Source organism: Actinoplanes auranticolor (assembly GCF_018332655.1).
GTDB classification, from domain to species: domain Bacteria; phylum Actinomycetota; class Actinomycetes; order Mycobacteriales; family Micromonosporaceae; genus Actinoplanes; species Actinoplanes auranticolor.
This window is the reverse complement of sequence record NZ_BOQL01000003.1, coordinates 1-57,671: the sequence shown is the minus strand read 5'-3', so window position 1 is coordinate 57,671 and position 57,671 is coordinate 1. Positions and strand designations below refer to the sequence as shown.

General features: G+C 71.1%; 50 protein-coding genes, 1 tRNA gene and 1 pseudogene (1 of these 52 running past the window's edge). 43 read left to right on the top strand and 9 right to left on the bottom strand.

The window, feature by feature from the left end; all coding sequences use genetic code 11:
* Positions 1-610, bottom strand: partial view of a dolichyl-phosphate-mannose--protein mannosyltransferase gene (locus Aau02nite_RS01315; protein WP_212986421.1) — the start only. The gene continues 1,037 nt to the left of window position 1, outside the view; the window shows 610 of its 1,647 coding nt (coding positions 1-610); its start codon is at positions 608-610; the stop codon falls past the left edge of the window.
* Positions 611-626: 16 nt separating this feature from the next.
* On the opposite strand from Aau02nite_RS01315, the gene rsmI reads away from it, so the two are divergent.
* Entirely contained in the window at positions 627-1,478 is an 852-nt protein-coding gene (rsmI, locus tag Aau02nite_RS01310) for a 16S rRNA (cytidine(1402)-2'-O)-methyltransferase (protein ID WP_212986420.1), read from the top strand.
* A gap of 25 nt (positions 1,479-1,503) precedes the next feature.
* Here the strand turns inward: rsmI and Aau02nite_RS01305 are convergent, their stop codons facing one another.
* Complete coding sequence (locus Aau02nite_RS01305; RefSeq protein ID WP_212986419.1) at positions 1,504-3,354, bottom strand: hypothetical protein; 1,851 nt, start codon at positions 3,352-3,354, stop codon at positions 1,504-1,506.
* A 120-nt stretch (positions 3,355-3,474) separates the two neighbouring features.
* Between Aau02nite_RS01305 and metG the strand changes: the two genes are divergently transcribed.
* Both metG and Aau02nite_RS01295 read left to right on the top strand, forming a co-directional pair.
* Positions 3,475-5,271 carry a methionine--tRNA ligase gene (metG, locus tag Aau02nite_RS01300; protein WP_212986418.1) on the top strand — a complete coding sequence of 599 codons (1,797 nt, stop codon included), beginning with the start codon at positions 3,475-3,477 and terminating at the stop codon, positions 5,269-5,271.
* 155 nt (positions 5,272-5,426) lie between these two features.
* Complete coding sequence (locus tag Aau02nite_RS01295; protein WP_212986417.1) at positions 5,427-6,629, top strand: PKD domain-containing protein; 1,203 nt, start codon at positions 5,427-5,429, stop codon at positions 6,627-6,629.
* Positions 6,630-6,680: 51 nt separating this feature from the next.
* On the opposite strand, the gene Aau02nite_RS01290 is transcribed toward Aau02nite_RS01295, so the two are convergent.
* On the bottom strand, positions 6,681-7,724 hold the full coding sequence (locus tag Aau02nite_RS01290; protein WP_212986416.1) for a hypothetical protein: 1,044 nt from the start codon (positions 7,722-7,724) through the stop codon (positions 6,681-6,683).
* 77 nt (positions 7,725-7,801) lie between these two features.
* Between Aau02nite_RS01290 and Aau02nite_RS01285 the strand changes: the two genes are divergently transcribed.
* The gene (locus tag Aau02nite_RS01285) at positions 7,802-8,710 is read left to right on the top strand and encodes a TatD family hydrolase (protein ID WP_212986415.1); all 909 of its coding nucleotides are present in this window, start codon (positions 7,802-7,804) and stop codon (positions 8,708-8,710) included.
* Here the strand turns inward: Aau02nite_RS01285 and Aau02nite_RS01280 are convergent, their stop codons facing one another.
* Positions 8,711-9,130: a hypothetical protein gene (locus Aau02nite_RS01280; protein WP_212986414.1), complete on the bottom strand. Its 420-nt coding sequence runs from the start codon at positions 9,128-9,130 to the stop codon at positions 8,711-8,713.
* A gap of 81 nt (positions 9,131-9,211) precedes the next feature.
* Between Aau02nite_RS01280 and rsmA the strand changes: the two genes are divergently transcribed.
* The 5 genes from rsmA (at position 9,212) to Aau02nite_RS01255 (ending at position 14,007) form a co-directional block, all read left to right on the top strand.
* Positions 9,212-10,111 (top strand): 16S rRNA (adenine(1518)-N(6)/adenine(1519)-N(6))-dimethyltransferase RsmA, encoded by a 900-nt coding sequence (gene rsmA, locus Aau02nite_RS01275; protein WP_212986413.1) that lies wholly within the window; start codon positions 9,212-9,214, stop codon positions 10,109-10,111.
* Entirely contained in the window at positions 10,108-10,683 is a 576-nt protein-coding gene (locus tag Aau02nite_RS01270) for a Uma2 family endonuclease (protein ID WP_212986412.1), read from the top strand. Before rsmA ends, Aau02nite_RS01270 begins: the two co-directional genes overlap by 4 nt.
* On the top strand, positions 10,680-11,627 hold the full coding sequence (locus Aau02nite_RS01265) for a 4-(cytidine 5'-diphospho)-2-C-methyl-D-erythritol kinase (protein WP_212986411.1): 948 nt from the start codon (positions 10,680-10,682) through the stop codon (positions 11,625-11,627). The genes Aau02nite_RS01270 and Aau02nite_RS01265 overlap by 4 nt, the downstream gene beginning before the upstream one ends.
* Positions 11,628-11,634: 7 nt before the next feature.
* The gene (locus Aau02nite_RS01260; RefSeq protein WP_212986410.1) at positions 11,635-13,437 is read left to right on the top strand and encodes an ABC-F family ATP-binding cassette domain-containing protein; all 1,803 of its coding nucleotides are present in this window, start codon (positions 11,635-11,637) and stop codon (positions 13,435-13,437) included.
* Positions 13,438-13,539: 102 nt separating this feature from the next.
* A complete protein-coding gene (locus tag Aau02nite_RS01255; protein ID WP_212986505.1) occupies positions 13,540-14,007 on the top strand; it encodes a DUF4383 domain-containing protein in 468 nt (155 codons plus the stop codon).
* A 4-nt stretch (positions 14,008-14,011) separates the two neighbouring features.
* Here the strand turns inward: Aau02nite_RS01255 and Aau02nite_RS01250 are convergent, their stop codons facing one another.
* A complete protein-coding gene (locus tag Aau02nite_RS01250; RefSeq protein WP_246594819.1) occupies positions 14,012-14,611 on the bottom strand; it encodes a TetR family transcriptional regulator in 600 nt (199 codons plus the stop codon).
* A gap of 197 nt (positions 14,612-14,808) precedes the next feature.
* On the opposite strand from Aau02nite_RS01250, the gene Aau02nite_RS01245 reads away from it, so the two are divergent.
* The 17 genes and pseudogenes from Aau02nite_RS01245 to Aau02nite_RS01165 all read left to right on the top strand — a co-directional run bounded on the left by Aau02nite_RS01245 (position 14,809) and on the right by Aau02nite_RS01165 (position 34,269).
* Positions 14,809-15,651 carry a helix-turn-helix domain-containing protein gene (locus tag Aau02nite_RS01245; protein ID WP_212986408.1) on the top strand — a complete coding sequence of 281 codons (843 nt, stop codon included), beginning with the start codon at positions 14,809-14,811 and terminating at the stop codon, positions 15,649-15,651.
* A 47-nt stretch (positions 15,652-15,698) separates the two neighbouring features.
* Positions 15,699-15,770, top strand: a tRNA-Gln gene (locus tag Aau02nite_RS01240).
* A 144-nt stretch (positions 15,771-15,914) separates the two neighbouring features.
* Positions 15,915-17,389 (top strand): annotated as a pseudogene (glmU, locus tag Aau02nite_RS01235) (bifunctional UDP-N-acetylglucosamine diphosphorylase/glucosamine-1-phosphate N-acetyltransferase GlmU); the annotation flags it as partial.
* Positions 17,390-17,422: 33 nt separating this feature from the next.
* Positions 17,423-18,403, top strand: a complete 981-nt coding sequence (locus Aau02nite_RS01230) for a ribose-phosphate diphosphokinase (RefSeq protein WP_212986406.1) — start codon at positions 17,423-17,425, stop codon at positions 18,401-18,403.
* A 373-nt stretch (positions 18,404-18,776) separates the two neighbouring features.
* Positions 18,777-19,415, top strand: coding sequence for a 50S ribosomal protein L25/general stress protein Ctc (locus tag Aau02nite_RS01225; RefSeq protein WP_212986405.1), 639 nt, complete (start codon positions 18,777-18,779; stop codon positions 19,413-19,415).
* A gap of 81 nt (positions 19,416-19,496) precedes the next feature.
* Positions 19,497-20,084, top strand: a complete 588-nt coding sequence (gene pth, locus Aau02nite_RS01220) for an aminoacyl-tRNA hydrolase (RefSeq protein ID WP_212986404.1) — start codon at positions 19,497-19,499, stop codon at positions 20,082-20,084.
* Between the two features lie 539 nt (positions 20,085-20,623).
* The gene (locus tag Aau02nite_RS01215; protein WP_438841087.1) at positions 20,624-22,024 is read left to right on the top strand and encodes a sugar transferase; all 1,401 of its coding nucleotides are present in this window, start codon (positions 20,624-20,626) and stop codon (positions 22,022-22,024) included.
* A gap of 19 nt (positions 22,025-22,043) precedes the next feature.
* The gene (locus Aau02nite_RS01210; protein ID WP_212986402.1) at positions 22,044-22,931 is read left to right on the top strand and encodes a 3'(2'),5'-bisphosphate nucleotidase CysQ; all 888 of its coding nucleotides are present in this window, start codon (positions 22,044-22,046) and stop codon (positions 22,929-22,931) included.
* A 45-nt stretch (positions 22,932-22,976) separates the two neighbouring features.
* Positions 22,977-23,888, top strand: a complete 912-nt coding sequence (gene cysD, locus Aau02nite_RS01205) for a sulfate adenylyltransferase subunit CysD (protein WP_212986401.1) — start codon at positions 22,977-22,979, stop codon at positions 23,886-23,888.
* Positions 23,888-25,186, top strand: coding sequence for a sulfate adenylyltransferase subunit CysN (gene cysN / locus Aau02nite_RS01200; RefSeq protein WP_212986400.1), 1,299 nt, complete (start codon positions 23,888-23,890; stop codon positions 25,184-25,186). The genes cysD and cysN overlap by 1 nt, the downstream gene beginning before the upstream one ends.
* 121 nt (positions 25,187-25,307) lie before the next feature.
* Positions 25,308-26,324 carry a LacI family DNA-binding transcriptional regulator gene (locus Aau02nite_RS01195; protein ID WP_212986399.1) on the top strand — a complete coding sequence of 339 codons (1,017 nt, stop codon included), beginning with the start codon at positions 25,308-25,310 and terminating at the stop codon, positions 26,322-26,324.
* Between the two features lie 115 nt (positions 26,325-26,439).
* Positions 26,440-27,951, top strand: a complete 1,512-nt coding sequence (arfA, locus tag Aau02nite_RS01190) for an arabinosylfuranosidase ArfA (protein ID WP_212986398.1) — start codon at positions 26,440-26,442, stop codon at positions 27,949-27,951.
* On the top strand, positions 27,948-29,282 hold the full coding sequence (locus Aau02nite_RS01185; protein ID WP_246594808.1) for an ABC transporter substrate-binding protein: 1,335 nt from the start codon (positions 27,948-27,950) through the stop codon (positions 29,280-29,282). The genes arfA and Aau02nite_RS01185 overlap by 4 nt, the downstream gene beginning before the upstream one ends.
* Positions 29,283-29,287: 5 nt before the next feature.
* The gene (locus Aau02nite_RS01180) at positions 29,288-30,226 is read left to right on the top strand and encodes a carbohydrate ABC transporter permease (protein ID WP_212986397.1); all 939 of its coding nucleotides are present in this window, start codon (positions 29,288-29,290) and stop codon (positions 30,224-30,226) included.
* Positions 30,227-30,228: 2 nt separating this feature from the next.
* Positions 30,229-31,056 (top strand): carbohydrate ABC transporter permease, encoded by an 828-nt coding sequence (locus Aau02nite_RS01175; protein ID WP_212986396.1) that lies wholly within the window; start codon positions 30,229-30,231, stop codon positions 31,054-31,056.
* Positions 31,057-31,060: 4 nt separating this feature from the next.
* Positions 31,061-33,265 (top strand): family 43 glycosylhydrolase, encoded by a 2,205-nt coding sequence (locus Aau02nite_RS01170; protein ID WP_212986395.1) that lies wholly within the window; start codon positions 31,061-31,063, stop codon positions 33,263-33,265.
* Positions 33,259-34,269 (top strand): glycoside hydrolase family 43 protein, encoded by a 1,011-nt coding sequence (locus tag Aau02nite_RS01165; RefSeq protein ID WP_212986394.1) that lies wholly within the window; start codon positions 33,259-33,261, stop codon positions 34,267-34,269. The genes Aau02nite_RS01170 and Aau02nite_RS01165 overlap by 7 nt, the downstream gene beginning before the upstream one ends.
* Before the next feature lie 42 nt (positions 34,270-34,311).
* On the opposite strand, the gene galK is transcribed toward Aau02nite_RS01165, so the two are convergent.
* On the bottom strand, positions 34,312-35,457 hold the full coding sequence (gene galK, locus Aau02nite_RS01160) for a galactokinase (protein WP_212986393.1): 1,146 nt from the start codon (positions 35,455-35,457) through the stop codon (positions 34,312-34,314).
* Between the two features lie 13 nt (positions 35,458-35,470).
* Positions 35,471-36,448 (bottom strand): UDP-glucose 4-epimerase GalE, encoded by a 978-nt coding sequence (gene galE, locus Aau02nite_RS01155; RefSeq protein ID WP_212986392.1) that lies wholly within the window; start codon positions 36,446-36,448, stop codon positions 35,471-35,473.
* Between the two features lie 152 nt (positions 36,449-36,600).
* Between galE and trpS the strand changes: the two genes are divergently transcribed.
* The 12 genes from trpS to Aau02nite_RS01095 all read left to right on the top strand — a co-directional run bounded on the left by trpS (position 36,601) and on the right by Aau02nite_RS01095 (position 48,218).
* The gene (gene trpS / locus Aau02nite_RS01150) at positions 36,601-37,626 is read left to right on the top strand and encodes a tryptophan--tRNA ligase (protein ID WP_212986391.1); all 1,026 of its coding nucleotides are present in this window, start codon (positions 36,601-36,603) and stop codon (positions 37,624-37,626) included.
* On the top strand, positions 37,623-38,165 hold the full coding sequence (locus Aau02nite_RS01145) for a 2'-5' RNA ligase family protein (RefSeq protein ID WP_212986503.1): 543 nt from the start codon (positions 37,623-37,625) through the stop codon (positions 38,163-38,165). The genes trpS and Aau02nite_RS01145 overlap by 4 nt, the downstream gene beginning before the upstream one ends.
* A 72-nt stretch (positions 38,166-38,237) precedes the next feature.
* Positions 38,238-39,158 carry a YihY/virulence factor BrkB family protein gene (locus Aau02nite_RS01140; protein ID WP_212986390.1) on the top strand — a complete coding sequence of 307 codons (921 nt, stop codon included), beginning with the start codon at positions 38,238-38,240 and terminating at the stop codon, positions 39,156-39,158.
* Positions 39,159-39,165: 7 nt separating this feature from the next.
* Positions 39,166-39,555: a hypothetical protein gene (locus Aau02nite_RS01135; RefSeq protein ID WP_212986389.1), complete on the top strand. Its 390-nt coding sequence runs from the start codon at positions 39,166-39,168 to the stop codon at positions 39,553-39,555.
* A gap of 36 nt (positions 39,556-39,591) precedes the next feature.
* Positions 39,592-39,873: an SCO4848 family membrane protein gene (locus tag Aau02nite_RS01130; RefSeq protein WP_212986388.1), complete on the top strand. Its 282-nt coding sequence runs from the start codon at positions 39,592-39,594 to the stop codon at positions 39,871-39,873.
* Between the two features lie 195 nt (positions 39,874-40,068).
* Positions 40,069-41,163, top strand: coding sequence for a BMP family lipoprotein (locus Aau02nite_RS01125; RefSeq protein ID WP_212986387.1), 1,095 nt, complete (start codon positions 40,069-40,071; stop codon positions 41,161-41,163).
* A 188-nt stretch (positions 41,164-41,351) separates the two neighbouring features.
* Positions 41,352-42,881 (top strand): ABC transporter ATP-binding protein, encoded by a 1,530-nt coding sequence (locus tag Aau02nite_RS01120; RefSeq protein ID WP_307857825.1) that lies wholly within the window; start codon positions 41,352-41,354, stop codon positions 42,879-42,881.
* Positions 42,878-44,215, top strand: a complete 1,338-nt coding sequence (locus Aau02nite_RS01115) for an ABC transporter permease (protein ID WP_212986386.1) — start codon at positions 42,878-42,880, stop codon at positions 44,213-44,215. The genes Aau02nite_RS01120 and Aau02nite_RS01115 overlap by 4 nt, the downstream gene beginning before the upstream one ends.
* A gap of 5 nt (positions 44,216-44,220) precedes the next feature.
* Entirely contained in the window at positions 44,221-45,489 is a 1,269-nt protein-coding gene (locus Aau02nite_RS01110) for an ABC transporter permease (protein ID WP_212986385.1), read from the top strand.
* Positions 45,490-45,546: 57 nt separating this feature from the next.
* A complete protein-coding gene (locus Aau02nite_RS01105; RefSeq protein WP_212986384.1) occupies positions 45,547-46,260 on the top strand; it encodes a cytidine deaminase in 714 nt (237 codons plus the stop codon).
* Complete coding sequence (locus Aau02nite_RS01100) at positions 46,257-47,534, top strand: thymidine phosphorylase (RefSeq protein WP_212986383.1); 1,278 nt, start codon at positions 46,257-46,259, stop codon at positions 47,532-47,534. Before Aau02nite_RS01105 ends, Aau02nite_RS01100 begins: the two co-directional genes overlap by 4 nt.
* Before the next feature lie 6 nt (positions 47,535-47,540).
* A complete protein-coding gene (locus Aau02nite_RS01095) occupies positions 47,541-48,218 on the top strand; it encodes a DUF4272 domain-containing protein (RefSeq protein ID WP_212986382.1) in 678 nt (225 codons plus the stop codon).
* 6 nt (positions 48,219-48,224) lie between these two features.
* On the opposite strand, the gene Aau02nite_RS01090 is transcribed toward Aau02nite_RS01095, so the two are convergent.
* Positions 48,225-49,034, bottom strand: a complete 810-nt coding sequence (locus Aau02nite_RS01090; protein ID WP_212986381.1) for a putative RNA methyltransferase — start codon at positions 49,032-49,034, stop codon at positions 48,225-48,227.
* Positions 49,035-49,060: 26 nt separating this feature from the next.
* Here Aau02nite_RS01090 and Aau02nite_RS01085 point away from each other — a divergent pair, with 26 nt between their 5' ends.
* The 5 genes from Aau02nite_RS01085 (at position 49,061) to Aau02nite_RS01065 (ending at position 55,701) form a co-directional block, all read left to right on the top strand.
* Entirely contained in the window at positions 49,061-50,128 is a 1,068-nt protein-coding gene (locus Aau02nite_RS01085) for an adenosine deaminase (protein ID WP_212986380.1), read from the top strand.
* 447 nt (positions 50,129-50,575) lie between these two features.
* Complete coding sequence (locus Aau02nite_RS01080) at positions 50,576-54,250, top strand: sensor histidine kinase (RefSeq protein ID WP_212986379.1); 3,675 nt, start codon at positions 50,576-50,578, stop codon at positions 54,248-54,250.
* Positions 54,247-54,651, top strand: a complete 405-nt coding sequence (locus Aau02nite_RS01075; RefSeq protein WP_014447580.1) for a roadblock/LC7 domain-containing protein — start codon at positions 54,247-54,249, stop codon at positions 54,649-54,651. The genes Aau02nite_RS01080 and Aau02nite_RS01075 overlap by 4 nt, the downstream gene beginning before the upstream one ends.
* A gap of 92 nt (positions 54,652-54,743) precedes the next feature.
* Positions 54,744-55,118 carry a DUF742 domain-containing protein gene (locus Aau02nite_RS01070; protein ID WP_184998576.1) on the top strand — a complete coding sequence of 125 codons (375 nt, stop codon included), beginning with the start codon at positions 54,744-54,746 and terminating at the stop codon, positions 55,116-55,118.
* Between the two features lies 1 nt (position 55,119).
* Positions 55,120-55,701, top strand: a complete 582-nt coding sequence (locus tag Aau02nite_RS01065) for a GTP-binding protein (protein WP_212986501.1) — start codon at positions 55,120-55,122, stop codon at positions 55,699-55,701.
* A 937-nt stretch (positions 55,702-56,638) separates the two neighbouring features.
* Here the strand turns inward: Aau02nite_RS01065 and Aau02nite_RS01060 are convergent.
* Positions 56,639-57,508, bottom strand: coding sequence for a DUF1963 domain-containing protein (locus Aau02nite_RS01060; RefSeq protein ID WP_212986378.1), 870 nt, complete (start codon positions 57,506-57,508; stop codon positions 56,639-56,641).
* Positions 57,509-57,671 lie beyond the last annotated feature (163 nt).

Sequence of the window (57,671 nt, the reverse complement as noted above, 5' to 3'; positions counted from 1 at the left end):
GGAAGATGTCCAGCAGCGACGTGCGGGACAGCACCAGCTGGAAGCCGTCCAGGGTCATCAGCAGACCCGCGATGCCGGCCAGCACGATCGAGTGGAACAGCCGGTAGGCGATCCGGATCAGGATCAGGATCATCAGGGTGCCGGCGATCGCGCCCGAGATCCGCCAGCCCAGCTCGTTGTTGCCGAACGCCTTCTCGCCCAGCGCGATCAGCCACTTGCCCAGCGGGGGATGCACCACGTACGCGGGGCCGTTGGTCTTCTCGTCCCACTCCACGCCGTGCTGCAACATGTCCCAGGCGTCGGTCGGGTAGTAGACCTCGTCGAAGATGTACCCCTTCGGCTTGGTCAGCCCGACCAGCCGCAGGATCGCGGCGATCGCCACGATCACCCCGGTGACCAGCCACGAGTACGGGTTCCACCACCGGTCGAGGGTGGCCAGCCGGCGGCGTACCGCATCGGGCACGCCCCCGGAGCCGGTGGCCGCCGTGGCGTCCGGTGGCTCGTCCGCAGGGATGTCTGCGCTGATCTCAGTTTCAGCTGTCGCCGAAGTCACCCCGCGATCGTAGGCCGCGGGACAAGTCCACGGCGCTCGGCGCCCGCGCGTCGCCATGTGATGGACTTCCGGGGTGGCGGAGACGGGTACGGGCCGGGTCGTGCTGGTCGGCGCGCCGCTGGGCAACACCGGCGACGCGTCCACCAGGCTGCGTGAGATCCTGGCGAGCGCGGACGTGGTCGCGGCGGAGGACACCCGGCGGCTGCTGCGGCTGGCGCGGGATCTGGAGGTGACCGTGGCCGGGCGGATCGTGTCGTATTTCGAGGGCAACGAGGAACGCCGTACCCCCGATCTGGTCGCGGCCCTGCGCGACGGCGCGGTCGTCGCCGTGGTCACCGACGGCGGCATGCCGAGCGTCTCCGACCCGGGCTACCGGCTGGTCCGGGCCGCGCTGGACGCGGGCTTCCCGGTCACCGCCGCTCCCGGGCCCAGCGCCGTGACCACCGCCCTGGCCCTGTCCGGGCTGCCCAGCGACCGGTTCTGCTTCGAGGGTTTCCTGCCGCGCAGCGGCTCGGGCCGCCGGTCGCGGCTGCGCGAGTTGGCCACCGAGCCCCGCACGCTGGTCTTCTTCGAGGCGCCGCACCGGATCACCGCGGCGCTCGGCGACCTGGCCGGGGCCTTCGGTGCCGAGCGCGAGGCGGCGGTCTGCCGCGAGCTGACCAAGACCTACGAGGAGATCCGACGCGGCCCGCTCGGTGAGCTGGCGGCCTGGTCGGCCGAAGCCGGACCGCGCGGCGAGATCACCGTGGTGGTGGCGGGGGCGCCCGCCGGGCCGGCCGAGCGGCCGGCCGACGACGAACTGCGCGCGGCGGTCGTCGAGCGCGAGGCCGCGGGCGACTCCCGGCGCGACGCGATCCAGGCCGTGGCGGACATGTACGGGCTGCGCAAGCGCGACGTGTACGCCCTCGTGCACACCCGCGAGTAGCTCGCCCATCAGCCGGCCCCGCGTGTCAGTACGTGGTGAAGAGGAAACCGGCCAGCAGGACCAGCGGTCCGGCCAGGCTGACCAGCACAGCCCCGCGCCGGGCCCGGGCGGTGTCCAGCCGCCGCGCCCCGGTCAGCGCGGCGATGCCCAGCCCGCACAGCAGCACCAGCACGAAGCTCAGCGCCCAGCGCAGGTGCATCAGCATGCCGGTGCTGCCGACGTACGCCTGCCGGCTCTCGCTGCTCACCATCCGGGCCGGTGCGCTGGTCCCGGGCACGCGCTGTCCCGGCTCGACGCCGAACAACGCCAGCCGGTCCACCCGATAGGCCCCGTTCGCCGGGGTGAACTGGCCGGTGCAGCGCTGGCTCACCCCCGAGCCGGTGCACCGGGTGACCGTGGCCGAGCCCCGGTCACCGTGCCCGACAGCGAGCCAGAACGGCTCGGCGCTGACCCAGGCGAAGAAGGCGGCGATCAGCCCCAGGGCGACCAGCCCGAACAGGCCGCCGGCGGGACGGCGGGGCTGCGGCGCGTGGCGGCGGGCCCGCTTGCGGACGCCGGGCGCCGGGATCTCGGCCGGTGGCGAGGACAGCGCACGGCGTTCCTCCTCGGCCTTCCAGAACGGGGAGGTCTCGAGCAGGGCGGCGGTGCGCTCCTGGCGTACCCGGTCCTGCAGGGCCCGGTCGGCCCGGGCCGGGTCCAGCCGGGTGCGGCCCAGCCGGGACAGCGCGGTGGGCGGCTGGCCGGGCACGGCGCTGCGGTCCAGGGCCACGGTCGGCCGGTTGCGGTCCGGTTCGGGCAGGACCATCACCTCGGGGGTGACCTCGGCCGGCGGCGGCTCGGCCGGTACGGCGCTCAACTCGTCGACGATCGTGGGTTCACGCTGCGGCTCGGCGGGCTCGGCGGGCTCGGCGGGCTTGGCGGGCGTGGCGGGCTCGGCCGGCTGGGAAAGCGTGGCGGGCGTGGCGGGCTCGGCCGGCTGGGAGAGCTTGGCCGGCTGGGCGGGCCAGGCCGGCTGGACGGGCTTGGCCGGCTCGACCCGGTTGCGGGTCGCGTAGACGGTGCCCTGGCCTGCGGTGTTGAACCGTTCGGCGTCCACCCGGTCGTGGTGCTGCTCGGTGGCCTTGTCGCTCGCCGGCCCCCCGGTCGTGGCGGGTGTGGCTTCGGCCGCGGTTGCCTTGGCCGGGGTCGCCGTGGCGGACGTTTCCTTCAGCGTGGCCTGATTCCGCTCCGACGGCGGTTGCGCGACCGGCGTTCGCGTCGTCGGCTGCGGCGACCGCGGTTGCTGCGCGGCCGGCAGTGGCGACGCCGGCTGCTGCGTGACGGGCTCGTGGTGGGTCGGCTGGTGCGGGGCAGGCTGTGGCTGGGCGTGCCTCGGCCCAGCGGGCTCGCGGCCTCCGGGCCTGCTGGGCCCGGGCTCGCGGCCTCCCGGCTCGCGGCCTCCGGGCTCGCGGCCTCCGGGCTCGCGGCCTCCGGGCTCGCGGACGGCGGGCTCGCGGCCTTCCGGCTCGCGGACGGCGGGCTCGTGGCCTCCCGGCTCGCGGACGGCGGGCTCGCGGCCTCCCGGCTCGCGGACGGCGGGCTCGTGGGCCGCCTGGCGCGGTGCCTCGCTGGTCAGGGCCGCGCGCACGTCCTGCGCCCCGGCCCGATGGGCCTCGGCGGCCTCGCCGGTGTGCTGACCAGGCTGCGGCGGGTCCAGGGTCGGCGTCGCGGAGGGCGCGCCCGCCGCCGGGGTGGCCCGCCGGCGCTGGGCCCGGGGACGGTCGCCGCCGGCGTCCTGCTCGTCGGCGCGCCACCACGGGGAGGCGGGGTCCGCGTGCGACCACGGGCTGCCGTCGTCGCGGGATGTTTCCCCAGGCTGTGGCGCGTCACCCGTCATGGCTCCCATTGGACTACGGGTTTCCGTGGTGATCAGGGAGATGCGGGGCGTGTCGGGACAAAAAGGGCGGTCCGCCAGCCGTTCGCAGGCCGGAAGCCGAGGTCACTACGCTTGGTGCTTATGAGCCACGTTCTCGCCGCGGTCGCCTGGCCCTACGCCAACGGCCCGCGCCACATCGGTCATGTCTCCGGCTTCGGGGTGCCCTCCGACGTTTTCAGCCGGTACATGCGGATGTCCGGGCACGACGTGCTCATGGTCTCGGGGACCGACGAGCACGGCACGCCGATCCAGGTCCAGGCCGACGCGGACGGGGTGACGCCCCGTGAGCTCGCCGACCGCTACAACCGGGTGATCGTCGAGGACCTGCACGGCCTCGGCCTGTCGTACGACCTGTTCACCCGGACCACCACCGGCAACCACTACGCCGTCGTGCAGGAGCTGTTCACCGGCCTGCACGCCAACGGTTACATCGTGGCCAAGACGACGCTGGGCGCGATCTCGCCGTCGACCGGCCGCACCCTGCCGGACCGCTACATCGAGGGCACCTGTCCGATCTGCGGCTACGAGAGCGCCCGCGGCGACCAGTGCGACAACTGCGGCAACCAGCTCGACCCCGAGCAGCTGATCAATCCCCGGTCCCGGATCAACGGCGAGACGCCGCAGTTCGTCGAGACCGAGCACTTCTTCCTCGACCTGCCGGCGTTCGCCCAGTCGCTGGGCAAGTGGCTGGACGCGCGCGAGGGCTGGCGCCCCAACGTGCTGAAGTTCTCCCGCAACCTGCTCGACGACCTGCAGCCGCGGGCGATCACCCGGGATCTCGAGTGGGGCATCCCGATCCCGCTGGACGGCTGGCGGGACCGGCCGGACAAGCGCATCTACGTGTGGTTCGACGCGGTCATCGGCTACCTGTCGGCGTCCATCGAGTGGGCCCGCCGTTCCGGGGACCCGGAGGCGTGGCGGCAGTGGTGGTCGGCCGACGCGCAGGGCAAGGACGCACTCGGCTACTACTTCATGGGCAAGGACAACATCGTCTTCCACTCGGTGATCTGGCCGTCGCTGCTGCTCGGCTACTCGGGCACCGGCGACAAGGGCGGTGAGCCGGGCTCGCTCGGCGCGCTCAACCTGCCCACCGAGGTCGTCTCCAGCGAGTACCTGACCATGGAGGGCCGCAAGTTCTCCTCGTCGCGCAAGGTCGTCATCTACGTCCGCGACTTCCTGGAGCGCTACGACGCCGACGCCCTGCGCTACTTCATCGCGGCCGCCGGCCCGGAGTCCAACGACACCGACTTCACCTGGGCCGAGTTCGTCCGGCGCAACAACGACGAGCTGGTCGCCGGCTGGGGCAACCTGGTCAACCGGTCGATCTCGATGGCCGCGAAGAACTTCGGCGCGATCCCGCCGGCGGCCGACCCGCAGCCGGAGGACCTGGCCCTGCTGGCCTCGGTGCGCGAGGGCTTCACCAGCGTCGGTGAGCTGATCGGCAAGCACCGGCAGAAGGCCGCGATCGGCGAGGCCATGCGGCTGGTCGCCGAGGCCAACAAGTACCTCTCCGACCAGGCGCCGTGGAAGCTCAAGGACGAGGCGTCCAAGCCGCGGATGGGCACGGTACTGGCCACCGCGCTGCAGGCCATCAGCGACCTGAACACGCTGCTGACGCCGTTCCTGCCGCACTCGGCGCAGAAGGTGCACGAACTGCTCGGCGGCACCGGGGTGCACGCGCCCATGCCGTCCATCGTGGAGGTGGACGACCTCGACGGCGGCCCGGGTTACCCGGTGCTCACCGGCGACTACACGGTCGGCGCCCGGTGGGAGTCGGTGCCGCTGGTGGCCGGCACGCCGCTGGCCCCGCCGAAGCCGGTCTTCCGCAAGCTCGACCCGTCGGTCGTCGAGGAGGAACTGGAACGCCTCGGTTCCTGACCCCTTAACGGATTGATCAGTCTTGTGGTCGTCGGGTACCTTCAGCGCGAACCACGGGGGATACGCAAGCGTTTCATCGGTACGGCGGCGTCCTGACGTTGCCGCCGTACCGGTGACGCGTCTCCATCGTGGGGTCGACCCCTCGAAGGAGCTTGATGAACTCACGTCTTTCGCGCCCGCTGCTGGCCTTCGCCATCAGCGGCGCACTGGTGGCCGGCGGCAGCCTGATCGCCGGACCCGCCTCGGCCGATCCCAACCTCCCGCAGCCGACGTCGGCGGACTCCGCCGCGGCGCAGGACGAGCCGACGCCGGACCCCACCGACACTGTGGAACCCACCCCGGATCCGACGGACACGACCGAACCGACCCCGGACCCGACGGACACGACCGAACCGACCCCGGATCCGACGGACACCGTGGAGCCGGCGCCGGACACGGCCGCCCCGGTCGGCAAGTTCTCGCTGAACTCGCGGGCGCTGTGGATCGGTCAGTCGGTCAGCCTCACCCAGGGTGCGGTCACTGACGACACCAGCGCTCCGGAGCAGGTCACCCGCGTCGCGGCCTGGGGTGACGGCACGTCGACCCCGCTCGCGGCGGACACGGCGCAGTACACCCACAAGTACACCAAGAACGGCAAGTTCACGGTCACGGTGACCTACTCGGACGCCGCCGGCAACACCAGCACGGCCACCTCGACCGTCACCATCACGACGCCGGGCAAGTTCAAGTTCAGCAAGACCACGGTCTGGGCGCACGAGCCGTTCATGGTCACGTTCTCCAACGTGCCGAACGGCACCACGAAGATCGTCTTCAACCAGGGCGACGGCTGGGTGGTGACGCTCAAGGGCAAGAACCAGAGCGCCTGGATGTACTACTACACCCGTACGAACGGCAGCTACATCCGGGGAGCCGTCACGTCGAAGGCGACCTTCTACAACAAGTACGGCGCCTCGTCGCCCATCGTGGTGGGCAAGGTCACGGTGAAGCCGGACGGCTGGAAGCCGACCACCACCGTCAAGAAGCCGAAGAACAGCAACCGGATCAAGAGCTGGAAGTACGCCACCGGCACGGCCAAGGACAAGGGCTCCGGCGTGTACCGCGTCGCGGTGTTCGCCTCCCGCCTGACCGGCAGCAAGTACTACTGCTACAGCTCGAACCAGACCTGGAAGCTGGTCAAGACCGACGCGCAGGCCGAGAAGTACTGCGTGGCGCACTACGTGAAGGCCAAGAAGGGCAAGTGGACCCTGCGGCTGAAGGGCGTGGCCAAGGGCACGCTGTGGGTCGACGCGTCGACTCAGGACGTGTCCAGCAACTGGGGCAAGTTCGCCACGGTCAAGGCGAAGGTCACCCGTAGCTGATCACCTCGTACGCGAAAGGGGCCGGCTGATGCCGGCCCCTTCTCCGTGTGCTCAGGCCGGTCCCAGCCGGTACGGCAACTCGGCGATGTGGTGGTCGGCCAGCTCCCGCATCGGCGCCCACACCTCGTAGACGCCGCGTTCGTAGCAGCGCGCCCCCACGGCGGCGACCGCGTCGGCGTCCGGGCGCACCAGCCGCAGCCGGGCCCAGCTGTCGTCGCGCTGCAGCACCCAGCACGGGACCGTGCGCCACAGGGCCTTCTCGGCCCGTCGGCTCAGGGTCGTCACCGGATAGCGGGCCGCGCGGGTCAGCGCCCGGGCCCGGAACTCCTCCGGCGGGTCGGCCACCGCCTGGTACTCGTGATCGTTGATCCGGCCGATCAGCCGGGCCGAGCCGGCGTCGGTGCACGGCACGTACTCGCGGTCCGGGCTCACCCCGGGCAGCCCCTCCAGCAGGTGCCGCCAGCGCGGGCCGGCCAGCCGCAACCAGCCGTGCTGCTCCGGCTGGTACGTGTACAGCACCACCTCGTCGCCGGTGCCCGGGTAGGCCAGCAGCTGCGCGTTCGCCGGCAGCGGCAGGTCGGCGAAGTCCGCGGTGACGAACTCCGGGATCAGGTCGTCGGTGCTCGGCGTGAAGCCGGTGCCCAGCACCATCGGACCGATCCGCGAGTGGGCCGGCAACGCGGACAGACCGGGCTGGACGTTGCCCATCGGGATCTCGTAGTCGCTCGGGTCGACCGCGCGCCAGCGCAGCGCGTACGCCACCTCCGGGTCGCCGGCCCCGTCGGTGCGCAGCAGGCCCAGCTCGGCGGGCAGGCGCAGGTGGGCGATGTCGCAGGCGCGGTAACAGAAGCCGTACGGCATCCAGCCGGCCAGGTGACCGGCGAACTGGGCCGCGGACAGCACCTTGGTCATCCGGGTGCCGCGGCGTACGGCGGCAGTGGCCCGGATCCGCTGCAGCACCGCGTCGTCGCGGTGGCCGGCCGACTGGGCCATCGACTGCACGCGTTCCCAGGTCAGGTCGCGGCGCAGCGGAGCCGTCAGGGGCGGCTCGAGAGGGTCGGTACCGACGTCGGCTGCCTCACCGGTCACGGTCACGAGAGCAAACTAGGCCCGGCGGGTGTACTGAGGATGAACGCCGGGTTACCCGTGGTGCTGTGTGATCCTGGACAGCGATGAACACTCCTCAGCCTTCCGAATCGCGCGCGCGGGCAGCCCGGCGCGCGGGTGAGTTCCCGCCCGCGCCGGAGCCGCTGGCCGTTCCGGTCTTCGACAGCCACACCCACCTCGACATCACCGTGCACGAGGCCGGCGTGCCCGGCGGGAGCGGCCCGGGCGGCGCCGGCGCCGACGACCCGGTGCAGGCCCTGATCGACGCGGCCGCCAAGTCCGGTGTGGACCGGCTGCTGCAGGTCGGCGTCGACGTGGCGTCCTCGGTGTGGAGCGCCGACCTGGCCGAGCGCAACCCGTCGGTGCTGGCCGCCGTGGCGCTGCACCCGAACGAGGCGCCGCGGCTGGCCGACCTCGACGAGGCGCTGCGCGAGATCGAGGCACTCGCCGCCCAGCCCCGGGTCCGCGGCCTCGGCGAGACCGGCCTGGACACCTTCCGCACCGGCGACGAGGGACGCGCCGCGCAGGAGCTCAGCTTCCGGGCCCACATCGCGATCGCCAAGCGGTACGCCAAACCGCTGATCATCCACGACCGCGAGGCGCACGCCGACGTGCTGCGCGTGCTCGACGAGGAAGGCGCCCCGGACGTCGTGGTGCTGCACTGCTTCTCCGGCGACGCCGGCTTCGCCGCCGAGTGCGTGCGCCGCGGCTACCTGCTCAGCTTCGCCGGGACGGTCACCTTCGCCAGCGCCGGCCACCTGCGCGAGGCCGCGGCGCTGACCCCGCCCGGGCAGCTGCTGGTGGAGACCGATGCGCCGTACCTGACGCCGGTGCCGTACCGGGGACGGCCCAACGCCTCGTACCTGATCCCGCTCACCATGCGGGCGCTGGCCGAGACCACCGGCACCGACCTGGACGCGCTCTGCGCGGCCGTCTCGGCCAACGGCGAGCGCGCCTTCGGGCCCTGGCGCTGATCAGGCCAGCGGATACGCGGCACAGTCGAGCTGCTCACCCAGCCCGCCGAGCAGCTTGGCGAACGCCGTGGGCGCCGCCGCCAGCGGCCCCCGGGAGACGAACCGGACCGCCCAGCGGTGCCCCGGCGCCACGTTGAAGATGCGGTAGAGCACCAGCGAGCCGCGCTCGTCCGGCTCGACGCTGGTCACGCCGCGATACCACCACTCGCCCTGCTGGACGACCGAGCGGGCGGCGCGGTCGAGAGTCACCGTGATGGTGCTGCCCTCGAGAGTGACGGTGAACTCATCACCGCGCGCCGGGGTCGCCGAGCCGGTCGTGGCCAGCGGCGAGCGCCCACCGGGCCGGGCGTCGAGCAGCACACCGGCGACGTCGTCCGGGGCGGCTTCCACCACGCCGCGCAGCTCGAGCAGCTCGGTCATGACCTCGTTCTACCGTGTCCGGCCGGTCACCGCTGCCCCGTGCCGTCCCGTCACTCCCCGGCGGCCGTAGGCTCTGACCTCATGGCTGACGCACTGCTCGGCCCGGCGGAGATCCGGGAGCTCGCCGCGCGCCTCGGCGTCGCGCCGACCAAGAAGCTCGGCCAGAACTTCGTGCACGACCCCAACACGGTCCGCCGGATCGTCGCCGCGGCCGCCCTGACCAGCGACGACGTGGTCCTGGAGGTCGGACCCGGGCTGGGCTCGCTGACGCTGGGACTGCTCGGCACGGCCGCGCACGTGCACGCCGTCGAGCTGGACCCGGTGCTCGCCGCCGCGCTGCCGGCGACCGTGGCCGAACGCGCTGATGTCGCCGGACTGACCGTGCACCACGCCGACGCGTTGCGTATCCGCGCGGCCGAGCTGCTGCCGGCGCCGACGATGCTGGTGGCGAACCTGCCGTACAACGTGGCGGTGCCGGTCGTGCTGCACCTGCTGGCCGAGCTGCCGACGCTGCGCGGCGGCCTGGTGATGGTGCAGAAGGAGGTCGCGGACCGGCTGGTGGCCGGCCCCGGCTCGAAGGTGTACGGCGTCCCGTCGGTCAAACTCGCCTGGTACGCCGAGGCGCGCGCGGCCGGCAAGGTCCCGCCCGCGGTGTTCTGGCCGGTGCCGAACGTGGATTCGGGCCTGGTCGCGTTCGCGGCCCGTACCCCGCCCGCCGGGGTGGACCGCCGGACGGTCTTCCAGGTGGTCGACGCGGCCTTCGCCCAGCGCCGCAAGACGCTGCGCGCCGCGCTGGCCGGCTGGGCCGGAGGCCCCGCAGAGGCCGAGAAGGTCCTGGTCACCGCCGGGGTCAGCCCGCAGGCCCGCGGCGAGTCACTCTCGGTGCAGCAGTTCGCCGCGATCGCGGCTGCCGCCACCGGCCCGGGGTACGGCGGTAAGCTCAGCGCGTCCGGCAGGCGGCACGAGGAGGTGGACTCATGACAGCGCAACCCGCAGGTCGCGTCATGTGGACCCTTGATCCGGTCAAGCAGCGGATGGCGGCCTACACACTCGAGGACGTCTTGTCCCTGCCCGAAGACGCCCCCCGCGTCGAGCTCCGCGACGGAGTCATGATTGTGGTCCCCTCGCCATCAATCGGTCATCAGCAAATCGGCAACTTGCTGTGGATGTGGTTGCGGCAGCACGCGCCCGACCACTTCGAGCCGGCGACCGCGGTCGGCGTGGCAGTCGGCTTGAGAGACAGCCTCGAACCGGATGTGTTGCTCCTGCGTCGTCCGCTCACGCTCACGCATCACTTTCTGCTGCCGGACCAGACCGTTGTCGTGGTGGAGGTTGTCTCACCCGGCACGAGGCGCCGCGATCGGATGGAGAAACCCGTCATCTACGCCGCGGCCGGCATCCCGCATTACTGGCGCATCGAGCAGGACCCGGTGCACGTCTTCGCCTACGACCTGGTCGGCGGCAGCTACGAGCTGGTCGCAGACTCAGCGGAGGAACTGGTGCTGACGGCGCCGTTCGAGATCCGGCTGCCGATCGCGGACATCACTCCGTGACGGAGGCGTGGGGGCCGGACGACGACAAGCCCCGCCGGTTCGCCGGCCCGGTGAAGGTCCGCGTGCCCTCGAAGATCAACTTGCATCTCGGGGTCGGCCCGCTGCGCGCCGACGGCTTCCATGAGCTGAACACGGTCTACCACGCGATCAGCCTGTTCGACGAGCTGACCGCGCGCCGTGGGGACACCCTCGCTCTGACCATGGAAGGCGAGGGCGCCGGCGAGCTCGCCCTCGACGACAGCAACCTGATCATGCGGGCTGCCCGGGCGCTGGCCGCCAAGGCGCGCGTACCCGCGCATGCCCGGCTGCACCTGCGCAAGTCGATCCCGCTCGCCGGCGGCCTGGCCGGCGGCAGCGCCGACGCGGCCGCCACGCTGCTCGCCTGCGACCTGCTCTGGGGCACCGGCTACAGCAAGGACGAACTGGCCGAGATCGGCGCCGAGCTCGGCTCGGACGTGCCGTTCCTGCTGCACGGCGGCACGGCCCTGGGCACCGGGCACGGCGAGACCGTCAGCCCGATCCTGGCCCGGCCGACCACCTGGCACTGGGTGGTCGCCATCGCCGACGGCGGGCTGTCCACCCCCGAGGTCTACCGCGAGCTGGACCGGCTGCGTGACAGCGCGTGGCCGCCCACGGCGCTGGAGAGCGCGGACGAGCTGATGGGCGCGCTGCGCCAGCGCAAACCCGAGGTGCTCGGCGCCGCGCTCGCCAACGACCTGCAACCCGCGGCTCTGTCGCTGCGCCCGGCCCTGGCCGACGTGCTCAAGGCCGGCTACGACGCGGGTGCCGTGGCGGGCATCGTCTCCGGCTCCGGACCCACCTGTGTGTTCCTCGCCACCGACGGCCCGCACGCCGAACGGGTGGCCGCGCGCCTGAACGAGGCCGGGGTGTGCCGCACCGCCCTCACCGCGCGCGGACCGATGCCAGGGGCCCGGGTAACCTAGAGGCATCGTGGCCAACATCATCAATCTGGACCGGGTGAACAAGGGCTACGGAGCCGCCGGTCAGCTGCTTACCGACGTTTCCCTGGGGCTGGACGACGACGCCCGGGTGGGCATCGTCGGCCTCAACGGGGCCGGCAAGTCCACCCTGCTGCGCATGCTCGCCAAGCTCGAAGAGCCGGACTCCGGCCGGGTCACGCACCGCCGTGACCTGCGCGTCGCCGCACTTCCGCAGACGCTGACGCTCGCCCCCGAGGCGACCGTCCGCGATGTCGTGCTGGGCACCGCCTGGCTCAGCGAGGGCATGGGCGCCGAGCACGAGTGGGCCGGCGACGCCGGCGTCCGCGAGATCCTCAGCGGCCTCGGCATGGGTCACCTCGGGCTGGAGACCGCGGTCGGGCCGATGTCCGGTGGCGAGCGCCGCCGGGTCGCCCTGGCCGCCCTGCTGGTACGCGAGTCCGACCTGCTCATCCTCGACGAGCCCACCAACCACCTGGACGTGGCCGGCGTCGACTGGCTGGCCCGCTACCTGCTCGGCCGGCGCGGCTCGCTCGTCGTGGTCACCCACGACCGCTGGTTCCTCGACGCCGTCTGCACCGCGACCTGGGAGGTCGTCGACGAGCAGGTCTACGCGTACGAGGGCGGCTACGCGGCCTGGACCCTGTCCCGGGCCGAGCGCCTGCGGGTCGCCGCCGCGGTGGAGTCCCGCCGGCAGAATCTGCTCCGCAAGGAGATCGCCTGGCTGCGCCGCGGCCCGCCCGCCCGCACCTCGAAGCCGCAGTTCCGCATCGACGCCGCCAACGCGCTGATCGCCGACGTGCCGCCGGTCCGCGACCAGGTGAGCCTGCAGCGGCTGGCCACCACCCGGCTCGGCAAGCAGGTCTACGACCTGGAGGACGTCACCCTGCAGGCCGGCCCCAAGCCGATCTTCCAGAACCTCACCTGGCAGGTCGGTCCGGGCGACCGGATCGCCATCCTGGGCGCCAACGGCGCCGGCAAGACCACCCTGCTGCGCCTGCTCGCCGGGATCACCAAGCCCGACGGCGGGCGGCTGGTGACCGGCTCGACGGTGCGGGCCGCGTTCCTCTCCCAGGAGCTCCGGGAGCTGCCCGGGCACCTGCGGCTGCTCGAAGCGGTCGAGGAGGTCGCCCGGCGTGTGCAGCTCGGCGACCGGGAGCTCTCCGCGGGCCAGCTCGCCGAGGTCTTCGGCTTCACCGACAAGCGGATCTGGACCCCGGTCAGCGACCTGTCCGGCGGCGAGCGGCGGCGCCTGCAGCTGCTGCGGCTGCTGGCCGCCGAGCCCAACGTGCTGCTGCTCGACGAGCCCACCAACGACCTCGACACCGACACGCTGGCGTCGCTGGAGGACCTGCTCGACTCGTGGCCGGGCACCATGATCGTCGCCAGCCACGACCGCTACCTGGTCGAACGCGTGACCGACACGGCGTACGGGATGTTCGGTGACGGCCGGCTGGTGCACCTGCCCGGCGGCATCGACGAATACCTGTCCCGGGCCGGCAACCCGGCCGCCCCGCCCGGCGAGCTGCTGACCACCGGCGGCAAGGCCCCGGCGGCCACGTCCGGCATGTCGGCGGCCGAGGTGCGCGCCGCCCGCAAGGACCTGTCCCGGCTGGAACGCCAGGTGGCCAAGCTCGACGAGCGCATCGTCAAGATCAACGAGAGCCTGGCCGTGCACGGCAACGACTACGACAAGATCATGGAGCTGGACGCCCAGCTCAAGGCCGTACAGGAGGAGCGCGGCCAGGTCGAGGAGGCCTGGCTCGAGCTCGCCGAACGCGTACCCGAAAGCTGAGCCGCACCCCCGGCGGCACCATGATCCGGGGGTGCCCCTGCGGGGACTCCGGCGATGCGCGAGAATCGCCTACGACACCACCCGACGTTGGAGACGGACACCATGGGACACAATCCGGTCAACCACCCGCTGCGGCCGATCTACCGCGCTCTGGGCGCGCTGACCGGCGCATACCTCGTGCTGTTCGGCATCCTCGGCGCGATCGTCACCGCCGACAAGGGCCTGTTCGGCAACGGCGAGGACCGCGTGCTCGGCCAGGAGACCAACCTCTTCTGGTCCCTGGTCAGCGTGCTGATCGGCGCCATCGTGCTGATCGCCACCCTGCTCGGCCGCAACTCCGACATCGTGGTCGACCGGTACTTCGGCTGGGGCCTGCTGGTCGTCGGCAGCTACGAGCTGGCGGTCATCCGCACCGACGCCAACTTCCTGAACTTCAGCATCTCCACGGTCGTCGTCACCTACCTGATCGGCCTGGTGCTCATCATGGCCGCGTACTACTGCAAGGTCGCCCCGCCGGAGGAGACCAGCCCGCCGCGCCAGTCCCGCGAACGCCAGTCGCAGTCCGCCTGACCCCTCACCGGGGCCGGGTCAGCAGGGCCGGCTTCGCCTCCAGGTGGGAGAGCCCGTTCCAGGCCAGATTGACCAGATGGGCCGCCACCGTCTCCTTCTTCGGCTTGCGGGCCTCCCGCCACCACTGACCGACCAGCGCCACCATCCCGACCAGCGCCTGCGAATACAGCTCGGCGAACTTCGGATCAAGGGCGCGCGCCTTGAACTCGGCGGCCAGGATGTGCTCCACCTGATGCGCCACATCGTTCATGACGCTGGAGAAGTTCCCGCCCGGCGACAACACGGGTGACTCCCGCACCAGCACCTGGAAACCGTGCGGCTCCTGGTCGATGTAATCCAGCAACGCCAGCGCCGCCTGCTCCAGCAACTCCCGCGGATGCCCGGCCGTCAACGCCGCCGCGATGCGATCCAGCAACGCCCGCACCTCCCGGTCCACGACCACGGCGTACAGGCCCTCCTTGCCGCCGAAGTGCTCGTAGACCACCGGCTTGGACACCTTCGCGCGGGCCGCCACCTCCTCGATCGAGGTGGCGTCGAAACCGCGCTCGGCGAACAGCTGCCGCCCGATCACGATGAGCTGCTCGCGCCGCTGCGCAGCCGGCATCCGGACCCGGGCAGTGCCCTTCGTGGACGCGGCGGCGGCTCGGCGTCCACGCCGGGCGCGCGGCTCGTCGCCGGAATCGCTCTGGTCTGTCACCCGGCCATCCTGCCAGCCTGCCCGCGTCTGCCACGCCCTGCGCGCCCGGCGCGGGCCTCAGTGCGACGCATAACAACTAGTCGGGCGACAAGTAGGATATCGACATGCGCTTACCTCTTGAGGAAGATCCGCGCGCCGAGGCGCGACGCCTCCGGGTCGATCCCGGACTGTCCCTCTCCCAGCTGATGAAGCACTTCGGAGTCGGGAGCGCCACGCTGACCGACTGGCTGCGCGGAATCGAGCCACCGGGCTGGACGAGGCGGCCCAACGCCAAGGACGACCTGCGAGCGCGGGCGCTCGAACTGCGCGCGCAGGGCTGGTCCGTCAACGACCTCGCGACCGAGATCGGGGTCGCGAAGTCGACAGCTCACGCATGGGTGAAACACATACCGTTGGATCGCGACAGTGAGCGTGCACGACGCAAGCAGGAGCACGCCGCGGTGATGGCGGCGGGCCGCTGGGACGCCAAGCGGGAGGAGCGGGACCGGCGTCAGAGCGAGGTGCACGCCCAGGCGGCGCACGTCGTCGGTGAGCTGTCGGACCGGGACCTGCTGATGATCGGCGCCGCGGTGTACTGGTGCGAAGGTGCGAAATCCAAGCCTTGGCGCCGGGTCGACCGGCTGACCTTCATCAACAGCGATCCCGGGCTGATCGCACTGTTCCTTCGTTTCCTGGCCGTCTGCGGCCGGGATGCGGAGTCCGTGAACTACCGGGTGCACATCCATGAGACGGCTGACGCGGAGGCGGCCGTCGCGTGGTGGGCCGAGCAGTTGCAGGTGCCGCGCCGGCTCTTTCAGCGGCCCACGATCAAGCGCCATGCGCCGGCCACCCGGCGGGCCAATACGGGTAGTGACTATCACGGCTGCCTGGTCGTGTCGGTTCCCCGATCGCGTGAGCTGTACTGGCGGGTGGAGGGAGTGATGGCCACGTTGACGCGGCTGACATAGTAGATTTCGGCAATCGGTCGCAGACGATAGTGTGGCGACCGAACCAATCGGCCGTGGTGAAATAGGCATCACCTTCGGTTTTGGTCCGAAAGTTCCGGGTTCGAACCCTGGCGGCCGAGCTTGTTTTATGGTAGGGGACTCAGGTCTTGAGTCCGTGCGGCTGAGTTAGCGCCGCTTGCACCGCCACTGCGATCAATGGAGTCCGCGTGAGCCAGGCCCGGAGCCGTACCGTTGTCGTTCTCGCCGCCGGTGAGGGCAAGCGGATGAAGTCCGCCACGCCGAAGATGCTGCATCCGCTGCTCGGGCGCACCCTGCTCGGGCACGTCCTGCACGCCGCCGAGGCCGCCCGGGCCTCGCGCACCGTCGTGGTCGTCGGGCACAAGGCCGACCAGGTCCGCGCGCACCTCACCGAGATCGCCCCCGGCGCCACCCCGGTCCTGCAGGCCGAGCAGAACGGCACCGGGCACGCCGTCCGAATCGCCCTGGACGCCATTCCCGAGGCCACCGGCACCGTCGTGGTGCTCAACGCCGACGTGCCGTTGCTGCGGCCCGGCACCGTCGAGGCGCTGGTCGCCGCGCACGAGTCGACGAGCCGGGGTGCGACCGTGCTGGCCGCCGAGGTGCCCGACCCGACCGGGCTGGGCCGGATCGTGCGTGACGGTGACGGCAACCTGGAGCGCATCGTGGAGGAGCGGGACGCTTCGGCCGAGGTGCGGGCCGTCCGTGAGGTGAACGCCGGGATCTACGCCTTCGACGCCGCGTTGCTGCGGGAGGCGCTGGGCAAGCTCTCCACCGACAACGACCAGGGTGAGGAGTATCTGACCGACGTGTTCGGGCTGCTCGCCGCGGTCGGGCACGCGGTGGGGGTGCACGTGGCCGCCGACGCGCTGGAGACCCTGGGGTGCAACGACCGGGCCGAGCTGGCGCGGCTGCGGGGGCTGTTGCGGGACCGGATCAACACCGAGTGGATGCGCGCCGGGGTGTCGATCCTCGATCCGGCGACGACCTGGATCGACGTGACGGTGACGCTGGAGCCCGACGCCGTGGTGGATCAGAATTCGCAGTTGCAGGGGGCGACGACGGTGGCGACCGGCGCCGTGGTCGGCCCGGACACGACGCTGATCGACACGGTGGTGGCTTCCGGTGCCACGGTGCTGCGGACCCATTGCATCGGCGCGCAGATCGGGCCGGACGCCACTGTGGGCCCGTTCTCGTTCCTGCGGCCGGGGACGCGGCTGGGTCGCAAGTCCAAGGTCGGTGGCTTCGTCGAGACGAAGAACGCCGAGCTGGGGGCCGGGGCCAAGGTGCCGCACCTGACGTACGTGGGTGACGCGACGATCGGGCCGAAGGCCAACATCGGGGCGGGCACGATCTTCGCCAACTACGACGGGGTGAACAAGCATCACACCACCGTGGGCGAGGCGGCTTTCGTCGGCAGTGACACCGTGCTGATCGCTCCCGTGGAGATCGGTCCGGGGGCGTACGTGGCTGCCGGCAGTGCGGTCGCCAAGGACGTGCCGGCGGGCAATCTGGCGGTCACCCGGGCGCCGCACCGCAACGTCGAGGGCTGGGTGGCCCGCAGGCGCCCGGGCACCGTCTCGGCCGAGGCTGCGGATCGGGCCGGGAAGCCGGAGACTGAGGACACCGGCGCGTAACCGGCGCAAGCTGGGGTGAGGCATCCCACGACCGGGCCGCCGTTCGCGGCGCCGGCCTGGCCGCGGGTGATACTTCAGGTGACAACCCCCTCGATTGCACGGGAGCGGACGAGCCGATGGGCAGCATCGTCGCGGAGAACCGTAAGAGTTTGATGCTTTTCTCCGGCCGGGGCTTCCCGGAGCTGGCGGAGGAGATCGGGCAGGTGCTCGGCGTAGCGCCGACCCGGTCCGACTCGTACGAGTTCGCCAACGGAGAGATCTTCGTCCGGTTCAAGGACTCGGTGCGGGGCTCGGACGCTTTCGTGGTGCAGTCGATGACCGCGGGTATCAACACCTGGGTCATGGAAACGCTGATCATGGTCGACGCGCTGAAGCGGGGGTCGGCGAAGCGGATCACGGTCGTGCTGCCGTTCTATCCGTACTCGCGGCAGGACAAGAAGCACCGCGGCCGGGAGCCCATCTCCGCGCGGCTGATCGCGGATCTGTTGAAGACGGCGGGGGCCAATCGGATCCTCACCGTGGATCTGCACACCGCGCAGATCCAGGGCTTCTTCGACGGTCCGGTGGACCACCTGTTCGCGATGGACATCCTCGCGGAGCACATCATCAAGAAGTTCGAGGGCCGGCCGATGACGGTCGTGGCCCCGGACTCGGGCCGGGTGCGGGTGGCGGAACGGTGGACGGACCGGCTGGGCGGGTGCCCGCTGGCGTTCATCCACAAGACGCGGGACCCGTCGAAGCCGAACCAGGTGGTGGCCAACCGGGTGGTCGGTGAGGTCGAGGGCCGGGTGTGCCTGATCGTCGACGACATGATCGACACCGGTGGCACGATCACCAAGGCCGCGGACATCCTGTTCGATTCGGGTGCCGCCGACGTGATCGTGGCGTCGACGCACGCGTTGCTGTCGGATCCGGCCACCGAGCGGTTGAAGAACAGCCGGATCAGTGAGCTCGTGGTGACCAACACGCTGCCGCTGCCGGCGGAGAAGCAGCTCGACAAGATCACCGTGTTGTCGATCGCGCCGCTGCTGGCCCGCGCGATCCGCGAGGTCTTCGACGACGGCTCGGTCACCACCCTGTTCGGCGGCCTGAGTTGACCGTTCCCACCGCGAGATGGGGGAGCTGACCGTCGCCACCACGAGGTGGGGGATCGGCGCGGAGCGGGCGTCCGGTTTGTGGCGGGAAGTAGCTTGATCGGCGATGCAAGTTGCATTCGTGCGGGTGAAATTTCCGCAGGGAGAGTGATCCGGCGGGACCCGCCGGTCCGCCCGCCGGAGTGGCAGGTAAGCTGGTGCGGTTGCCACGGCGAGGGTGCCACGCGGTCTGCTGCAGTTTGCAGAGTTCGCTTGAGGCACCGTGATCGACGCGGTGCTCCGGGCCTGTGCCCGCGCGCCCCTTCGCCGAGCGCCGAATGCCCGCAGCCCGCCGACTTCTCACGCCGCCCGTTCCAACGTTTTCAGGAGTATCCCCGTGTCCGAGGTAAAGATCAGCGCCGAGCCCCGTACCGAGTTCGGCAAGGGTGGTGCCCGCCGCACGCGCCGGGCCGGCCTGGTGCCTGCCGTGCTGTACGGACACGGCGAGGCCCCCGTCCACATCGCGCTGCCCGCCCGTGAGTTCGCCGCCGCGATCCGGCACGGCGGTCTCAACCAGGTGTTCACCATCGACGTCGTCGGTGGCACGGGCGCGACGCTGGCCCTGCCCAAGGCGATCCAGCGTGACCCGATCAAGGAGACGTACGAGCACGTCGACCTGATCATCGTCAAGCGTGGCGAGAAGGTCCAGGTCGACGTCCCGGTGACGCTGGTCGGCGAGGCCGCCCGCAACACGCTGATCGTCAACGAGTCCAACACGCTGGCGGTCACCGCCGAGGCGATGCACCTGCCGAGCGGCTTCGAGGTCTCGATCGAGGGCCTGGAGGCCGGTTCGCAGGTCACCGCGGGTGACGTGACGCTGCCCGAGGGCACCGAGCTGGCCGTCGACGCCGACTTCGTGCTGGCGATGGTGACCGCGGCGCAGACTGCCGAGCAGCTCGAGGGTGACTCCGCCGACGCCGGTGAGGCCGCGGCCGCCGCCGAGGCCGACGGGACCTCCGAGGACGCCGCGTCCTGAGCTAGCACCGCCTGATCCGAGAACCGCGATCTGCAGGGAAAGTGCCGACGGCACTTTCCCTGCTGTCGTAAGGAGAGCTTGATGACCGAGGACGCACCCTGGCTGGTGGTCGGCCTGGGCAATCCCGGCCGCGAGTACGCGGGTAACCGGCACAACGTCGGTTTCATGGTGGCCGACCTGCTGGCTTCGCGGGTGGGCGGCAAGTTCGGCCGGCAGAAGCGTGCGGTGGCCGAGGTGGCGGAGGGCCGGCTGGGCTTCGGTGGCCCGAAGCTGATCCTGGCCAAGCCGCTGACCTTCATGAACCTGTCCGGTGCGCCGGTGGTGGCGCTGGCCCAGTTCTTCAAGGTGCCGGTGGACAACATCGTGGCCGTGCACGACGAGCTGGATGTGCCGTACGGGCAGGTACGGGTGAAGCGCGGCGGCGGTGAGGGTGGTCACAACGGGCTGCGTTCGATGTCGAAGTCGCTCGGCAGCAAGGAGTACGCCCGGGTCCGGTTCGGCATCGGCCGGCCGCCGGGGCGCCAGGATCCCGCCGACTACGTGTTGTCGGATTTCGCCGGGGCGGAGCGCAAGGAGCTGGAGTTCCTGGTGGACCGGGCGGCGGACGTGGTGGAGGCCGTGGTGCTCGAGGGTGTCGAGTGGGCGCAGAACAAATACCACGGAAGCTGATGGGATACTGCCAGAACGGACAGATCGATTAGGCTGTTTTGTCCGTCTAACGGTCCCGTGACGCCTCCCCCGGTTAGCGCGTTGGTCACGTAGCGCACCCAAACGGTGTGCGGACACCACGCGGTACGGGGGAGGTTCGGGTGCGGCAGGAACTCTCCGAGAGCCACGAGGCGACGTTGGGTGAGCCGACGGTGGTGCTGCCGACGGTGCAACGCCGTGACGTCGTCCCGTCGGAGCCGCCGGAGCAGCACGGTCCGGCCAACCATCCGCCCGGCAACCACGGCCCCCGTCCGCACCGGCCGTCGCCGTACCGGGCTCGTAACAGCAAGATCCTGTCGCCGGCCCGGCCGGCCGGGGACGACGCCGGTGAGGACGTCGCTGACAACGCGCCGCCGCTGGCCGGTGCCGGTGGCCGGGTTCCCGCCGGCCGGGCCCGCAACCGGGCCGTCGAGCGGCACTGGTCGGCCGAGCCCAACCGCTCCTCCGCGGCCCGCCCGGCGAGCCGGCCGTTCGTCCGGGTCCGGGGCCGGCACGCGGCGATGTCGCGGCGTCAGCGCTGGGAGCGGCAGTACGTGCGCACCCTGGTCCTCTGTGACCTGCTCGCCGGCATTGCCGCGGGCGCGGTGACCTTCGGGCTGCGCTTCGGCGACGAGGTGACCACCTACAACCGGTCGTATCTGTGGCTGTCGGCGCTGCTGCCGCTGGCGCTGCTGGCCGTGCTGGTGGTGAGCCGGGCGTACGAGCGTCGTTTCCTGTTCGTCGGCACGGACGAGTACCAGCGGGTGATCCGGGGTGGGATCGGCCTGATCGCGGGTGTGGCCGTCGTGTCGTACGCGCTCGATCTTGATCTGGCCCGGTCCTACGTCCTGGCCGCGCTGCCCACCGCGATGGTCTCCGCCGTGGTCCTGCGGTTCGCCCTGCGCAAGCGGCTGCACATCGCCCGGTCCCGCGGCGAGCGGCTGCGCCGGGTGATCGTGGTCGGTCACGAGCTGTCGGTCATCGGCATCACCCGGCAGCTGCGCCGCGAGCGGTACCACGGGCTGGAGGTGGTCGGCGCGTGCCTGCCGCCGGACCACGACGGGGTCATCGACCTGCCGGTCTTCGGCACCTTCGACGATGTCGCGACCGCGGTCGACGCCGCCGACGCGGACACCGTGGTGGTGCTGAGCTGCCCGGAGCTGGACGGCGCGGCGCTGCGCCGGCTGGCCTGGCGCCTCGAGCGCGACGAGGTCGACCTGGTGGTGGCGAGCGCCCTCATCGACGTCGCCGGGGCGCGCACCACGATCCGGCCGTTCGACGGGCTGCCGATGCTGCACGTCGAGCATCCGCGGCTGCACGGCGGCGCCCGGATCGTGAAGGACCTCGTGGACCGGGTCGGGGCCCTTGCGCTGCTCGTTCTCTTCGGTCCGTTGCTGCTCGGGGTCGCACTCTGCGTCCGGGTGACTTCACGCGGCCCGGTACTCTTCCGTCAGGTGCGGGTCGGGCGTGACGGGTCCGAGTTCCGCATCTTCAAGTTCCGCAGTATGTACGTCGACGCCGAGGCCCGGCTGGCCGAGCTCCGGCATCTCAACGAGCACGACGGTGTGCTCTTCAAAATGCGCGACGACCCGCGCGTGACCCCGGTCGGCCGGTGGTTGCGGAGGCTGTCCCTGGACGAGCTGCCGCAACTGCTGAACGTGATCGCCGGGCAGATGTCGCTGGTCGGGCCACGGCCGCCGTTGCCGTCCGAGGTTGCCGTCTACGCCGACGACGTGCGCCGCCGTCTTGCCGTCAAGCCGGGCATGACGGGCCTATGGCAGGTTTCCGGACGATCGGACCTGTCGTGGGAGGAGACGGTACGGCTGGACCTTCGCTATGTGGAGAACTGGTCCCTCAGCTTGGACCTGGTGATCCTTTTGCGCACCATGACGGCCGTGGTCCGGTCGTCAGGGGCCTACTAGACCGACAGGGAGCGGGTACATGAGCGAGCAGACAGGGACGTCGGCGCGCATAGCAGGCCAGCGGGAGCCCGCCGGGGACAGCGGCACGCCGCCGGTCATCGACGCCGCGTTCGCGCGCTGGCTCGCCGACCGCGCCGGCCAGGTGCTGCTCAAGGTCCGCGAGGAGGTCGGGTACGCCGACGGCAAGCTCCTCAAGAACGCCGGCGACAAGGCCGCCCACGATCTGCTGCGCGCCGAGCTCGCCCGGTGGCGCCCGGCCGACGCCGTGCTCTCGGAGGAGGACGACCACTCCCGGGTGGCGTGGGCGGACGACCGGCACGACGCCGTACGCCCGGACCGCCTGGACGCCTCCCGGGTCTGGATCATCGACCCGCTGGACGGCACCCGCGAGTTCTCCGAGGAGGGCCGGTCCGACTGGGCCGTGCACGTCGCCCTGTGGACCGCCGACTGTTCCCGGCCCAGCTGCCTGGCCGCGGGCGCCGTGGCGATGCCGGCCCAGCACCGGACGTTCGCCACCGACCACCCGCCGGCGTACCCGCCGCTGCCGCTGGGCGCCGCGACCGGTGGCCCGATCCGGATCGCCGCCAGCCGTACCCGCCCGCCGGCCTTCGTCACCGCGCTGGCCGAGGACATCGGGGCCGAGCTGGTCCCGATGGGCTCCGCCGGGGTGAAGATCGCGGCGGTGATCAACGGCGACGCGGACGCCTACGTGCACGCGGGCGGCCAGTACGAGTGGGACAGTGCCGCCCCGGTGGCTGTGGCGTCGGCCACTGGACTGCATGCTTCCCGTATCGACGGAACTGCGCTGAAATACAACCAGGCCGATCCGAAGTTGCCGGATCTGGTGGTCTGTCGCAAGGACCTTGCGCCCCGTCTGCTCGCAGCGTTGCAGCGACACCTCCCATAAATCCCCCCGGATGAATTCGGCCGACACTGGAAAGGTCTGGAATCCATGAGCCAGACGAAGCCCTACCGCGTCTCGCATCTCGACGCCCTCGAGGCCGAGAGCGTCTTCGTCATGCGTGAGGTCATGGCCGAGTTCGAGCGGCCGGTCCTGCTCTTCTCCGGCGGCAAGGACTCGATCGTGATGCTGCGCCTGGCGGAGAAGGCGTTCGCCCCCGCGCGCATCCCGTTCCCGGTCATGCACGTCGACACCGGGCACAACTTCCCCGAGGTGCTGGAGTACCGCGACACCCGCGTCGCCGAGCTGGGGCTCAACCTGGTGATCGCCAGCGTGCAGGAGGCCATCGACTCCGGCCTGGTGCGGGAGCTGCCCGACGGCACCCGCAACCGGATCCAGACCCCGGTGCTGCTCGCCGCGGTGGAGAAGTACCGCTTCGACGCCCTCTTCGGTGGCGCCCGCCGCGACGAGGAGAAGGCCCGGGCCAAGGAGCGGATGTTCAGCTTCCGCGACGAGTTCGGCCAGTGGGACCCGAAGAACCAGCGCCCCGAGCTGTGGTCGCTCTACAACGGCCGGCACCACCCCGGCGAGTCGATCCGGGTGTTCCCGCTGTCCAACTGGACCGAGCTGGACGTCTGGCACTACATCGCCAAGGAGCGCATCGCGCTGCCGAGCATCTACTACGCCCACGACCGTGAGGTCGTCGAGCGCGCCGGGATGTTCTACGCGGTGAACGAGTTCATCGTGCCCCGGGACGGCGAGACGGTCGAGACCCGCCGGGTGCGCTACCGCACCGTCGGCGACGCGTCGCAGACCGCCGCCGTGCTGTCCGAGGCCGACACGGTCGACAAGGTCATCGACGAGGTCGCGGCGACCCGGATCACCGAGCGCGGTGCCACCCGGGGCGACGACAAGGTCAGCGAGGCCGCGATGGAAGACCGCAAGCGGGAAGGCTACTTCTGATGAGTCAGGCAGTTCTGGAGCCGGACGAGGCGACGGCCCGTCCGATGGACCTGCTGCGGTTCGCCACCGCGGGCAGCGTGGACGACGGCAAGTCGACGCTGATCGGCCGCCTGCTCTACGACACCAAGACGATCTTCGCCGACCAGCTCGAGGCGGTCGAGGCGGTCAGCGCCGCGCGCGGCGACGAGTACACCAACCTCGCGCTGCTCACCGACGGCCTGCGCGCCGAGCGGGAGCAGGGCATCACCATCGACGTGGCGTACCGCTACTTCGCGACGCCGCGGCGCAAGTTCATCATCGCCGACACCCCCGGGCACATCCAGTACACCCGCAACATGGTCACCGGCGCCTCGACGGCCGACCTGGCGCTGATCCTGGTCGACGCCCGCAAGGGCCTGGTCGAGCAGTCCCGCCGGCACGCGTTCCTGACCAGCCTGCTGCGGGTGCCGCACCTGGTGCTCTGTGTCAACAAGATGGACCTGGTCGACTGGGACCGCGGTGTCTACGAGAAGATCGCCGACGAGTTCACCTCGTTCGCGGCCAAGCTCGACGCGCCCGACCTGACGGTCATCCCGATCTCGGCGCTGGACGGCGACAACATCGCCTCCCGCTCCGAGAAGAGCCCCTGGTACGAGGGCCCGTCGCTGCTGCACCACCTGGAGCACGTGCACATCGCCTCGGACCGCAACCTGGTCGACGTGCGGTTCCCGGTGCAGTACGTGATCCGCCCGCAGTCCAAGGACGTGACCGACTACCGCGGCTACGCCGGACAGGTCGCCTCGGGTGTGCTCAAGCCCGGTGACGACGTGATGGTGCTGCCGTCCGGGATGACCAGCAAGATCGCCGCGATCGACACCGCGGACGGCCCGGTCGACGAGGCGTTCCCGCCGATGTCGGTGACGGTCCGGCTGACCGACGAGATCGACATCTCCCGGGGCGACATGATCTGCCGGCCGAACAACGCGCCGGCGGTCGCCCAGGACGTCGAGGCGATGATCTGCTGGATGGACGAGACGGCGCCGCTGCGCGTCGGCGCGAAGTACACGATCAAGCACACCACCCGTACGGCGCGCACGGTGGTCCGCGGCCTGCAGTACCGCCTGGACGTGAATACGCTGCACCGCGACGAGGACGCGCCGCAGCTGGGCCTGAACGAGATCGGCCGGGTGAAGCTGCGCACCACGGTGCCGCTGCTGGCCGACGAGTACCGCCGCAACCGCACCACCGGCGGCTTCATCCTGATCGACGAGTCGAGCAACCGTACGGTCGGCGCCGGCATGATCATCGAGGCCCAGTAGGCCGGACCCGGCAGGCGATGGACGCACGCCGCCCCGGCCCGCGCCAGGAATGGGTGGGACGGGGCGGTTTCCATCGTTGTATAGTCCGGGCGCAGCCGGGCGATGAGAGTGGGCGAGGCCGGTGCCTCCGGGTCTGAAGGACGTAGCCGCACAGGCGGGCGTGTCGATCAAGACCGTCTCCAATGTGGTCAACGGCTACGTGCACGTCGCCCCGGAGACCCGCGCCCGGGTGCAGCAGGCGATCGACGCGCTGGGCTACAAGCCGAACATGGCCGCCCGGCAGCTGCGCAGCGGCCGGTCCGGGGTGATCGCGCTGGCGGTGCCCGAGCTGCAGTCGCCGTACTTCGCCGAGCTGGCCGGGCGGATCGTGCACGCGGCCGAGCGCCGCTCCTGGACCGTGCTGATCGACCAGACCGACGGGCACGCCGAGCGGGAGCGCAACCTGGTCGCCGGGCTGCGCCGGCATGCGATCGACGGCCTGATCTTCAGCCCGCTGGCGCTGGCCGGTGAGGAGCTGGCGCGCGGCGGCGACGAGACCCCGATGGTGCTGCTCGGCGAGCGGGTGTGGCACGGTCCGGCCGATCACGTCGCGATCGACAACACCGCCGCGGCGGCCGACGCGACCCGGCACCTGGCCGAGTCGGGACGGCGGCGCATCGCGGCGATCGGGGCGCAGGACTTCCCGTCGGCGGTGACCGCTCAGCAGCGGCTCGCCGGTTACCGCGCGGCGCTGGAGCAGGCCGGGCTGCCGGCTGATCCGGCGCTGGTCGCCGAGGTGGAGAGCTTCCACCGCGCCGACGGTGCCGCCGCGATGGCCCGGCTGCTGGACGGCCCGCGGCCGCCCGACGCGGTGTTCTGCTTCAACGACCTGCTCGCCCTCGGGGCCGTCCGCACGTTGCTGGAACGGGGTTACTCGGTGCCCGGCGACGTTGCGGTGATCGGCTTCGATGACATCGAGGACGGCCGGTTCAGCACGCCGACCCTGAGCACCATCGCTCCGGACCTCGGCCGGATCGCCGAACTCGCCGTGGACCTGCTCGCCGAGCGCCTCGGTGAGGGTGAGGCGGCCACCGCGGCTCCCCGCGAGCTGCGGGTCAGTCACCGCCTGGTGGCGCGGGAGAGCACCTTAGGCAGCTAAGCACCACAAATCGCATCGTCCCAGGTAACGACCATGTGTCGACCTCTTTACAACGTTGGTTCCAACGTTGTAAACAGTGTGAGGCGGCACACAGGACTGCGGACAGGAGCGCTACGTGGACAAGGCCCGGCTGACCCTCGACCCCGCCTTCGCCATCGGTGCGGTCGACCGGCGGCTCTTCGGCTCGTTCGTCGAGCACATGGGTCGCTGCGTCTACACCGGCATCTTCGAGCCCGGCCACCCCGCCGCGGACACCGACGGGCTCCGCACCGACGTGCTCGAGCTGGTCCGCGAGCTGGGCGTCACGCTGGTGCGCTACCCGGGCGGCAACTTCGTCTCCAACTACCGCTGGGAGGACGGGGTCGGGCCGGTCGGCGACCGGCCGCGGCGCCTCGACCTGGCCTGGCGGTCGCTGGAGAGCAACGCCTTCGGGCTCAACGAGTTCATGCGCTGGGCCGAGCTGGCCGGCGTCGAGCCGATGATGGCGGTCAACCTGGGCACCCGCGGCATCGTCGAGGCCGCCGAACTGGTCGAGTACTGCAACCTCCCGGACGGCACCGCGGCCGCCGACCTGCGCCGCAAGCACGGCGTGGCCCGCCCGCACGACATCCGGCTCTGGTGCCTGGGCAACGAGATGGACGGGCCCTGGCAGATCGGCAGCATGACGGCCCTGGAGTACGGCCGCCTGGCCGCCCGCGCCGGGCACGCCATGAAGCGCGTCGACCCCACCATCCAGCTGGTCGCCTGCGGCAGCTCCAAGGCCGACATGCCGACCTTCGCCGGGTGGGAGGCGACGGTGCTGGAGCAGACCTACGACCACGTGGACTACCTGTCGCTGCACAGCTACTACGACCCGGAGAGCCAGGACGAGGCGAGCTTCCGGGCCGCCGCGGTCAACCTCGACGGCTTCATCGACGACATCGTCGCCACGGCCGACCACGTCCGGGCCAAGCTGCGCCGGCAGAAGCGGATCAACCTGGCCCTCGACGAGTGGAACGTCTGGTACCAGTCCCGCTTCACCGAGCCGGAGGACCGGCCGATCGAGGACACCCCGGCACTGATCGAGGACGACTACACCGCCACCGACGCGATGGTCGTGGGCAACCTGCTGATCAGCATGCTGCGCCACGCCGACCGGGTCACCGTCGGCGCCCAGGCGCAGCTGGTCAACATCATCGCCCCGATCCGCACCACGCCCGGCGGGCCGGCCTGGCGGCAGACCATCTTCCACCCGTTCGCCCACACCGCCCGGCTGGCCCACGGCACCGTGCTGCGGGTGGCCGTGCAGTCACCGACCATGCCCACCGGCCGCTACGGCGAGGTGCCCGTGGTGGACGCGGTCGCCACCCTCGACGAGCGCACCGGCCGGCTCGCCGTCTTCGCCGTCAACCGCGGCACCGAGGCTGTCCCGCTGGACCTCGACCTGCGGGCTTTCCCCGGACTCCGCCCGGGACAGTGGATCCGGCTCGCCGAGGACGACCCGTCCATCGGCAACACCGCCGCTGCTCCTGATCGCGTCCGTCCCCGTACCGAAGAAATGCCCGCCCTCGACGGTGGCCGCGCCACCGTCCTGCTTCCCCCTGTCTCCTGGCACGCCCTGAGCTTCACCCCCGAGGAGAAACCGTGAAACCACATCTCACCCGCCGCGGCCTGCTCGGGCTCGGCGTCGGCGCCGGCGGCGCCGTCATGCTCGGCGCCTGCGGCGACGACGGGCCCAACCCCGTCGTCGGCGGTGGCGGCGAGAACGCCCAGCCCGCGGCGACCAGCTACACCGGGCCCAACGTGGCGCTGACCTTCTGGAACGGCTTCACCGGCGGCGACGGCCCGGTGATGAAGTCGCTGGTGGACAAGTTCAACACCGCGAACCCGAACATCAAGGTCACGATGAACGTGTACGAGTGGGCCGACTACTACCAGAAGGTCCCCGCCGCGGTGTCCACCGGCAACGGCCCGGACCTGGGCATCATGCACGTCGACCAGGTCGCCACCAACGCCGCCCGCGGCGTGATCCTGGCGCTGGACGACCTGGCCAAGTCGCTGCAGCTCAACGAGAGCGACTTCTCGCCGCCGGTGTGGCAGGCCGCGGTCTACAACGGCAAGCGGTACGCCATCCCGCTGGACGTGCACCCGCTGGGCATGTTCTACAACAAGAAGGTTCTGCAGGCCGCCGGGCTGGACCCGGAGAAGCCGCCGACCAACAACGAGGAGTACATGGCGGCTCTGGACAAGCTCAAGGCCAAGGGTGTCCAGGGGCACTGGGCCACCCCGTTCCCGTTCACCGGCACGCTGCAGTTCGAGGCGCTGACCTGGCAGTTCGGTGGCCAGCTGTTCGACGAGAAGGCGACCAAGCCGCTGTTCGCCGAGCAGCCCGGGGTGCAGGCGCTGACCTGGCTCACCGACCTGGTCAAGAACGGCTACAGCCCGAAGAACGTGGCCCAGGACGCCGACCTGATCGCCCTGCAGAACGGCAAGGCCGCGTTCAACTGGAACGGCATCTGGACGATCAACACGCTGCGCGGGGTCAAGGGCATGGAGTGGGGCGTCTCGGCGCTGCCGCAGATCGGCACCCAGCCCGCCGCGTGGGCCGGCTCGCACCAGTTCGTGCAGTTCAAGCAGCGCACCCAGGACGCCAACAAGCTGCAGGCCGGCAAGGTCTTCATCAACTTCATCAGCCAGCAGTCGCTGGAGTGGGCCAAGGGCGGCCAGGTGCCGGCCCGCAAGGAGATCCGCGACAGTCCCGAGTTCGCGGCGCTCAAGGAGCAGGCGGCGATCGGCACCCAGATCGACAACCTGCACTTCCCGCCGTCGGTGCCGGGCATCCCGGACGCGCTGGCCACCGTGGACACCGCGGTCAACGAGGCCATCCTGCTGCGCAAGGAGCCGGGCAAGGCGCTGGCCGACGCGGCCGCCAAGGCCAACCAGATCCTCGAGCAGAACCGCAAGAAGTACGGCGGCTGACCACCATGGTGGACGTGCTGGAGACGGCCACCACCTCGGCCTCGGCGCCCGCGACCCGGGCGCCGAGGCGGGGGGCGGGCGTCACCCCTTACCTGTACCTGCTGCCCTATGCGCTGCTGTTCACGACCTTCACGCTCGTGCCGGCCGGCTACGGGCTCTGGATCAGCCTGCACGAGTGGGACTACCTGCTGCCCGGCAAGCCCTTCGTCGGGCTGGACAACTACCAGGCATTGTTCGACAGCGCGTCGCCGGTGTTCGACTTCTTCTGGCAGAGCATGCAGGCCACCGCGATCTTCACGGTGTTCAGCGTGCCGTTGCTGGTCACTGTGCCGCTGGCGATCGCGCTGCTGCTGAACCGCTCGTTCAAGGGCCGCACCTTCTTCCGGGCGGTGTACTTCGCGCCGTACGTGCTGGGTGTGGCGGTCATCGGCGTGCTGTGGCGCTTCCTGCTCGACCCGAACCTGGGCGCGATCAACGCCATGCTGGGCGCGATCGGCCTGCCCGACGACACCGCCTGGACCACGGGTCTGCCCTGGGCGTGGATCTCGCTGGTCGGCGTGACCGTCTGGTGGACACTCGGGTTCAACGCGGTCATCTACCTGGCCGGGCTGCAGGACATCCCGCGGGAGCTCTACGACGCGGCCAAGGTGGACGGAGCCGGCCGCTGGGCCGAGTTCCGCCACGTGACCCTGCCCGGGCTGCGGCCGGTGCTGCTGTTCATCGTGATCAACACGATCCTGGCCTCCAGCAACATGTTCGGCCAGGCGTACCTGATCACCCAGGGTGCGCCGGGTGTCGAGACCCGCACGGCGATCATGTACATCGCCGAGGAGGGCCTGCGCAACTACCGGATGGGCAGCGCGGCCGCGATGAGCTACCTGCTCACCCTCGGCCTGCTGCTGGTCAGCATGATCACTTTCCGCCTGTTCCGGGAGAAGGACTAGCCATGGGCAGATTCCGCGGTATCGCCTGGTACTCCCTGCTGGGCCTGCTCAGCCTGGTCTTCATCGCCCCGATCGTGTGGATGCTGACCACCTCGTTCAAGAGCGCCGACGAGGCCACCCGGGTCCCGCCGACGATCCTGCCGGCCGACCCGACGAGCAGCGCGTACGACACGTTGTTCACCGGCGACTCGCAGACGCCGGTGCTGCGCTGGTTCCTCAACAGCCTCGTCGCCGCGACCGGGCAGGCGCTGCTGGTGCTCATCGTCGCCTCGATGGCCGCCTACGCGCTGGCGCGGATGGAGTTCCGGGGCAAGAAGATCGTCTTCGCCCTGATCATCGCGACGCTGTTCGTGCCGATCTTCACGCTGATCATCCCGAACTTCCTGATCATCGACCGGCTGGGCTGGCTGGACAGCCTCTGGGCGCTGATCGTGCCCGGCGCGGCCAGCGCCTTCGGGGTCTTCTTCCTGCGGCAGTTCTTCCTGGGACTGCCCCGGGAGCTGGAGGAGGCCGCCCTGCTGGAGGGGGCCAACTCCTGGCAGATCTTCACCAAGGTGATCCTGCCGCTGTCCAAGCCGGCCCTGGCCACCCTGGCCGTGATCAGCTTCCTGACCAACTGGAACGACTTCATCTGGCCGGTCTACACGCTGTTCAGCCCGGACAACTTCACGCTGCCGCCCGGCCTGGGCACGCTGCAGGGCGCCTACAACATCAACTACCCGGTGATCATGGCCGGCGCCGCGCTGGCCAGCATCCCGGCGCTGATCCTGTTCATGGTCAGCCAGCGCTACATCATCGAGGGTGTCTCCCGGTCCGGCCTGAAGGGCTGATCTCATGCGACGGTGCACGGCCGCGCTCGCCGCGGCGATTCTGCTGCTCACTCCCGCTGCGGCACAGGCCGCGCCGCAGCGGCAGACCTACACCAACCCGGTCTCCGCGTCCTTCGCGGACACGTTCGCCGACCCGATGGTCGTGCGGGGCGACGACGGTTTCTGGTACGCGTACGGCACCACCGACCCGCTGCGCGAGGGCGAGAAGGTCTTCCACCGGATCCCGACCGCGCGCTCGGCCGACCTGGTGTCGTGGACGTACGTGGGCGACGCCTTCGCCGAGGGCCAGCGTCCGGCGTTCGCCGCCGAGAACGCCGCCTTCTGGGCGCCCGACGTCCGCCGCATCGGCGACAGCGCCGCCAAGGCGGCTTCGCCGCACTGCAAATCGCAACCCCAGTGTTGGGTCATGTACGTCACCGTCACCGAAACCACCGGCGGCCCTGGCAGGTCGGCGATCGGGGCGGCCACCGCACCCACCCCGACCGGTCCGTGGACCTTCTCCGACGAGCCCGTGGTCGCGCCCCGGCCCAGCGGGGACGGCGGCTGGCTGTGGACCTTCGACCCGGCCCTGCTGACCACCCCGGACGGCCGCAGCTACCTCTACTACGGCAGCTACTTCGGCGGCATCTGGGTCAGTGAACTGTCGGCCGACGGCCTGCGGGTCACCGGGACGGCGACCCGGGTCGCGATCGACAACAAGTTCGAGGGGGCCTACGTCGTCCGCCGCGACGGCTGGTACTACCTGTTCGCCTCCTCGGCCAACTGCTGCGCGGGCCCCACCACGGGCTACTCGGTGTCGGCCGGACGCTCGCGGGACCCGCGCGGGCCGTTCACCGACCGCGACGGCCTGCGGCTGGACGTCTCCCGCGCCGGCGGCACCCCGGTGGTCGCCCCCAACGGCAACAAGTGGGTCGGCACCGGCCACAACGGGCTGATCACCGACCTGGCCGGCCAGGACTGGCTCGCCTACCACGCCATCGACCGCGCCGACCCGTACCTGGACGAGCCGTTCGGGATCAACGAGCGGCCGATGCTGCTGGACCGCCTCGACTGGATCGGCGGCTGGCCGACCGTGCGGGCCGGTGCCTGGGCGTCCGAGCGTCCGGTCGCCAAGCCGGTCACCCGCACACCGCTGCAGGACAGCTTCGACACCCTGTCCCCTCGGCAGTGGCGGGTGGCCGAGGGTAAATGGGCGGCGGTGAACGGCCGGCTCCGCGGATCCGGCACGCTGCTCGCCCGGTCGCCGCAGCGGGGAGACCTGCGCGCGGAGGCCGACCTTCGCGGCCCGGCCGGCCTGACGATCGGCTCCACGACGGTCCGCATCTCGGGCAACTCCCTGGCCGTCGGCTCCCGCCGGACTCCGCTGCCGGCCGGCTTCGACGCGACGGCCTGGCACCACCTGGTCGTGGACGTCCGCGCCGGTCGACTCACCGCCACGCTCGACGACACCACGGTGGCGAGCGGGCGGACCGGCGGCCACGGCGGCCGGACCGTCGTCGGAGTTACAGCCGCCACCACCGCCGAGGTGGACAACGTCAGCGTGGGCCCGCCGGCCGAACCGGTCCGCCGGGCGGCTGCCGTGCCCGAGCCCGGACGGATGCTGGCCGCGTACTCCGACGAGTTCACCGGCTCGGCGCTGAACCCGGCCTGGACGTTCGTGCGGCCCGACCCGGCGGCGACCGTCGGCGGGGGCGCGCTGCGCTGGCCGGTGCAGAACGCCGACCTGACCGGCACCTCGAACAGCGCGGGCGTGCTGCTGCGGCAGGCGCCGCGGGGTAGCTGGATCGCCGAGACCAAGCTGACCCTGGACCTGGGCGAGGACTCGGTGCGCAACTTCCAGCAGGCCGGGCTCATCGCGTACGCCGGTGACGACCAGTTCGCGCGGCTGTCCGCCGTGGCGATCTGGAACACCCGCCAGGTCGAGTTCGGTTACGAGATCCCGTACGCCGGCACCACCTCGTACGGCGGCACCATCGTCGGCACCCCCGGGCTCACCACCGCCTGGCTGCGGCTGGCCCACCGCGTCGACGAGGTCAACGGCGAGCACGAGTACCGGGCCGGGGTCAGCCGGGACGGCCGCACCTGGACCTGGGGCGGCGTGTGGACCCTGCCCGCGGACTCCAACCCGCGGATCGGGCTGATCGCCCACGGCGGGGCCGAGCCGGCCGTCACCGCGTCCTTCGACTACCTGCGGTTCCGCCGGTGGTGAGGCGCCTGATCGGCATGCTGTCCATATGTGCGCTCGCCGCCGGTTGCGGCGGCGGGGAGGAGCCGGCCGCGCCGGCGGGAACGGAGTCGGCCGTGGCCACCTTCACCAACCCGGTGTATCAGGAGAACTTCCCGGATCCGGGCGCGATCCTGGCCGACGGCACCTGGTACGCCTACGGCACCAACAACACCAGCCAGAACGTGCCGGTGATGACCTCGCCGGACCTGGTCACCTGGACCCCGGCCGGGGACGCGCTGCCCGAGGTGGGCAAGTGGGCCGAGCGGGGCAACACGTGGGCGCCCGAGGTCATCGCCGCGGACGGCGGTTACCTGCTCTACTACACGGCCCGGTCCACGGCGGCGAACCTGCAGTGCATCGGCGTCGCCCGGTCCGGGTCCCCGCTGGGGCCGTTCGTCGACGACGCGGCGAAGCCGCTGATCTGCCAGGCCGACGAGGGCGGCTCGATCGACGCCAGCCCGTACGCCGACGCCGACGGCGCTCTCTGGCTGCACTGGAAGAACGACGGCAACCACATCGGGGAGCCGACCCACCTCTACGGCAGCCGGCTCAGCCCGGACGGCCGGTCGCTGGTGGGTGAGCCGGTCCGGCTGCTGACCAACGACGCCGGCTGGGAGGACCACGTCATCGAGGCGCCGCAGCTGGTCCGCCACGACGGCAAGCTGTTCATGTTCTATTCGGCGAACGCCTTCGACAAGGACGTCTACGCCGTGGGCTACGCCGAGTGCGACAGTCCGCTCGGGCCGTGCCGCAAAGCGGCGGAGAACCCGATCCTGCGCTCGACCCCGGCCGCGGCCGGGCCCGGGCACAGCTTCCTGGTCACCACGCCGGCCGGGGAGACCTGGCTGCTCTACCACGCGTGGCCGCCGGAGGCGATCGGCAGCGTCGCCCCGGGGCGGCAGCTCTGGCTGGACCGGGTCGAGTGGGTGGACGGCCGGCCGGTCGTGCGCGGCCCGAACGTCGAGCCGCAGGCGATGCCCCGCTGAGACAGCACCGGGCGGGCTCTCGGGCCCGCCCGGTGACCGGCGTCAGGACAGGCGGGCAGCGCCCGGGCCGGGAACGGCGGGCCAGGTGGCCGGGGCGGTGAAGTCGTGCTCCGCGTACGCGCGCTCCACCGCGGCCGTGGTCTCGTCCGCCCGGTCCGCGTCGATCAGGGCGAGCACACAGCCGCCGAAGCCGCCGCCGGTCATCCGGGCCCCGTACGCGCCGGCCGCCAGGGCCGCCTCGACCGCCACGTCGACCTGGGCCACCGTGATCTCGAAGTCGTCGCGCATCGAGGCGTGCGACGCCGTCATCAGCGGGCCGATCTCGCGGATCCGGCCCGCGCGCAGCAGCTCCACCGTGTCGAGGACCCGCTGGTTCTCGGTGACGATGTGCCGCACCCGGCGGCGCGTCACGTCGTCGCCGAGCCGGGCCAGCGCCGCGTCCAGGCCGGCCGGGTCCACGTCGCGCAGGGCCGGCACACCCAGGATGCGGGCGGCCTCCTCGCAGGACTTGCGGCGGGCGCCGTACTCGCCGTCGACGTGCTGGTGCGGCGCGTTGCTGTTGATGATCAGGATGGCCAGGCCGGCGGCGGCCAGGTCGAACGGGATCTGCTCGACCTCCAGCGACCGGCAGTCCAGGAACAGCGCCCGGCCCTCGGTGCAGCGGATCGAGGCCGACTGGTCCATGATCCCGGTCGGCGCGCCCACGTAGACGTTCTCCGCGCGCTGGGCCAGCGCCGGCCGGTCGGCCACCGGCAGCTCCAGCCCGCCCAGCTCGACCAGGGCGGTCAGCGCCGCCGACTCCAGGGCGGCGGACGACGAGACCCCGGCGCCCACGGGCACGTCCGAGGCGAACGCGATCCGGGCCGGCGGCACCTCGAAGCCGGCCTCCTGCAGGGCCCAGACGACGCCGGCGACGTAGCCGGCCCAGCCCTCGACGCCGCCGGGCTCCGTGGCCCCGAACGAGACGGATCCCTCGGCGAAGGTCGAGCACACCGTCCAGTCCGGGCCCTCGGCCGGGGACGCCGCCGCGACCACGTGCTGCGGCAGGGCGAAGGGCAGCACGAAACCGTCGTTGTAGTCGGTGTGCTCGCCGATGAGGTTGACCCGGCCGGGCGCCGCCCACAGTCCCGTGGGCTCGGCGCCGTAGGCGTCGCGGAAGGCCTGCGCCGCGGAGGAAGCAACAGTCATGTCCATGATCAGATCACGCGACGTGGCTGCGGTAGAACGCCCAGGCGTCGCCGATCATGTCGGTCAGGGTGTTCTTCTCCGGCGTCCAGCCGAGCTCGTCGCGAGCCCGCTGCGACGAGGCGACCAGGCTGGCCGGGTCACCGTCACGGCGCGGCGCGATCTCGACGGGCAGCTCCGCGCCGGTGACCTCGCGGGCCACCTCGGCGACCTGTCGGTTGGAGAAGCCGTTGCCGTTGCCCAGGTTGTAGATCTTGTGCTCGCCCGGGGTGGCCGCGTCGAGCGCGAGCAGGTGGGCCCGGGCCAGATCCTCCACGTGGATGTAGTCGCGCACGCAGGTGCCGTCGTCGGTCGGGTAGTCGTCGCCGAAGAGCTGCAGCTTCTCCCGCTTGCCCGCGGCGACCTGCAGGGCGATCGGGATGAGGTGGGTCTCCGGGTCGTGCCGCTCGCCGATGGCGGTGCCGTCGGGGCGGATCAGCGCCCCGGCCACGTTGAAGTAGCGCAGCGAGACCGCGGCCAGCCGGTGCGCGAACGTCTCGGAGGTCAGCGCGAGGTCGAAGGCCAGCTTCGTGGCGCCGTACGTGCTGGTCGGGGCCTTGACCGCGGCCTCGGTGATGGGCAGCTCGGTGGGGTTGCCGTAGACCGCGGCCGTGGAGGAGAAGACGACGCGCGGCACTCCGGCGGCCCGGATCGCGTCGAGCAGGGCCAGCGAGCGGACCAGGTTGTGGTCCCAGTACAGCTCCGGCTTGCTCATCGACTCGCCGGCGGCGATCAGGCCCGCGAAGTGCACCACCGCGTCGAAGCCGGCCTGCGGGGTCAGCACGCTGCCGGCGTCGGCGATGTCGGCCTGCACGAAGGTGGCGTCGGGCGCGACCGCCTCGCGGAAGCCCGTGCTGAGGTTGTCCAGGACGGTGACCTCGTGACCGGCGTCGAGCAGCAGCCGGCTGGTGACGCTGCCGATGTATCCGGCCCCTCCCGTGACGAGCAGTTTCACGTCGTGACCTTTCGTAGCGGATGCTGGACGGGCGCGCTGTGTCGAGAATAGCTTTCCACCAAGAACGCTCATAAGTCAACACGTTCAAACATCAGACAATCCGGCGCCGGGCGTTTGACGGAAAGCCCCGCGAAGCTGACACAATGGCGCTCATGTCCGACGCCGACCACCGTCCCCGGGTGCTCTCCGGCATCCAGCCGACCGCCGATTCCTTCCACCTCGGCAACTACCTCGGCGCGGTCCGCAACTGGGTGGCCATGCAGGAGACCGCCGACGCCTTCTACTGCGTCGTGGACCTGCACGCGATCACCATGGGGCACGACCCGGTGGCCCTGCGCAACCGCACCCGTCTGTCGGTGGCGCAGCTGCTCGCCCTGGGCCTGGACCCGGAGCGCTGCACCCTCTTCGTGCAGTCGCACGTCCCCGAGCACGCCCAGCTGGCCTGGGTGCTGAGCTGCATCACCGGCTTCGGCGAGGCCGGCCGGATGGTCCAGTTCAAGGACAAGTCGGCCAAGCAGGGCTCGGACACCACCAGCGTGGGCCTGTTCACCTACCCCATCCTGCAGGCCGCCGACATCCTGCTCTACCAGGCCGACGCCGTGCCGGTGGGCGAGGACCAGCGCCAGCACCTGGAGCTGACCCGCGACCTGGCCCAGCGGTTCAACACCCGGTTCGGCCAGACCTTCACCGTGCCGGCGGCGTACATCGTGCGCGACACCGCGAAGATCACCGACCTGCAGGAACCGACGTCGAAGATGTCGAAGTCCGCGTCGTCGCCGAACGGCATCCTCGAGCTGCTCGAGGAGCCCGCCCGCTCGGCCAAGAAGATCAAGTCGGCGGTCACCGACACCGGCCGCGAGATCCTCTACGACGAGGAGAACAAGCCCGGTATCAGCAACCTGCTGACCATGTACGCGGCGCTGACCCAGCGGACCATAGACGAACTGCTCGAGGAGTACGACGGCCGCGGCTACGGCGATCTCAAGAAGGACCTGGCCGAGGTCTTCGTCGAGTTCGTCAAGCCGGTCCAGGAGCGCACCCGCACCTACCTGGAGGACCCGGGTTACCTCGACAAGGTTCTCGCGGTCGGTGCCGACAAGGCCCGGGCGGTCTCCGCGGTCACGCTGGCCAACGCCTACCAGCACCTCGGCTTCCTCAGCCCGGCGCGCGAGGTCTGACCCGCGTGGCCGAGGGGACGACGCGGATCGGCGTCGCGATCGACATCCCCGAGCCGTGGGGCTCGGAGCTGACCCGCCGCCGGGGTGCGGCGGGCGATCCGCAGGCGGCGTACACGCCGGCGCACGTCACGCTGCTCGGCCCGACCGAGATCCGCACCGACGCGCTGCCGCACGTCGAGAAGCACCTCGAGGCGGTGGCCTCGGCCCAGCAGCCGTTCACCATCCACCTGCGCGGCACCGGGACCTTCCGGCCGGTCACCGAGGTGGTCTTCGTGACCCTCGCGGTCGGCATCAGCGAGTGTGAGCTGCTGGCCGCCGCGATCACCGCGTCCGAGGCGATCAACCGGGACACCCGGTTCCCGTACCACCCGCACGTGACGGTCGCCCAGGACGTGCCGGGCGACGCGCTGGACGCGGTCTTCGAGGATCTGGCCGGCTTCTCGGCGCGCTTCGCCGTCAGTGGTTTCACGCTCTTCTCGCACGGTGGCGAGGGTCCCTGGCAGCGCCGGCGCGACTATCCGCTCGGCGGTCTGCGTTAGTCCGCCCCGCCCTGCGGAAAACGCGTCCGGGCTGCGGAGACAGGCCGTGCTCCGTTGGGTACGGTCAGCGGCGTGAACGCCATTGAGCGGGCGTATGCGGCGGTCGAGAAACGGGTCATGGCGCTGCGGCACCGCTGGAAGTATTTCGATCACTTCTGCCGGGTGATTCTGCGGTACGACGAGGTGGACGGCGGGCGGCTCGCCGCCGCGATCGCCTACTACGGCTTCTTCGCGGTTTTCGCCCTGGCGCTGATCGGTTACTCGGTCTTCGGTTTCCTGATCAACTCCAACACCGCGCTTTTCCGGATAGTGCAGGAATTCCTGAGGGAGAACCTGCCGTTCCTGAACGTGCAGGCGATCGTGGACAGCGGCCGGACCGTCGGCATCGTGGGTCTGGTGGGATTGATCTTCACCGGCATCCGATGGGTGGAGGCGATCCGCTCCTCGCAGCGGCTGATCTGGCGGCTCAACGAGCAGCCCGGCTACATCGGCGTGCGCCAGGTCGTCGACCTGATCGTGATGATCGGCATCCTGCTGCTGCTCGGCGTCTCGGTGTTCGCGGCCTACGGCCTGGAGTCACTGCTCGAATGGATGGCCGGGGGGAACGTGTCGTTCCTGCGCTCGATGGTCAGCCTGATCCTTACGCTGGGCATCAACATGCTGCTGGCGGCGGCCCTGCTGGCTGCCGTGCCGCGGCTGCGGATGACCGCGCGCCGGATGGCCCCGCCGGTGCTGCAGGTCGGCATCGGCATCATGCTGCTGAACACGGTCGGCCGGACGTTCGTGGCCCTGGTCGAACGCAATCCCGCGTACGGCCTGGTCGCCAGCGCGGTCGGCGTGCTGGTCTACCTGTACGTCTTCAACCAGTTGCTGCTGTTCGGCGCGGCCTGGGCGGCAACCAGCCCGCACGGTCGCGTGGTGGACCTGTCAGCTGACGATAAAACTGCTCCGGTGGGGCAAAACGCCTGGATTCGGCTCGACCGCCCGGAATGATGAGCGGGTGGGGACCCTCGTGACGCTGCACCTGCCGCCCGGCTCACCGGTGGCGGACCTGCCCTGGATCATCACCATCGGCGCGCTGGACGACGAAGAGGAATGGGAACCGCTGGTCTGCGGGCCGTACGAGCGGCCGCACGCCCTGGCGCTGGCCCAGGCGGTGGTGGCCGACGAGGACCTGATGGCGGTCGTCGAACCGCTGCTGCCGCTGGCCGATGCCGACGCGATCCGCGCGGAGATCGAGCTGGCCCGCTCCGGCCAGGACATCGACACCACCGCCACCGACCTGGACGCCGAGGAGCCCCTGCGCACGACGCCGGGCCGGCCACCGTCCGAGGCCGAGGTACGCGCCGGCTTCGCCCGCATCGCCGCGAAGCTGACCTCGGGCGGCTGATCGGGGGCACCCGGGCCGGGCGGGCATACTCGTGGCGTGGTGCTCTCGCGACGGTGGTCGGCGTTCCTGGTTCTGGTCGGTGTCTGGACGTGGCTCATCTGGCCCCGGTTCGGCCTGGCCATCTACCGCGACGACCGGTCGTTCGCCGACGGCAGCCCGACGTCGTTCCTCTGGGTGCACGCGCTGCTGATCACCGCGTCGCTGGGGATCGGCACGACGGTCGGCGTGCTGGGCGTGCGGGCGTGGCGGGCGGGTGCCCCGGCACCGCGGCGCGCCGAAGAAAACGCGGTCGTCGGTCCCGTGCCGCCGAAAGATTAACGGCGGGTTACTCGGGCAACCGGGCATTTCCCGCCCCAGCCTTGCTAAAGCGGCGTTCAGGAGCCCGGCCGGTCGCGGCCAGATAACGGTGCGCCAACAGTCCGGCCCGATTTCCTGCCGCCGTCGTGGCCTGCGGCTACGCTCCCGACCTGAGACGCACCGCGAAGTGCCGGTGCGCTGTGGAAGGAGGGCGTCTTGCGCCCAGTACGTGGGAAGCGAATCGTTGCGATTCTCGCGGCGGGTGGGCTCTCGCTCGCCGCCGCTGCCTGTGGCGACGCCCCGGATGAGACCCCGAGCGGTGGCGCGAGCAGCGCCGCCGCCGCATATAAGGCGTGCATGGTCACCGACACCGGTGGCATCGACGACCGGTCGTTCAACGCTTCGGCCTGGGCCGGTCTGCAGGCCGCCAAGGAGGCGCAGAACACCGTCGACCCGAAGTACGTCGCGTCGACGGCCGAGGCCGACTACGAGCCCAACCTGCGGCAGTTCGTCACGCAGAAGTGCAACTTCATCCTCTCGGTCGGCGGCCTGATGGGCGACGCCACCGGGAAGGTGGCCAAGGAGAACCCGACCCAGCAGTTCGGCATCGTGGACAGCAGCATCGCGGACGCGACCAACGTCTTCCCGATGCAGTTCGCCACCGAGCAGGCGGCGTTCCTGGCCGGCTACGTGGCCGCGGGCTACTCGAAGTCGGGCAAGGTGGCCACCTACGGCGGCCTGAAGATCCCGCCGGTCACCGTCTTCATGGACGGTTTCGCCGACGGCGTGGCGTACTACAACAAGCAGAAGAGCAAGAACGTCCAGGTGCTCGGCTGGGACAAGGCGAAGCAGAACGGCACCTTCGCCGAGAACTTCGGGGACCAGAACAAGGGCAAGACCATCACCAACTCGCAGGTCTCGCAGGGCGCCGACGTCATCATGCCGGTGGCCGGCGGCACGGGCCTGGGCACCGCGGACGTCGCCAAGGCGTCCGGCGGCAAGGTGTCGGTCATCTGGGTCGACCAGGACGGCTGCAAGAGCGCCGAGCAGTACTGCGACGTCTTCCTGACCACGGTGGTCAAGAACATCACCGACGCGGTCGAGACGGCTGTCGCCGACGGCGCCTCGGGCAAGCCGCTCACGTCCACCCCGGGCTACCTGGGCACGCTGGAGAACAACGGTGTCTCCATCGCGCCGTACAACCAGTTCGACAGCAAGGTCGACGCCGGCCTCAAGGCCGAGGTCGAGAAGCTCAAGGCGGACATCATCGCGGGTACGGTCAAGGTCGAGTCGGCCAACGCCCCCAAGTGATCCGTTTCCCGGGCCACCGGGTCACGAGCTAGCAACCGGCCGCCGCGGTCGTGGGGTCCACCCCCGCGGCCTGCGCGGCGGCTCTGCTCAGGCTGCTAACGTCCCCCCGTTGATCACCAGCCTCTCGTCTGCAGGAGATTCCGCTGAGACTCGAACTGCGCGGCATCACCAAGCGCTTCGGCGACCTGGTGGCCAACGACCACATCGACCTGACCGTCGAACCGGGCGAGGTGCACGCCCTGCTCGGAGAGAACGGCGCGGGTAAGTCCACCCTGATGAACCAGCTCTACGGGCTGCTGCAGCCCGACGAGGGCGAGGTGCTCGTCGACGGCGTGGCGCGGACCTTCCGCAGCCCCCGCGACGCCATCGCGGCCGGCATCGGCATGGTGCACCAGCACTTCATGCTCGTCCCGGTCTTCACCGTGGCGGAGAACATCGCGCTGGGCGCGGAGAAGGCGCGCGCCGGGTTCCTGGACCGGCGCCGGGCCCGCCGCGAGGTGCTGGAGGTCTCCGAGCGCTACGGCCTGCCGGTCGACCCGGACGCCCTGGTGGAGAACCTGCCGGTCGGGGCCCAGCAGCGGGTCGAGATCGTCAAGGCGCTCACCCGCGACGTCGACCTGCTCATCCTCGACGAGCCCACCGCGGTGCTGACTCCACAGGAGACCGGCGAGCTGCTGGCCGTCATGCGCAGCCTCGCCGCCGGCGGCAAGTCCATCGTCTTCATCACCCACAAGCTCAAAGAGGTCAAGGAGATCGCCGACCGGATCACCGTGATCCGGCGCGGCCGCACGGTCGGAACCGCCTCCCCGGAGACGCCCGAGGACGAGCTGGCCGCCCTGATGGTCGGGCGCGCGGTCAACCTCGAGGTCACCAAGGCCCCCGCCGAGCCGGGCCGGGAGGTCCTCAAGATCACCGGCCTGATCGTCGACGACGACCGCGGCGTACGCGCGGTGGACGGCGTCGACCTGGTCGTCCGGGCCGGCGAGGTGCTCGGCATCGCGGGCGTGCAGGGCAACGGCCAGACCGAGCTGGTGGAGGCCGTGATGGGCCTGCGCGAGCCGCGGGCCGGGACCATCCAGGTCGACAACGAGGACCTGACCGGCATGACCACCAAGCAGATCCTGCGCTCCGGCGTCGGCTACGTGCCCGAGGACCGCAGCCTCGACGGCGTGGTCAAGGAGTTCACCGTCGCCGAGAACCTGGTGCTCGACCAGTACGACCGGGCGCCGTACGGCAACGCCTTCCGGCTCAACCCCGCGGCCGTCGCCACCGCGGCGCGCGAGCGGGTGGAGCAGTTCGACATCCGCACGTCCTCGCCGGACTCGGCGGTCAGCACGCTCTCCGGCGGCAACCAGCAGAAGGTCGTGGTGGCCCGCGAGCTGTCCCGGCCGCTGCGGCTGTTCGTCGCCTCGCAGCCCACCCGCGGCGTGGACGTCGGCTCGATCGAGTTCATCCACGGCCGCATCGTGCACGAGCGGGACGTCGGCACCGCGGTGCTGGTGATCTCCAGCGAGCTGGACGAGGTCGCCGCCCTGGCCGACCGGATCGCGGTCATGTACAGGGGACGGATCCTGGCGATCGTCTCGCCGGACACACCCCGCGAGGAGATCGGCCTGCTGATGGCCGGCATCACCGACCCCTCGGCCGCGGCGCCGGCCGAGCCGGTCACCGGGGAAGCCGCGGACGGCGACGGGGCCGCAGAGAAGGGGACCAAGTGACCACCGACGAACCGGCCGGCGCACCCCGGAAGCCGGCCGACGAGCCCGCCGCGGACCCGGCCGTCGCCACCGCGGTGAAGGAACCGGCCGCTGTCCCGGGCAAGGAGAAGCCGGGCGACGACGACTCCTTCCTGAGCCACTTCCTGCACAACCTGTGGGCGGCCAACACGGTCACGGTGACGGTGCTCTCCGTCATCATGGCCATGGTCATCGGCGCGGTCCTGATCATCGTGTCCGACCCGGCGGTGCTGAACACGTTCTCGTACTTCACCGCCCGCCCCGGCGACGCGCTGAACGCCAGCTGGACCGTGGTCAGCAACGCCTACGCGGACCTGTTCAAGGGCGCCATCATCGACCCGGCCGCGGTCACCGCCTGGAGCAACGGCACCGGCACCTGGCGCCAGGTCGTCTTCCCGATCTCCGAGACCCTGACGTACGCGGCCCCGCTCGTGTTCACCGGCCTGTCGGTGGCGCTGGCGTTCCGCGGCGGCCTGTTCAACATCGGTGGCCAGGGTCAGGCGGTCGTCGGCACGATCTGCGCCGCGCTGGCCGGCTTCCTGCTGCCGCTGCCGCCGGTGATCCACCTGATCGCCGCGCTCGTCGCCGGCCTGGTCGGCGGCGCGCTGTGGGGCTTCGTGCCGGGCATCCTCAAGGCCCGCACCGGCGCCCACGAGGTCATCGTCACGATCATGCTGAACTACACCGCCAACCTGTTCCTGAGCTGGCTGATCCTGCAGAAGGGCATCCAGCAGGCCGGGCGCAGCGACGCGATCAGCGAGCCGGTCGACTCCTCGGCCCAGCTGCCGGCCGTCGGCGGCGAGGTCCGGGTCAACCTGGGCATCGTGCTCGCCGTGCTGGCCACCGCAGCGGTCGCCTGGCTGCTGAAGCGGTCGGCGTTCGGGTTCGAGCTGCGCGCGGTCGGGGCCAACCCGGCCGCCGCCCGCACCGCCGGCATCAGCGTCGCGCGGACGTACACCCTGCTCATGGTCACCGCCGGTGGCCTGGCCGGGCTCGGCGGCGCGACCCAGGTCCTGGGCACCGCACACGCCCTGACCACCCAGGTGGCCGGCAACATCGGTTTCGACGGCCTGCTGGTCGCGCTGCTCGGCCGCAACCGGCCGTGGGGCACGCTGGCCGCCGCGGTGCTGTTCGGCGCGCTGCGCGCCGGCGGCAACCGGATGCAGTCGTTCTCGAGCATCTCCCTGGAGCTGGTGACCGTGCTCCAGGCCCTGATCGTCATCTTCATCGCCGCCCCGGCCCTCGTGAAGGCGATCTTCCACCTGCGTGCCGCCCGCTCCGCGCGGCTCGGCGCATCGATGGCGAAGGGCTGGTGACCCCGGTGTCGACGGCGACAGTGGACGACCTGACACAGACCGCGGCCCCGGCCCGGTTCTGGGACCGGCAGCGGCGGCTCGGGGTCGGCGTGGTCGTGATCGGCCTGATCGCGACGGCCGTCTTCGGCCCGCTCGCCCCCTCGCAGACCGCCCGGTTCACTCTCAGCGAGGACGCCGAGGGCGCGGCACTGTCCATCAACGGCCAGCTCGGCACGATCCTGTTCGGCCTGGTCGCGGTGGTCGCGGGCGCGGTGCTGCTGGCCGGGCTGGCCCGCCGCTTCCAGACCTCCGTGCTGAGCCTGGGCATCCTCGGCTTCGTGCTGTCCTTCCTGTGCTGGCAGGTGGCGGGCAAGTTCCTGCCGCTGGTCGACACGGCGAGCGGCACCCTGGAGCTCGCGGTCCCGCTGGTGCTCGGCGCCCTGGCCGGTGTGCTCGGCGAGCGTTCCGGCGTGGTCAACGTGGCCATCGAGGGCCAGTTCCTGATGGGCGCGTTCGGCGCGGCCCTGGTCGGCACGATGGCCACCAGCGTCTGGGCCGGCCTGCTCAGCGCGGCGGTCGGCGGCCTGCTCATCGCGGCGCTCCTGGCCGTGCTGGCGATCCGCTACCTGGTCGACCAGGTCGTGGTCGGCATCGTGCTCAACCTGCTCGCGCTGGGCATGACCGGCTTCCTCTACGAGCGGCTGATGCAGACCGACGCGCCGTCGTACAACCAGCCGCCGCGGATGCCCGAGTGGCGCATCCCCGGCCTGGCCGACATCCCGGTCGTCGGACCGGTCCTGTTCGACACGAACCTGCTGGTCTGGCTGGCCCTGATCCTGGTGTTCGCGATCCACTTCGGGCTCACCCGGACCCGCTGGGGACTGCGCACCCGGGCGGTCGGCGAGCACCCGACGGCGGCCGACACCGTGGGCATCCGGGTACGCGGCCTGCGCTACCTGAACGTACTGCTGGGCGGCCTGATCGCCGGGGCCGGCGGCGCCTACTTCACGCTGGTGGCGACCGGCAGCTTCAACAAGAACATGACGGCCGGCGCCGGCTTCATCGCCCTGGCCGCGCTGATCTTCGGTCGCTGGACGCCGTTCGGGGCGCTGGGGGCGGCGCTGTTCTTCGGCTTCGCGCAGAAGCTGGCGACGTACCTGAGCGTCGCGGGCAGCTCGGTGCCGAGCCAGTTCCTGAACATGCTGCCGTACCTGGCCACGATCATCGCGGTGGCCGGCCTGGTCGGCCGGGTGCGCGCCCCGGCCGCCGACGGACAGCCCTACATCAAGAGCTGACCGGCCGTTCAGGGGAGCCGCGACCGGCCGGAACGGTGGTGGGGCAGAATCGGCGGCATGGAGATCGACTGGGGCTCGCTGCGGGCCGCCGCCATTGAGGCCATGCGCCGCGCCTACGCCCCGTACTCCGACTTCCCGGTCGGCGTGGCCGGGCTGGTCGACGACGGGCGCGTCGTGGTCGGCTGCAACGTGGAGAACGCCTCGTACGGCGTCGGCCTCTGCGCCGAGTGCGGCCTGGTCAGCTCGCTGCACGCCACCGGCGGCGGCCGGCTGGTCGCGGTCTCGTGCGTGGACGCCAACGGCCTACCGCTGATGCCCTGCGGGCGCTGCCGCCAGCTGCTCTACGAGCACGGCGGCGCCGAGTGCCTGGTGGAGGCACTGCCCCGGCCGTTGCGCATGGCCGAGCTGCTGCCGAACGCGTTCGGGCCCGACGACATCGAGAAGGTCACCGGGCCGTCCGCGGTGCCGGCGGTGCCCGCCCAGCTCGCCAAGTGGCGTGGCCGCGGGACGGTGTTCGTGCACCCGGACCTGTCCGGCGGTGAGCAGGTGTGGACCGGTTACTGGGAACGGTCGGCCGGCAGCCCCGGCGAGGCCGAGGCGGAGAAGGGCGTCCTCGAGGAGGGGCCCAACTTCCCGACGGCCGCTGCCGCGGTGACGTGGGGGCTCACCCGTACCCCCAGGGTCGTGGTCGTCGACGCCGAGGGCGGCCTGTCCTGGGCCGGCGAGGGTGAACCGCCGGAAGGCATCGGAACCAAGTGGGAGCAATCATGAGCGAGTTCGCCGCGGTCGACGTCATCCGGACCAAGCGGGACGGCGGGGTGCTCTCCGACGCCGCGATCGACTGGGTCGTGGACGCGTACACCCGGGGTGCCGTCGCCGATGAGCAGATGTCCGCGCTCGCCATGGCCATCCTGCTGCGCGGGATGACCCCCGGGGAGATCGCCCGCTGGACCGCGGCGATGATCGCCAGCGGCGAGCGCCTCGACCTGTCGGCCGTCTCCCGGCCGACCGTGGACAAGCACTCCACCGGCGGTGTCGGCGACAAGATCACGTTGCCGCTCACCCCGCTGGTCGCCGCCTGCGGCGCCGCCGTGCCGCAGCTGTCCGGGCGCGGACTCGGGCACACCGGCGGCACCCTCGACAAGCTCGAGTCCGTCCCGGGCTGGCGGGCCACCCTGAGCAACGACGAGTTCGTCCGCCAGCTCCAGGACGTCGGTGCGGTCATCTGCGCCGCCGGCGACGGGCTCGCCCCGGCCGACCGCAAGCTGTACGCCCTGCGCGACGTCACCGGCACGGTCGAGGCCATTCCGCTGATCGCCAGCTCGATCATGAGCAAGAAGATCGCCGAGGGCACCGGTGCACTGGTGCTCGACGTCAAGGTCGGCACGGGCGCCTTCATGAAGGACGTCGGCACGGCCCGCGAGCTGGCCCGCACCATGGTCGAGCTGGGCAAGGCCCACGGCGTACGGACGGTCGCCCTGCTCACCGACATGAACACCCCGCTCGGCCTGGCCGTCGGCAACGCCGTCGAGGTCGAGGAGTCGCTGGAGGTGCTGGCCGGTGGCGGCCCCGCCGACGTGGTGGAGCTGACCCTGGCGCTGGCCCGGGAGATGCTCGCCGCGGCCGGGCTGGACACCGATCCGGCGGAGGTCCTGCGGTCCGGCGCGGCGATGGATTCCTGGCGGGCGATGATCCGGGCCCAGGGTGGTGACCCGGACGCCGCGCTGCCCACCGCCCGCGAGACCGAGGTGCTGCGGGCGGAGACCGACGGCGTGGTGGCCGGCATCGACGCCATGGACGTGGGCCTGGCGGCCTGGCGGCTCGGCGCGGGACGGGCCCGCAAGGAGGACCCGGTCAGCTTCGGCGCCGGCATCATGCTCAAGGTGCGCCCGGGTGACACCGTGCGGGCCGGCGACGTGCTGCTCGAACTGCGTACCGATGAGGCCGGCCGGATCCCGGCGGCGCTGGCCACCGCCGCGACCGCGGTCCGGATCGCGCCGACCGCGACCACCCCCGCACCGCTGCTGATCGACCGCATAGCCTGATCGGTCATGAAGGCCGCCCCCGATCCCCGAGCGGTGCGCGACGCCAGCCTGGACGAGCTGCACCGGCTCGGCCTGCCGCTGCCGCCACCGGCGTTCCCGCTGGTCTGGGAGCCGGGAGACGGCGTGCAGCTGCGCGAGACAGCCGAGATCGAGGCGCGGGCCGCAGTCCTGCACGTGGTGGTGGCCCGCTGCTTCGGCATGCCCACCGAGGCGGCGATGAGCTGGTTGCTCAGCTCCCACCTCGTGGACTTCGTCACACCGCCCGAGTGGCAGTTCGTGGCCGGCGGCAAGGGCGACCACCGGTCCTTCGTGCTGCACCACGACGCGGTGTTCGCGCTGGCCTGGCTGCTCGGGCTGAGCCGGCACCTCGACCCCACGGAGCCGCCCGAGGACCGGATGATGCAGCAGATGCCGGACCTGCCGGGCGGGGAGCTGTTCGACCGCTGGCGGTCACGGTCGCTGGTCGCACCGCGGGACCCCATCGAGGCGGCGGTGCTGCTGGACCTCTACTACTGCCTGGACTGGGCGTTCCAGGAGGCGGAGAAGGCCGGTGTGCCGGCGCCGGGGGAGATGGACAGCAATGCCATCGGGCAGCGCCGGTGGGCGCTCGAGTGGGGGGTGGTGTTCGTGGGGCCGTACCACGAGGAACCGCCGGAATGGGAAGAGATCGATCTGTCGGTGTAGCAGCGGCTACACCGGGCGGTAGACGGTCAGGGTCACGGCCGCGGTGACGGTCTGCTCCGCCGCCTTGATCTTGTCCAGGGGGACGTGGCGGGCGCTGGGGGTCATGCCGATCAGGGTCCGGGTCCTCGCCGCCGTCAGGTGCAGGGTGCGGCGGTGGGTGGTGGCGCTCTCGGCGCGCCACGACGGGCCCAGGGTCTCGGCCACGCGGTCGGCCTTGGCCGGGTCCACCCGGAGCAGGCCGTGGGTGGCCACGAGTTCCCGCAGGTGGTCCTGGGCCGGGGTCACGACCAGCAGCATGCCGCCGGGGCGCAGGACGCGGTGGAACTCCGGGCCGTTGCGCGGGGCGAAGACGTTCAGCAGGACCGAGACCGACGCGTCGGCCAGGGGCAGGGGCCGCCAGAGATCGGCCAGAGCCGCGCCGGCCCGGGGGTGGACGCGGGCCGCGCGGCGCAGGGCCGGTTTCGACACGTCGACGCCGAGACCCGGGGCGGCCGGCAGGGCGTCGAGGACTCGGGACAGGTAGTCGCCGGTGCCCGTACCCGCGTCGAGGACCAGGCCGTCGTCCGCGCGTGCCGTCCCGGACAGCGCCTGCGCGATGAAGTCGTAGTGGCCTTCCGCCAGGAAGGCCGCCCGGTCCGCGATCATCTCGGCCGAGTCGCCCGGATGGAGTGACCGGCCCGCCGTCAGGTTCACGTAACCCTGCCGCGCGATGTCGAAGCTGTGCCCCTGGCGGCAGCGCAGTGCCTGGTCACCGGACCGGGCCAGCCCTTCGCCGCACACCGGGCAGCGCAGGTACGGCAATGCTCCGTCGATCATCCGCTGCTTCCCTCTAGCATCTGTTGATGGTCGCCATCACCCACGCCGACATCGTCAACGCCCCGAAGGCCCTGCTGCACGACCACCTCGACGGTGGATTGCGGCCCGCCACGATCGTGGAGCTCGCCGCCGGGATCGGGCACGACCTGCCCGAGACCGACCCGGCCCGGCTGGGGGACTGGTTCGTCGCCGCGGCCGACTCCGGATCGCTGGAACGCTACCTGGAGACCTTCGCGCACACCGTCGCGGTGATGCAGACCGAGGAGGGCCTGCACCGGGTCGCCCGCGAGTGCGCGCTCGACCTCGCCGCCGACGGCGTCGTCTACGCCGAGATCCGGTACGCGCCCGAGCAGCACCTGGAGCGCGGGCTGAGCCTGGACGCGGTCGTGGACGCGGTGCACTCCGGATTCCGCGACGGTTGCGCCGAGGCGGCCGCCCAGGGGCAGCGGATCCGGATCGGCACGCTGCTGACCGCGATGCGGCACGCCGCCCGGTCGCAGGAGATCGCCGAGCTCGCTGTGCGTTACCGGGACACCGGGGTGGTCGGCTTCGACATCGCCGGCGCGGAGGCGGGCTTCCCGCCCACCCGGCACCTGGACGCGTTCGAGTATCTGCAGCGGGAGAACTTCCACTTCACCATCCACGCCGGCGAGGCCTTCGGGCTGCCGTCGATCTGGCAGGCGATCCAGTGGTGCGGCGCCGACCGGCTGGGCCACGGCGTGCGGATCGTGGACGACATCACCGGGTCGAGCCTGGGCCGGCTGGCCTCGTACGTGCGCGACAAGCGGATCCCGCTGGAGCTGTGCCCGTCCTCCAACGTGCAGACCGGGGCGGCGCCCTCGATCGCCGAGCACCCCATCGGTCTGCTGCACGACCTGCGGTTCCGGGTCACGGTCAACACCGACAACCGGCTGATGAGCGGTACGTCGATGTCGCGGGAGATGGCGCTGCTGGCCGAGGCCTTCGGCTGGGGCTGGAGTGAGCTGCAGTGGTTCACGATCAACGCGATGAAGTCGGCGTTCATCCCGTACGACGAGCGGCTGGCCATCATCAACGACGTGATCAAGCCGGCGTACGCGAAGTTACTGACCTAAAGTCCGCTTTTAAGCGGCATTGGCGACACGTCCGTACTTTCGTCTCACGAAACTGGCGATTCGGTCAGCCGCCTCATCCTTTCGGACAGAGTGCTGTCTCAAACACTGCACAATCCGGCATCTTGCCTTGCCGTCGGCTCCCGTGCGAGCAATCGTCTGTGCTGCCGCGATCGAAGCTGGATCGGGTCCGATCGGTGTGTGCGGGAACCCCGTGGCACCGCCCGGAGCGAGTGACTCAAAGAGAAGCGCCCTTATACGAGCAGTGATGGCCGACCGGCGATGTCCAACTCTTCGGACGCAACATCGCATCACACAAACGGTCCGGGTCAGGCTGCTCTTTCTCTTTGACACTCGTCGTGATGGAATCTCGGGGGCCCGACCCGGTGAGTCGGCCGTGTGCGGTGCCCGGTGATCCGATGGCCGGGTCCGAATCAGGAGGACGGTGACGTGAGCAAGCGCCCCAAGACGGCGAACGCTGTCATGTCGCGTCTCGGACGGTCGTCCGGCCGGCTACGCGATCTGCCGATCTGGTCGAAGCTCGGGCTCATCATGCTCGTGCCCACCCTGGCGACGGTCGTCGTCGGCACCAGCGGCCTGATCGACCACATCAACGAGGCCAGTGACGCCGAGCGCGCCCGCACTCTGTCGGTGCTGTCGCAGGCCGCCGGTGGCCTCGTCGACCACCTGCAGAACGAGCGCGCCTACGGCGTGATGATCGCGACCACCAAGAAGAACACCCCCGAGCGCGCCGCCGCCGACGAGGCCTACAAGAACGAGCACCCGAAGGTGGACGCGGCCAAGCTGCCGTACTCCCAGCAGAAGGCCGCGCTCGACGACGTCCCCGAGCCGGTCCAGATCCTGCTCAAGCGGCTGGACAGCAACCTGCTCGAGCTGCCCGCGACCCGCAGCCGGACCGCCAACGGCGACTACGAGACGCCGGAGCTGCGGGAGAACTACGACAAGCTGATCAACGACCTGCTCAACGTCCGCGACGCCTCCGCGCAGCTCGCCCAGGACACCAACCTCAGCACCAAGCTGCGCGTCGTCGCCGCGGTCGCCCGCGGCAAGGACTACATCGCGCAGCAGCGTGCCGTCGGACTCGACGTCATCGGCGAGGGGGACTTCACGCCCGGCCTGCGGCGGGAGTTCCTGGTCACCGATGCCGGGTTCAAGATCTCCGACGACACTCTGCGTCAGGTCGCCTCCACCGAGGATGAGGCGCTCTTCGACCGGGTCGTCAGCGGCCCGGCCGAGCGCAGCGCCACCAACCTGACCATCCCGCTGCTGGCGCTGGCCCCGAACAACTCCAAGTCGATCCCGTTCAACCGCGCTCAGTGGGAAACGGCGATGACCGGCTACAACGACCTGTTCCGCAACGTGGAGAACCGCCTCGACGCCCAGGTGGTGGAGCAGGCCACCAAGATCCGCGACGACGTGCAGACCCAGGTCTTCGTCGAGACCAGCGTCCTGCTCGGCCTGTTGCTGCTGGCCATCGTCTTCGCCTGGCTGGTCGCCCGGTCGATGGCCCGCTCGCTGCGCGAGCTGCGCCAGGGTGCTCTCAACGTCGCCCAGTTCGGCCTGCCCCAGGCGGTCGAGCGGCTGCGTGATCCCGCGCTGACCGGCTCGCTGACCCCGGCCCAGGTGGCCGACCAGGTCGCGGAGCCGCTGCCGGTGCGCAGCCGGGACGAGTTCGGGCAGGTGACCGAGGCGTTCAACGCGGTCCACCTGGAAGCCGTCCGCACCGCCGCCGAGCAGGCTGCCCTGCGGTCCTCCGTCTCGACGATGTTCGTCAACCTGGCCCGACGCTCGCAGATCCTGGTCGACCGGCTGATCGGCCACCTCGACCGGCTCGAGCGCGGCGAGGAGGACCCGGACCGGCTGGCCGAGCTCTTCCAGCTCGACCACCTCGCCACCCGGATGCGCCGTAACGACGAGAACCTCCTGGTCCTCGCCGGTGCCGACTCGACCCGTGTGCAGCGCGAGCCGGCGGCTCTGATCGACGTGCTCCGCGCCGCCCAGTCCGAGGTCGAGCACTACACCCGCATCGAGTTCGGCATGATCGACCGCGACATCGAGGTGTCCGCGCACGCGGTCAACGACATGGTCCACCTGGTCGCCGAGCTCTTCGACAACGCGACCGCGTTCTCCCCGCCGAACTCGCACGTCATCGTCGAGGCCCGGCGCCTCGGCGACGGTGCGGTGCTCTCGGTCGAGGACCGCGGCATCGGCATCAGCCGCGAGCAGCTGCGGGACCTCAACGAGCGGCTCGCCCAGCCGCCGATGGTGGACGTGGCCGTGTCCCGGATGATGGGCCTGGTCGTGGTCGCCCGCCTGGCCAACAGGCACGGCGTCAAGGTCGAGCTGCGCCCGGCCGACACCGAGCGGGGCACGGTCGCCGACGTCGGCCTGCCGGCCAGCGTCATGGTCTCCGCTTCGGCCGTGGCCCGGCTGCAGCCCGGCGCCAACCCGTACGACCAGCCGTCGCGGAACGCGTTCACCGAGCCGCCGCTGGCCCTGGAGAGCAGCTCCAACGGCCGCGGTGGCTACCCCACCGGCCGTCCGTACGACCCCAACCCGCCGATGCCCGCCGGTGGCATGCTCGGCGCCGGTGGCAACGGCAACGGCAACCGTTCGGTGCCGGCCTGGTCGGACCTGACCGGTGCCCCCTCGAACGGCTTCGAGCCGGCCGGCAACAGCAACGGCTTCGGTGGCCCGAGCAACGGTTTCGGCGGTCCCAGCAACGGGTTCGGCGGCGCCAACGGCTCCAACGGGGCCAACGGCTTCCACGGCCCGCGCAGCAACGAGCCGATCCCGCCGCTGCCGCAGTCGCCGGCCGGTCCGCAGGGCTTCAGCGGCCCCGACGGGCTGCCGCAGCGCCGCAACGGTGAGGCGTACCGGCCCGAGGACACGGGCTCGTACGGCCACACCATCCCGCGCCAGCTGCCGGCCAACCCGGAGTCGCAGAGCCGCAGCTCGTTCGTGCCGCCGGTGTCGGCGCCCCCGGTCCCGCCGGTCTCCGCGCCGCCGGTGCCGTCCGCTCCGCCGTACGGTGGCCGTCCGGTGTCCGCACCGCCGGTGTCGTCGGCCCCGCCGGCCCAGCCCGCCTCCGCACCGCCGTACCAGGGTCAGCAGCCCGGCCAGAACCGGCCGAACTCGGTGCCGCCCGCGCCGCAGTCGGCCGCTCCGGCCCCGCCCGCCTGGCCGCCGGTCGCGGACCGCGAGGCAGGCAGCAACGCCCCGCACGTCCCGGAGCGGCTCGCCGCCGCCCTGGACATGACGGCGGAGCTGCCCCGGTACCGCTCCGACCGCGGCGCGTCGGGCTCGCAGCCCCAGGTTGCCCGTCCGACCAACCCGCAGAACGCCACCCCGCAGTCCGAGGCCGAGCGGTCCGCCGCGGCCGCCGCGGCCGCCCACGAGGCAGCGACCGCACAGGCAGCCGCCGCCCAGGCGACCGCCGCCGCGCAGATCGCCGCCGCCCAGGCCGCCGCACGCCAGCGGGCGGCCGGGGACTCGCCGACGCAGTTCGCCGACGAGACGATGGAGCTGCCGATCTTCCGCGAGCTCGAGTCGGCCTGGTTCACCACGGCCCGGCCCAGCGAGCCCGCGAAGCAGACCCCCGCGGCCACCCCGGCATCGCCGTCGAGCGACGACGACGCCGACTCGGTGGTCACGACCCAGCGCTTCTCCACCGGCGAACCGGCGCGCTCGGTCGGGGTGCCGCAGCAGGCCTCTCCGGAGTCCCGCAACGGCGACCGTGAGCCGGCTCCGGTCGGCGCGGTCGCGGCGAACGGCAGCAACTCACTGAACGGCGCCGCCTCGAGCCCGTGGCAGACCGCCGCGGACGACGGCTGGCAGGCGGCCCGTAAGGCGGCCGAAATGCCGGTCGACACCACGACTACGGCAGGTCTGCCGCGCCGCACGCCGATGGCACAGCTCGTGCCGGGTGGCGTCGACCGGGCCGAGACCTCCGTACAACGCCGCACACCCGAGGCGGTTCGCGGGCTACTGTCCGCTTACCATCGCGGAGTGCAGCGGGGTCGCACGAAGGAAAATTCGACCAACCCGGAGGAGACTCCGGGAGGGCAGCAGTCCTCGCAGGCTGGCAAGGAGCATGAAGCATGACAAGTACGCAGGATCTGGGTTGGCTGCTCGCCAACTTTGCCGACCGCGTTCCCGGGGTGGCGCACGCGATCGCGGTCTCCGCCGACGGTCTGCTTCTCGCGGCCTCCAGGGACCTTCCGCGTGACCGTGCCGACCAGCTGGCGGCCATCGCCTCCGGCCTGGTCAGCCTCACTCAGGGCGCCGCGAGGTGCTTCGAGGGTGGTGCGGTGCTGCAGACGGTCGTCGAGATGGACAACGGGTTCCTCTTCCTGATGTCGATCTCCGACGGTTCGTCGTTCGCCGTGCTCGCAGCCCGCAGCTGCGACGTCGGTCAGGTGGGCTACGAGATGGCGCTCCTGGTCGACCGGGTCGGCGAGGCGCTCACGCCCGCGCCGCGTTCCGCGGCCGGAGTTCTCGGCTGAACGGATGGTTCGCCGGCTCCGTCCGGCATCTGTCCAAAAGCGTGACGACAAGAGACACTTCTATGGGCCAAGGGATGGGGTGAGCGGTGACGATGCCCGAACGCGATGAGCCGACCGGAGCACTGGTCAGACCGTACGCCGTGACCCGTGGCCGGACCCGGCCGAAGCTGGAAATCGCGCTGGAAGCGCTCGTCGAGACCACCGTGCGTGGCCGTTCCACCGGAGCGGGCAGGGGCGGGAGCGAACACCAGTACATCGCGGCGATGTGCGACGGCGGCAGAGTGCAGTCGCTGGCCGAGATCGCTGCACGCATGCAACTGCCGCTCGGGGTGGCTCGAGTGATCGTCGCGGACATGGCCACCGATGGCCTGGTCGCGGTGTACGAGCCGACATCGCTTGATGATGAGTCCGATGCGGTGGGTACGGAACTGCTGGAAAGGGTGCTGAGTGGACTTCGCAGGCTCTGACATGTCGCGCCGGCCGGCCGCCGGGCGTGTGACATCGGCGAAGATTGTCATCGCCGGTGGTTTCGGCGTCGGTAAGACGACGCTGGTGGGGTCGGTCTCTGAGATCACCCCGCTGACCACCGAGGCGATCATGACCTCCGCCGGTGTCGACGACAACCGGCAGGTGCCGGGTAAGACGACGACCACGGTGGCAATGGACTTCGGCCGGATCAGCATCGACCGGGATCTGATCCTCTACCTGTTCGGCACGCCTGGCCAGACGCGGTTCTGGTTCATGTGGGACGAACTGGTCAGGGGAGCCATCGGTGCGGTGGTCATGGTGGACACGCGTCGGCTCGCCGACTGCTTCGCCGCCATCGACTTCTTCGAGCACCGACGGTTGCCGTACCTGGTCGCCATAAACTGCTTCGACGGTATGCAGTACCACAACGCCCAGGACGTTCGCGACGCGCTCGCGATCTCCAGCGACGTGCCCGTGGTGAGCTGCGACGCCCGTAACCGTGAGTCGACGAAGAACGTACTGATCTCGCTGGTCGAGTATGTACTGACTATGCGTCGCTCGCGCGCGGTAGCGCCGGCCTGACAGGCTGCTGAAGGTCCCGCTCTGCCCGGCAGAGCGGGACTTTTGCATGCCCGGAGCCGCTCTCCACGGCTGATCCTCGACCGGGGCCTCCCGCCTCCCACCTCCCCGCGTCGACCTTTCCGTCTCCCCGGGTGTCCGCGTCTCCGCCTTTCCGCGTCTCCGCGTCTCCGCGTCCCGGCGTCTCCGTGTCCCCGCGTCCCGGCGTCTCCGCGTCTCCGCGTCTCCGCGTCCCGGCGTCTCCGTGTCCCCGCGTCCCGGCGTCTCCGTGTCCCCGCGTCTCCGCGTCTCCGTGTCCCCGCGTCCCGGCGTCTCCGCGTCTCCGCGTCCCGGCGTCTCCGCGTCCCGGCGTCCCCGCGTCTCGGTCTCCCGCGTGTCCGTGTCCCCGTGTCTCCGTCTCCCGCGTCTCGGTTCCTCCGCGTTCGTCTTCCCGCGTGTCCGTCTTCCGCGTCTCCGCTTCCTCGCCTTCCCGCCTCCTGCCTCTCCATTTCCCGCCTTTCGCGGAGCTCGAGGGACCGAGAGCGCGAGGCGCGACGGCGCGGGAGCGAGGCGGGCGGGGTGCCAGGCAGGGCGCGAGGCGGCGCTGGGCGGGAGGGAGTGTGGGGAGGGCGAAGCGTGAGGGGTGAGAGTGCGGGCCCCGAGGGCGGGGAGCGAGGCGGGGCGGAGCTGAAGGCGGCGCTGGGCGCGAGAGGGCGTGGGGAGGATGAGGCGTGAGGGGTGAGGGTGCGGGCCGCGAGGAGAGCGGGGCGCGAGGACGCGAGGCGGCGCGGGTTGCGAGGCGGCGCGGGGGGGTGTCCCTATGGTTTCTGTCAAGCGGCGAGGGTGAACCCGCATCCCGCGCTCGGCGAACTGCGCGACTACCTCAGCGCCGGGCGAGTGTATACACGGGGTGAGCAGGTGTGGCTGCCGACGTGGGCCGCTGAGGCGGCGGAGGGTTCGTTCACTCGGTGAACTCGCAGAAGGACAGCGCCTTGTCGAAGCGCCCGGCGGCGAGGTCCTCGTGGCGAATCAGGAAGCGCCCCTTGATGTATTCCTCGTTCGGCACGGAGAACTGGGCGAGCGGCACCCACTCGCGCATCACCCGATGCTCTGCTTCCGCCCAGCGGTAGAGCCGTTCGGGGCCGGGCGGGAGACCTGTCTCGTCATCCTCCACCAACTGCGTCTCGGGGCTGTTCTGCGCCGAGATGGAATACCCGCCGACGAGGAAGTCCTCGCCGATCCAGGTCTTTTCGCCCGGCCAGAGGCGCTGGACGAGAGCGATGAGTTCGGCGCAGTGCGGCATGTCCCGGGTCAGGTGTTTCTGGAAGTCGGATCGCCCGTCCTCGGCCCCGTCGAGCCAGTCCGGCAGGTTCGCCTCCACCCTGGCGAAGAGGTCGTGTTCCGGGCCGAACAGAGGTTCGTCGTCGAACTCGTCGACCGGCGCTTCGGCAGCCACTGTCCCGGCGCCCGCGGGCACATGCACGACCCGGGCGAGCTTCTGCTCGTCGGCAATGGAACAGGACTCGACCGCCGCCGTGGGTGCCAGGAAGAAGAGCAGCGAGCCGGCCTCCGGGAGGGCGAAGCCGGCAATCCTCGGCAGCGCCGCGCAATCGAGGGAGGCCATGAACGCCAGGGGCGCACCCGGCGATACGAACGGCCAGGACATTCCCGCCGGCAGATGAGGCAGCCCGCCGAACTGTCCGGCACGAATGCCGTCAGGCTGCTCGCCTGCGCGGATCCGAAACCGGATGAGGTCGGCGAACCGGGCCGACTCGTCCTCCGGTACCCCCAGTTCGGTCGCTGCCTGCCGGAATTCGTGGTGATAGTCCATGACGGGACATAGTGGCAGACCGATGGCAGATCAGAATCGTGGGCACTAATACTGCTACGGCGGCTCGTAGCTTCCGAGTGTGCTGAGTCGTTGCGGTAGTGGGCGGTTCGGGCGGGCCGGGTCGCCCCGGGGGGTGTCCCTCTGGGTTTCGTCAAGCGGCGAG

Bases quoted from the DNA above. Each gene is read 5' to 3' on its own strand.
- Aau02nite_RS01210 (WP_212986402.1), top strand. From the start codon at position 22,044: ATGAGCGAGCAGACAGGGACGTCGGCGCGCATAGCAGGCCAGCGGGAG.
- Aau02nite_RS01230 (WP_212986406.1), top strand. From the start codon at position 17,423: ATGGGCAGCATCGTCGCGGAGAACCGTAAGAGTTTGATGCTTTTCTCC.
- Aau02nite_RS01180 (WP_212986397.1), top strand. From the start codon at position 29,288: ATGGTGGACGTGCTGGAGACGGCCACCACCTCGGCCTCGGCGCCCGCG.
- galK (WP_212986393.1), bottom strand. From the start codon at position 35,457: ATGACTGTTGCTTCCTCCGCGGCGCAGGCCTTCCGCGACGCCTACGGC.
- Aau02nite_RS01065 (WP_212986501.1), top strand. From the start codon at position 55,120: ATGTCGCGCCGGCCGGCCGCCGGGCGTGTGACATCGGCGAAGATTGTC.
- Aau02nite_RS01070 (WP_184998576.1), top strand. From the start codon at position 54,744: ATGCCCGAACGCGATGAGCCGACCGGAGCACTGGTCAGACCGTACGCC.
- Aau02nite_RS01075 (WP_014447580.1), top strand. From the start codon at position 54,247: ATGACAAGTACGCAGGATCTGGGTTGGCTGCTCGCCAACTTTGCCGAC.
- Aau02nite_RS01270 (WP_212986412.1), top strand. From the start codon at position 10,108: ATGACAGCGCAACCCGCAGGTCGCGTCATGTGGACCCTTGATCCGGTC.
- Aau02nite_RS01100 (WP_212986383.1), top strand. From the start codon at position 46,257: ATGAGCGAGTTCGCCGCGGTCGACGTCATCCGGACCAAGCGGGACGGC.
- Aau02nite_RS01250 (WP_246594819.1), bottom strand. From the start codon at position 14,611: ATGCCGGCTGCGCAGCGGCGCGAGCAGCTCATCGTGATCGGGCGGCAG.
- Aau02nite_RS01175 (WP_212986396.1), top strand. From the start codon at position 30,229: ATGGGCAGATTCCGCGGTATCGCCTGGTACTCCCTGCTGGGCCTGCTC.
- Aau02nite_RS01095 (WP_212986382.1), top strand. From the start codon at position 47,541: ATGAAGGCCGCCCCCGATCCCCGAGCGGTGCGCGACGCCAGCCTGGAC.
- metG (WP_212986418.1), top strand. From the start codon at position 3,475: ATGAGCCACGTTCTCGCCGCGGTCGCCTGGCCCTACGCCAACGGCCCG.
- Aau02nite_RS01090 (WP_212986381.1), bottom strand. From the start codon at position 49,034: ATGATCGACGGAGCATTGCCGTACCTGCGCTGCCCGGTGTGCGGCGAA.
- trpS (WP_212986391.1), top strand. From the start codon at position 36,601: ATGTCCGACGCCGACCACCGTCCCCGGGTGCTCTCCGGCATCCAGCCG.
- Aau02nite_RS01305 (WP_212986419.1), bottom strand. From the start codon at position 3,354: ATGACGGGTGACGCGCCACAGCCTGGGGAAACATCCCGCGACGACGGC.
- rsmA (WP_212986413.1), top strand. From the start codon at position 9,212: ATGGCTGACGCACTGCTCGGCCCGGCGGAGATCCGGGAGCTCGCCGCG.
- Aau02nite_RS01280 (WP_212986414.1), bottom strand. From the start codon at position 9,130: ATGACCGAGCTGCTCGAGCTGCGCGGCGTGGTGGAAGCCGCCCCGGAC.
- Aau02nite_RS01255 (WP_212986505.1), top strand. From the start codon at position 13,540: ATGGGACACAATCCGGTCAACCACCCGCTGCGGCCGATCTACCGCGCT.
- cysN (WP_212986400.1), top strand. From the start codon at position 23,888: ATGAGTCAGGCAGTTCTGGAGCCGGACGAGGCGACGGCCCGTCCGATG.
- Aau02nite_RS01215 (WP_438841087.1), top strand. From the start codon at position 20,624: ATGTCGCGGCGTCAGCGCTGGGAGCGGCAGTACGTGCGCACCCTGGTC.
- Aau02nite_RS01295 (WP_212986417.1), top strand. From the start codon at position 5,427: ATGAACTCACGTCTTTCGCGCCCGCTGCTGGCCTTCGCCATCAGCGGC.
- Aau02nite_RS01085 (WP_212986380.1), top strand. From the start codon at position 49,061: ATGGTCGCCATCACCCACGCCGACATCGTCAACGCCCCGAAGGCCCTG.
- cysD (WP_212986401.1), top strand. From the start codon at position 22,977: ATGAGCCAGACGAAGCCCTACCGCGTCTCGCATCTCGACGCCCTCGAG.
- Aau02nite_RS01170 (WP_212986395.1), top strand. From the start codon at position 31,061: ATGCGACGGTGCACGGCCGCGCTCGCCGCGGCGATTCTGCTGCTCACT.
- Aau02nite_RS01285 (WP_212986415.1), top strand. From the start codon at position 7,802: ATGAACACTCCTCAGCCTTCCGAATCGCGCGCGCGGGCAGCCCGGCGC.
- Aau02nite_RS01105 (WP_212986384.1), top strand. From the start codon at position 45,547: ATGGAGATCGACTGGGGCTCGCTGCGGGCCGCCGCCATTGAGGCCATG.
- pth (WP_212986404.1), top strand. From the start codon at position 19,497: ATGACCGAGGACGCACCCTGGCTGGTGGTCGGCCTGGGCAATCCCGGC.
- Aau02nite_RS01060 (WP_212986378.1), bottom strand. From the start codon at position 57,508: ATGGACTATCACCACGAATTCCGGCAGGCAGCGACCGAACTGGGGGTA.
- Aau02nite_RS01245 (WP_212986408.1), top strand. From the start codon at position 14,809: ATGCGCTTACCTCTTGAGGAAGATCCGCGCGCCGAGGCGCGACGCCTC.